This window comes from Acidovorax sp. A1169, from assembly GCF_030704685.1.
Lineage (GTDB): Bacteria > Pseudomonadota > Gammaproteobacteria > Burkholderiales > Burkholderiaceae_C > Acidovorax.
On the sequence record NZ_JAUZDX010000002.1, the window covers coordinates 388041 to 443346 of the forward strand.

Annotated in this window: 54 protein-coding genes and 4 tRNA genes (1 of these 58 running past the window's edge); 24 read left to right on the plus strand and 34 right to left on the minus strand. The window is 67.3% G+C overall.

All coding sequences use genetic code 11. The features are described 5' to 3' along the window. Positions 1-357: 357 nt before the first annotated feature. Positions 358-1602, minus strand: a complete 1245-nt coding sequence (gene lysA, locus QYL93_RS05065; RefSeq protein WP_305742633.1) for a diaminopimelate decarboxylase — start codon at positions 1600-1602, stop codon at positions 358-360. A gap of 127 nt (positions 1603-1729) precedes the next feature. Between lysA and QYL93_RS05070 the strand changes: the two genes are divergently transcribed. Further along, positions 1730-2674 carry a LysR family transcriptional regulator gene (locus QYL93_RS05070; RefSeq protein ID WP_305742634.1) on the plus strand — a complete coding sequence of 315 codons (945 nt, stop codon included), beginning with the start codon at positions 1730-1732 and terminating at the stop codon, positions 2672-2674. 293 nt (positions 2675-2967) lie between these two features. On the opposite strand, the gene QYL93_RS05075 is transcribed toward QYL93_RS05070, so the two are convergent. The 6 genes from QYL93_RS05075 to QYL93_RS05100 all read right to left on the minus strand — a co-directional run bounded on the left by QYL93_RS05075 (position 2968) and on the right by QYL93_RS05100 (position 8110). Continuing rightward, positions 2968-3600: a 50S ribosomal protein L25/general stress protein Ctc gene (locus QYL93_RS05075; protein WP_057205494.1), complete on the minus strand. Its 633-nt coding sequence runs from the start codon at positions 3598-3600 to the stop codon at positions 2968-2970. Positions 3601-3779: 179 nt separating this feature from the next. After that, the gene (locus QYL93_RS05080) at positions 3780-4754 is read right to left on the minus strand and encodes a ribose-phosphate pyrophosphokinase (protein WP_057205491.1); all 975 of its coding nucleotides are present in this window, start codon (positions 4752-4754) and stop codon (positions 3780-3782) included. Positions 4755-4804: 50 nt separating this feature from the next. Continuing rightward, positions 4805-4881 (minus strand) — tRNA-Gln (locus QYL93_RS05085). Positions 4882-4905: 24 nt separating this feature from the next. After that, positions 4906-5769 carry a 4-(cytidine 5'-diphospho)-2-C-methyl-D-erythritol kinase gene (gene ispE / locus QYL93_RS05090; protein ID WP_305742635.1) on the minus strand — a complete coding sequence of 288 codons (864 nt, stop codon included), beginning with the start codon at positions 5767-5769 and terminating at the stop codon, positions 4906-4908. Positions 5770-5795: 26 nt separating this feature from the next. Beyond that, entirely contained in the window at positions 5796-6314 is a 519-nt protein-coding gene (locus QYL93_RS05095; RefSeq protein WP_305742636.1) for an outer membrane lipoprotein LolB, read from the minus strand. Then, positions 6314-8110, minus strand: coding sequence for a tetratricopeptide repeat protein (locus tag QYL93_RS05100; protein WP_305742637.1), 1797 nt, complete (start codon positions 8108-8110; stop codon positions 6314-6316). Before QYL93_RS05100 ends, QYL93_RS05095 begins: the two co-directional genes overlap by 1 nt. 29 nt (positions 8111-8139) lie before the next feature. Here QYL93_RS05100 and mutM point away from each other — a divergent pair, with 29 nt between their 5' ends. From mutM to mutY, 3 genes are all read left to right on the plus strand, one after another. Then, entirely contained in the window at positions 8140-8955 is an 816-nt protein-coding gene (gene mutM / locus QYL93_RS05105) for a bifunctional DNA-formamidopyrimidine glycosylase/DNA-(apurinic or apyrimidinic site) lyase (RefSeq protein WP_305742638.1), read from the plus strand. Between the two features lie 159 nt (positions 8956-9114). Continuing rightward, on the plus strand, positions 9115-11088 hold the full coding sequence (locus tag QYL93_RS05110; RefSeq protein WP_057205478.1) for a dynamin family protein: 1974 nt from the start codon (positions 9115-9117) through the stop codon (positions 11086-11088). Beyond that, positions 11088-12158, plus strand: a complete 1071-nt coding sequence (gene mutY, locus QYL93_RS05115) for an A/G-specific adenine glycosylase (RefSeq protein ID WP_305742639.1) — start codon at positions 11088-11090, stop codon at positions 12156-12158. The genes QYL93_RS05110 and mutY overlap by 1 nt, the downstream gene beginning before the upstream one ends. Positions 12159-12169: 11 nt before the next feature. Here mutY and rapZ read toward each other — a convergent pair whose 3' ends face one another. From rapZ to QYL93_RS05130, 3 genes are read right to left on the minus strand one after another with little or no spacing between them, the layout of a single operon-like run. Beyond that, a complete protein-coding gene (gene rapZ, locus QYL93_RS05120; RefSeq protein WP_057205475.1) occupies positions 12170-13048 on the minus strand; it encodes an RNase adapter RapZ in 879 nt (292 codons plus the stop codon). Beyond that, entirely contained in the window at positions 13038-14762 is a 1725-nt protein-coding gene (recN, locus tag QYL93_RS05125; RefSeq protein ID WP_305742640.1) for a DNA repair protein RecN, read from the minus strand. The genes rapZ and recN overlap by 11 nt, the downstream gene beginning before the upstream one ends. A gap of 2 nt (positions 14763-14764) precedes the next feature. Continuing rightward, positions 14765-15676 (minus strand): NAD kinase, encoded by a 912-nt coding sequence (locus QYL93_RS05130; RefSeq protein ID WP_305742641.1) that lies wholly within the window; start codon positions 15674-15676, stop codon positions 14765-14767. 210 nt (positions 15677-15886) lie between these two features. Between QYL93_RS05130 and hrcA the strand changes: the two genes are divergently transcribed. The 6 genes from hrcA to greB all read left to right on the plus strand — a co-directional run bounded on the left by hrcA (position 15887) and on the right by greB (position 20381). Further along, a complete protein-coding gene (hrcA, locus tag QYL93_RS05135) occupies positions 15887-16885 on the plus strand; it encodes a heat-inducible transcriptional repressor HrcA (protein ID WP_305742642.1) in 999 nt (332 codons plus the stop codon). 52 nt (positions 16886-16937) lie between these two features. Next, positions 16938-17014, plus strand: a tRNA-Ile gene (locus QYL93_RS05140). Between the two features lie 588 nt (positions 17015-17602). Continuing rightward, entirely contained in the window at positions 17603-18661 is a 1059-nt protein-coding gene (locus QYL93_RS05145) for a hypothetical protein (protein WP_305742643.1), read from the plus strand. Positions 18662-18998: 337 nt separating this feature from the next. Next, positions 18999-19075: transfer RNA gene (locus tag QYL93_RS05150), tRNA-Arg, on the plus strand. Between the two features lie 211 nt (positions 19076-19286). Continuing rightward, positions 19287-19733 (plus strand): hypothetical protein, encoded by a 447-nt coding sequence (locus QYL93_RS05155; protein ID WP_305742644.1) that lies wholly within the window; start codon positions 19287-19289, stop codon positions 19731-19733. A 57-nt stretch (positions 19734-19790) separates the two neighbouring features. Further along, the gene (gene greB / locus QYL93_RS05160; protein WP_305742645.1) at positions 19791-20381 is read left to right on the plus strand and encodes a transcription elongation factor GreB; all 591 of its coding nucleotides are present in this window, start codon (positions 19791-19793) and stop codon (positions 20379-20381) included. Positions 20382-20528: 147 nt separating this feature from the next. On the opposite strand, the gene QYL93_RS05165 is transcribed toward greB, so the two are convergent. From QYL93_RS05165 to QYL93_RS05180, 4 genes are all read right to left on the minus strand, one after another. Continuing rightward, a complete protein-coding gene (locus QYL93_RS05165; RefSeq protein WP_305742646.1) occupies positions 20529-22805 on the minus strand; it encodes a bifunctional (p)ppGpp synthetase/guanosine-3',5'-bis(diphosphate) 3'-pyrophosphohydrolase in 2277 nt (758 codons plus the stop codon). Between the two features lie 98 nt (positions 22806-22903). Continuing rightward, the gene (rpoZ, locus tag QYL93_RS05170) at positions 22904-23107 is read right to left on the minus strand and encodes a DNA-directed RNA polymerase subunit omega (protein ID WP_005794722.1); all 204 of its coding nucleotides are present in this window, start codon (positions 23105-23107) and stop codon (positions 22904-22906) included. A gap of 19 nt (positions 23108-23126) precedes the next feature. Then, positions 23127-23747, minus strand: a complete 621-nt coding sequence (gene gmk, locus QYL93_RS05175; protein ID WP_305742647.1) for a guanylate kinase — start codon at positions 23745-23747, stop codon at positions 23127-23129. 36 nt (positions 23748-23783) lie between these two features. Beyond that, positions 23784-24701 (minus strand): YicC/YloC family endoribonuclease, encoded by a 918-nt coding sequence (locus tag QYL93_RS05180; RefSeq protein ID WP_305742648.1) that lies wholly within the window; start codon positions 24699-24701, stop codon positions 23784-23786. A 75-nt stretch (positions 24702-24776) separates the two neighbouring features. On the opposite strand from QYL93_RS05180, the gene QYL93_RS05185 reads away from it, so the two are divergent. The 5 genes from QYL93_RS05185 (at position 24777) to hemW (ending at position 29602) form a co-directional block, all read left to right on the plus strand. Further along, positions 24777-25793: a serine/threonine-protein kinase gene (locus QYL93_RS05185; protein WP_007855567.1), complete on the plus strand. Its 1017-nt coding sequence runs from the start codon at positions 24777-24779 to the stop codon at positions 25791-25793. 82 nt (positions 25794-25875) lie between these two features. Further along, positions 25876-26778: a PP2C family serine/threonine-protein phosphatase gene (locus QYL93_RS05190; protein WP_057205454.1), complete on the plus strand. Its 903-nt coding sequence runs from the start codon at positions 25876-25878 to the stop codon at positions 26776-26778. A 141-nt stretch (positions 26779-26919) separates the two neighbouring features. Beyond that, positions 26920-27648 carry a ribonuclease PH gene (gene rph / locus QYL93_RS05195; protein ID WP_305742649.1) on the plus strand — a complete coding sequence of 243 codons (729 nt, stop codon included), beginning with the start codon at positions 26920-26922 and terminating at the stop codon, positions 27646-27648. A 56-nt stretch (positions 27649-27704) separates the two neighbouring features. Then, positions 27705-28304, plus strand: coding sequence for an RdgB/HAM1 family non-canonical purine NTP pyrophosphatase (gene rdgB / locus QYL93_RS05200; RefSeq protein WP_305742650.1), 600 nt, complete (start codon positions 27705-27707; stop codon positions 28302-28304). Between the two features lie 20 nt (positions 28305-28324). Next, positions 28325-29602, plus strand: a complete 1278-nt coding sequence (gene hemW, locus QYL93_RS05205; RefSeq protein WP_305742651.1) for a radical SAM family heme chaperone HemW — start codon at positions 28325-28327, stop codon at positions 29600-29602. Here the strand turns inward: hemW and QYL93_RS05210 are convergent, their stop codons facing one another. After that, positions 29603-30796: an MFS transporter gene (locus tag QYL93_RS05210; protein WP_305742652.1), complete on the minus strand. Its 1194-nt coding sequence runs from the start codon at positions 30794-30796 to the stop codon at positions 29603-29605. Between the two features lie 129 nt (positions 30797-30925). Then, positions 30926-31261 (minus strand): I78 family peptidase inhibitor, encoded by a 336-nt coding sequence (locus QYL93_RS05215; RefSeq protein ID WP_305742653.1) that lies wholly within the window; start codon positions 31259-31261, stop codon positions 30926-30928. 240 nt (positions 31262-31501) lie between these two features. Between QYL93_RS05215 and QYL93_RS05220 the strand changes: the two genes are divergently transcribed. Further along, a complete protein-coding gene (locus QYL93_RS05220; protein ID WP_305742654.1) occupies positions 31502-31702 on the plus strand; it encodes a hypothetical protein in 201 nt (66 codons plus the stop codon). Positions 31703-31725: 23 nt separating this feature from the next. Beyond that, complete coding sequence (locus tag QYL93_RS05225) at positions 31726-32064, plus strand: hypothetical protein (RefSeq protein WP_305742655.1); 339 nt, start codon at positions 31726-31728, stop codon at positions 32062-32064. A 58-nt stretch (positions 32065-32122) separates the two neighbouring features. Here the strand turns inward: QYL93_RS05225 and QYL93_RS05230 are convergent, their stop codons facing one another. Then, positions 32123-32365 (minus strand): hypothetical protein, encoded by a 243-nt coding sequence (locus QYL93_RS05230; RefSeq protein WP_305742656.1) that lies wholly within the window; start codon positions 32363-32365, stop codon positions 32123-32125. Positions 32366-32565: 200 nt separating this feature from the next. On the opposite strand from QYL93_RS05230, the gene QYL93_RS05235 reads away from it, so the two are divergent. Further along, positions 32566-33723, plus strand: coding sequence for an ABC transporter substrate-binding protein (locus QYL93_RS05235; RefSeq protein WP_305742657.1), 1158 nt, complete (start codon positions 32566-32568; stop codon positions 33721-33723). Between the two features lie 9 nt (positions 33724-33732). On the opposite strand, the gene QYL93_RS05240 is transcribed toward QYL93_RS05235, so the two are convergent. Together QYL93_RS05240 and QYL93_RS05245 are read right to left on the minus strand one after the other, a co-directional pair. Continuing rightward, the gene (locus tag QYL93_RS05240) at positions 33733-34758 is read right to left on the minus strand and encodes a tripartite tricarboxylate transporter substrate binding protein (protein ID WP_305742658.1); all 1026 of its coding nucleotides are present in this window, start codon (positions 34756-34758) and stop codon (positions 33733-33735) included. Further along, a complete protein-coding gene (locus tag QYL93_RS05245; RefSeq protein WP_305742795.1) occupies positions 34742-35677 on the minus strand; it encodes a LysR family transcriptional regulator in 936 nt (311 codons plus the stop codon). Before QYL93_RS05245 ends, QYL93_RS05240 begins: the two co-directional genes overlap by 17 nt. 179 nt (positions 35678-35856) lie before the next feature. Here QYL93_RS05245 and QYL93_RS05250 point away from each other — a divergent pair, with 179 nt between their 5' ends. Beyond that, complete coding sequence (locus QYL93_RS05250) at positions 35857-37242, plus strand: hypothetical protein (RefSeq protein ID WP_305742659.1); 1386 nt, start codon at positions 35857-35859, stop codon at positions 37240-37242. A 138-nt stretch (positions 37243-37380) separates the two neighbouring features. On the opposite strand, the gene QYL93_RS05255 is transcribed toward QYL93_RS05250, so the two are convergent. The 4 genes from QYL93_RS05255 to QYL93_RS05270 form a co-directional block, all read right to left on the minus strand. Continuing rightward, positions 37381-38259, minus strand: a complete 879-nt coding sequence (locus QYL93_RS05255) for a 2-keto-4-pentenoate hydratase (RefSeq protein ID WP_305742660.1) — start codon at positions 38257-38259, stop codon at positions 37381-37383. Between the two features lie 139 nt (positions 38260-38398). Further along, positions 38399-38959 carry a hypothetical protein gene (locus QYL93_RS05260; protein ID WP_305742661.1) on the minus strand — a complete coding sequence of 187 codons (561 nt, stop codon included), beginning with the start codon at positions 38957-38959 and terminating at the stop codon, positions 38399-38401. A gap of 1251 nt (positions 38960-40210) precedes the next feature. Next, positions 40211-40498 carry a hypothetical protein gene (locus QYL93_RS05265; protein ID WP_305742662.1) on the minus strand — a complete coding sequence of 96 codons (288 nt, stop codon included), beginning with the start codon at positions 40496-40498 and terminating at the stop codon, positions 40211-40213. Positions 40499-40514: 16 nt separating this feature from the next. Beyond that, a complete protein-coding gene (locus QYL93_RS05270) occupies positions 40515-40820 on the minus strand; it encodes a hypothetical protein (protein WP_305742663.1) in 306 nt (101 codons plus the stop codon). A 407-nt stretch (positions 40821-41227) separates the two neighbouring features. Here QYL93_RS05270 and QYL93_RS05275 point away from each other — a divergent pair, with 407 nt between their 5' ends. After that, positions 41228-41362: a hypothetical protein gene (locus QYL93_RS05275; RefSeq protein WP_305742664.1), complete on the plus strand. Its 135-nt coding sequence runs from the start codon at positions 41228-41230 to the stop codon at positions 41360-41362. Between the two features lie 22 nt (positions 41363-41384). Here the strand turns inward: QYL93_RS05275 and QYL93_RS31905 are convergent, their stop codons facing one another. The 10 genes from QYL93_RS31905 to QYL93_RS05320 all read right to left on the minus strand — a co-directional run bounded on the left by QYL93_RS31905 (position 41385) and on the right by QYL93_RS05320 (position 47399). Next, a complete protein-coding gene (locus QYL93_RS31905; protein ID WP_370876937.1) occupies positions 41385-41777 on the minus strand; it encodes a hypothetical protein in 393 nt (130 codons plus the stop codon). Beyond that, positions 41778-42086, minus strand: coding sequence for a hypothetical protein (locus tag QYL93_RS31910; protein WP_370876938.1), 309 nt, complete (start codon positions 42084-42086; stop codon positions 41778-41780). Between the two features lie 61 nt (positions 42087-42147). After that, positions 42148-42235 (minus strand) — tRNA-Ser (locus tag QYL93_RS05285). A gap of 56 nt (positions 42236-42291) precedes the next feature. Continuing rightward, a complete protein-coding gene (ureG, locus tag QYL93_RS05290) occupies positions 42292-42978 on the minus strand; it encodes an urease accessory protein UreG (protein ID WP_305742665.1) in 687 nt (228 codons plus the stop codon). Then, positions 42975-43691, minus strand: a complete 717-nt coding sequence (locus tag QYL93_RS05295; protein WP_305742666.1) for an urease accessory protein UreF — start codon at positions 43689-43691, stop codon at positions 42975-42977. The genes ureG and QYL93_RS05295 overlap by 4 nt, the downstream gene beginning before the upstream one ends. Before the next feature lie 42 nt (positions 43692-43733). Beyond that, positions 43734-44324 (minus strand): urease accessory protein UreE, encoded by a 591-nt coding sequence (gene ureE / locus QYL93_RS05300; RefSeq protein WP_305742667.1) that lies wholly within the window; start codon positions 44322-44324, stop codon positions 43734-43736. 27 nt (positions 44325-44351) lie between these two features. Further along, the gene (gene ureC, locus QYL93_RS05305) at positions 44352-46070 is read right to left on the minus strand and encodes an urease subunit alpha (protein ID WP_305742668.1); all 1719 of its coding nucleotides are present in this window, start codon (positions 46068-46070) and stop codon (positions 44352-44354) included. A 71-nt stretch (positions 46071-46141) separates the two neighbouring features. Further along, positions 46142-46447, minus strand: a complete 306-nt coding sequence (locus QYL93_RS05310) for an urease subunit beta (protein ID WP_057201498.1) — start codon at positions 46445-46447, stop codon at positions 46142-46144. Positions 46448-46475: 28 nt separating this feature from the next. Next, positions 46476-47072, minus strand: a complete 597-nt coding sequence (locus QYL93_RS05315; protein ID WP_305742669.1) for a HupE/UreJ family protein — start codon at positions 47070-47072, stop codon at positions 46476-46478. Positions 47073-47096: 24 nt separating this feature from the next. Beyond that, a complete protein-coding gene (locus tag QYL93_RS05320) occupies positions 47097-47399 on the minus strand; it encodes an urease subunit gamma (RefSeq protein WP_055399013.1) in 303 nt (100 codons plus the stop codon). 261 nt (positions 47400-47660) lie between these two features. Here QYL93_RS05320 and QYL93_RS05325 point away from each other — a divergent pair, with 261 nt between their 5' ends. Together QYL93_RS05325 and QYL93_RS05330 are read left to right on the plus strand one after the other, a co-directional pair. After that, positions 47661-51221, plus strand: coding sequence for an ATP-binding protein (locus QYL93_RS05325; protein ID WP_305742796.1), 3561 nt, complete (start codon positions 47661-47663; stop codon positions 51219-51221). Next, positions 51218-52264 (plus strand): response regulator, encoded by a 1047-nt coding sequence (locus QYL93_RS05330; RefSeq protein ID WP_305742670.1) that lies wholly within the window; start codon positions 51218-51220, stop codon positions 52262-52264. The genes QYL93_RS05325 and QYL93_RS05330 overlap by 4 nt, the downstream gene beginning before the upstream one ends. Here the strand turns inward: QYL93_RS05330 and QYL93_RS05335 are convergent. Next, positions 52261-52539, minus strand: a complete 279-nt coding sequence (locus tag QYL93_RS05335) for a plasmid stabilization protein (protein WP_305742797.1) — start codon at positions 52537-52539, stop codon at positions 52261-52263. The genes QYL93_RS05330 and QYL93_RS05335 overlap by 4 nt on opposite strands. Positions 52540-52995: 456 nt before the next feature. Here QYL93_RS05335 and QYL93_RS05340 point away from each other — a divergent pair, with 456 nt between their 5' ends. Continuing rightward, complete coding sequence (locus QYL93_RS05340; RefSeq protein ID WP_305742671.1) at positions 52996-53895, plus strand: hypothetical protein; 900 nt, start codon at positions 52996-52998, stop codon at positions 53893-53895. Positions 53896-54164: 269 nt separating this feature from the next. Then, positions 54165-55306: the 5' end (the start) of an EAL domain-containing protein gene (locus tag QYL93_RS05345; protein WP_305742672.1), read on the plus strand. It continues 1843 nt past the right edge of the window; the window shows 1142 of its 2985 coding nt (coding positions 1-1142); it begins with the start codon at positions 54165-54167; the stop codon falls past the right edge of the window.

Below are 55306 nucleotides of genomic sequence, written 5' to 3' on the forward strand. Positions count from 1 at the left end.
ACATTAAAAGGCAGGTGGCGATCAGCGGTGAAGCGGCCTGCGCAAACGGTGCCGCGCAGCAAAAAAGCCGCATCCGCCTTCAGTAGGCGGATACGGCTTCTTGCGTTTTGCGCTGCGCCCGTGGGGGCGCGGGATCAAAACACCCCGAACAGCATCAAAAGCAGGACGAGGGACAGTGGGACGCCGAGCAGCCAGAGAATGATGGGCATGGTGATCTCCTTGGAAACGGGTGGAAGTGGATAAGTGACTTCACTGTATTCCCGGCCCCTGTCCTCGCCTGTCCTCCAACGCGGCGCCCCTGCGTAGGCCCGAGCCTACCGGCCTTGCAGGGGCCGGCGCCATGCCGCCGCACTGTTGTTACAGCCCTTCTTCCAGTGCCAGCAGCTCCTGTACCGTCTGGCGCCGGCGGATCAGCCGGGCCTGGCCGGCATCGACCAGCACCTCGGCGATCAGCGGCCGCGTGTTGTAGTTGGAGGACATGGAGGCCCCGTAAGCGCCCGTGTCGTGGATCACCAGCATGTCGCCCACCTGGGCCGCAGGCAGGTCGCGCGGCAGCACCACGCCGCCATCGCCCTGGGTGAACACGTCGCCCGACTCGCACAGCGGGCCAGCCACCACCGTGGGGCGCGCTGCGGCAGTGCTGCCATCGCGGCGCAGCACCTGCATGGCGTGGTAGCTGCCGTACATGGAGGGGCGCATCAGTTCGTTGAAGCCCGTGTCCACGAGCACGAAGTGGTTGCTGCCCGCGTTCTTGGTGGCGCGCACTTCGCCCAGCAGAACCCCCGACTCGGCCACCAGGAAGCGCCCGGGTTCGATCTCCAGGCCCAGCTTGTGGCCGACGATGGCCTCGGCCTGCTGGCGCGCCGTGTCCCACAGGCCGTGGTAGTGCTGCGTGTCGATCACCGGGTCGCCGCTGCGGTAGGGGATGGACAGGCCGCCGCCGGCCGAGATGGCGTGCAGGTCGTGTCCGGCCGCATGCGCTGTGCGCACCAGCTCCACCATGGCGCCGCAGACCTCGGCCAGGTGGGCGTAGTCCACGCCCGAGCCGATGTGCATGTGCAGGCCCGTGAGTTTGAGGCCGTGCTGCTTTATAGCGGCCAGCGCCGCCGGCAGGTCGGTGTGCCAGATGCCGTGCTTGCTGTGCTCGCCGCCGGTGTTGGTCTTGTTGCTGTGGCCATGGCCGAAGCCGGGGTTGATGCGCAGCCACACGGCGTGGCCCGGCGATGCCTGGCCCAGCTGGTGCAGCATGTCGATGGAGCCGGCGTTGACCGGCACGCCGTGCTCGACCACGCAGGCCAGCGTGTCGGCATCGAACAGGTCAGCCGTGAACACGATCTCCGAGGGCTCGCCACCCGCCTGGTAGCCGGCCGCCAGCGCGCGCAGGATCTCGCCGCGCGAGACTGCATCCACCTTCACGCCCTGCTCGCGCATGAGCTTCAGGATGTGGATGTTGGAGCAGGCCTTCTGCGCGAAGCGCACGGTGTCGAAGTTGGACACCTGGGCGATGCGCTGGCGGATGGTGGCGGCGTCGTACACCCACAGCGGGGTGCCGAACTGGCCGGCCAGGGACCACAGTTGTTCAGGCGAGAAAGGGTTGGACATGGCGGGCAGTGCTCCAGGCGCAGAAAAAAGAGGATGGTGAACGTCTGGACAGGATGATGCCCCGCTGAAGTCATTCAGTCCAATGCCTTGTTTTTTATATCCATTCATTTTCGATATGATTCTTGTCATGAACTCCAGCGACGACAACGCCCTTCGCATCACCCACCGCCACATCGAGACCTTTCGTGCCGTCATGGTGGCCGGCAGCGTGACGGGTGCGGCCGAACTTCTGCACACTTCCCAGCCGACCGTGAGCCGTGAGCTCGCGCGGCTCGAATCCATGCTGGGCTACACGCTGTTCGACCGCGTTCAGGGACGTTTGCGTCCCCATGCCCGGGCGCTGGCGCTGTGGGAGGAAGTGCAGCGCTCCTGGCAAGGCCTGGACCGCGTGGTGGACCGTGCCGTGTCCCTGGGGCGCTCTGCCGGCGCCGCGCAGTCCTTGTCCGTGTTGTGCCTGCCGGCGCTGTCCCATGCCCTGCTGCCCGGGGCCGCCGCACGCATGCTGGCCGAGCATCCGGGCGCCCGTGTCTCCGTCACGCCCCAGGAGAAGCCACTGCTGGAAGAGTGGATGACCGCCCAGCGCTTCGACATGGGGCTGAGCGAACAGCTCTCGAGCCCACCCGGCACGCGCTCGCATTTGCTGCTGACCCTGGACGAGGTGGCGGTGCTGCCGGCGGGGCATGCTCTGGCCGCTCGGCCGGTGCTGCAGCTGGCGGATTTTGCGGACCAGCCGTTCGTGAGCCTCTCGGCGGACGACCCCTACCGCCGCCAGATCGATGCCCTGTTCGGCGAGGCCGGTGTGCAGCGGGTGATGCGCATGGAGACACACAGTGCGGTGGCTGTGTGCGCGATGGTGCAGCGGGGCTTGGGGGTGGCTATCGTGAATCCGCTCACGGGGCTGGCGGTGGCGGGGGAGGGGGTGGTGGTGAGGCGGGTGGGGTTTTCGGTGCCGTTTCGGGTGAGTGTGGTGTTGCCGTTGTACCGGGCGGCGTTGGAGGAGGTGGGGTGGATGGTGGTTGCGCTGGAATCAGAAGTGGCTGAACTGGAAAGCAGGCTGCGGCGGTTGGTTTGATATCTGGGTAGGCTTGGTGCTTGGTGCTTGGTGTGCGGGGCGTGGTGGAGGCTTGCTGCCTTCGCTCTGCTGGCAGTGGTTGCTTCTGTTGCTTGCTGAGGGCGGAGGCCGGGATGTGCGCCCGGCGGCGCACATCCCGGCCTCTGCCCTTCATCAAGGCAATCAGCAACCACAGCCAAGCATGTCTTCGCACGCAGCACAAACAAAAACGGCCCACCGAAGTGAGCCGTTTTGTTGCTGGAAGCAGCACCACCAGAAAGGCAGCACTGCTCCGGCCAGGAAAAAGCCAAGAATTACTTCTTGCCCTTGCCCTTGCCTTTGGCGTCCGCAGCAGGAGCGGCTTCCACAGGGGTTTCGACAACCACGACCGGGTTGGTCACGGAGACCAGCACGGGGTTGTTCTGGCCACCGCGGATCACGGGGGTCACGCCCTTTGGCAGCTTGATGCTCTTGAGGTGCAGCGAAGCACCCTTTTCGAGCGTGGACAGGTCCACGGCGATGAATTCAGGCAGGTCCGAAGGCATGCAGGTCACGTCGAGTTCGTTCACGACGGGGTTCACCAGGCAGTTGTCGACCTTGACAGCCTTGGACTCTTCAGCGCCGCTGTAATGCAGTGGCACCTTCATGTGCAGCTTGGTCTTGGCATCCACGCGCTGGAAGTCGATGTGCAGCACGAGTTGCTTGTAGGGGTGGTATTGCACGTCACGCAGCAGAACCTTGCTGGTGGCGCCGGCCACTTCCATGTCCAGCACGCTGGAGTGGAAGGCTTCCTTCTTGAGGGCGTGCCACAGTGCGTTGTGGTCGATCTCGATCAGTTGGGGTTCGGCAGTACCGCCGTAGACGATGCCAGGCGTCTTGCCCGAATTGCGCAGACGGCGGCTCGCACCCGTACCTTGCTTGGCGCGCTCAAAAGCGACGAAGTTCATAACTAGCTCCTGAAAAGGACAGACCGCGACCAGTCTTGCCCTGTTTTAAAAAGGCCTGCTTTGCCCCAGGGGGCAGGCAGGCCACATTGCGTTCCCGAACCAACGGACAAGCCTCCCGAAGGAGGCTTGATGTCAACCATCTTGCAAAGCCGAGGGCCTCCTGCGAGGCCCGGGGCATGTCAGAACAGGTTGTCCTGGTCCGAGAACAGACTCATCACCGACTCGCCCTTGGCAATGCGCTGGATCGTTTCGGCGATCAGCGGGGCCACGGAGAGCTGGCGGATTTTTGCGCATCCCTTGGCGTTGTCGTTCAAGGGAATCGTGTTGGTCACCACCACTTCATCGAGGGCCGAGCCCTTGGCGATGCGTTCGATGGCAGGACCCGAGAAAATGGGGTGGGTGCAGTAGGCGTACACCTTCTTGGCGCCACGCTCCTTGAGTACCTCGGCGGCCTTCACCAGCGTGCCTGCTGTGTCGATCATGTCGTCCATGATCACGCAGTTGCGGCCTTCGATCTCGCCGATCACGTGCATGACTTCGGACACGTTGGCCTTGGGGCGGCGCTTGTCGATGATGGCCAGGTCGCAATTGAGCTGCTTGGCCAGTGCACGGGCGCGCACCACGCCACCCACGTCGGGCGAGACCACGATCAGGTCTTCGTAGTTCTTCTGGCGCAGGTCGCCGAGCAGCACGGGCGATGCGTAGATGTTGTCCACCGGGATGTCGAAGAAGCCCTGGATCTGGTCGGCGTGCAGGTCCATGGTCAGCACGCGGGCCACGCCCACGGCCTGCAGCATGTTGGCCACCACCTTGGCGGTGATGGGCACGCGCGACGAGCGGGGGCGGCGGTCCTGGCGGGCGTAGCCGAAGTAGGGGATCACGGCGCTGATGCGCTCTGCCGAGGCACGCTTGAGCGCATCGACCATGATCAGCAGTTCCATCAGGTTTTCATTGGTCGGGGCGCAGGTGGACTGCACCACGAACACATCGCGCGCACGGACGTTCTGCTTGATCTCGACGGTCACTTCACCGTCGGAGAACCGGCCCACATCGGCAGCGCCGAGGGTGGTCCCGAGGTGTTGGGCAATTTCAGCTGCCATGCCAGGATTGGCATTGCCGGTGAATACCATGAAGTCGGGTTGATTGCCTTGCATGAGCGTCCCAGCGGTCTGAAAAAAAAGCCCGTACTACGCGAGTAGATATTTGGCAGGGGAAGAAGGATTCGAACCTTCGCATGCCGGAATCAAAATCCGGTGCCTTAACCAGCTTGGCGACTCCCCTACACGGGTCAACTGCCGAAAGCAGCTAACCGAAATTCTCGTCTGATGCCCACCCTGCCAGAGGATGAACTATCAGATTGTCACATGCCCTGATCTGCCAGTCGCCGGGGGCGCCTTGAAGATCCATCGCATGTGGCATTTGTGCAAACACAGCACTTCCTGAGCCTGTCATCCTGGGTCGCATCCCGCGCTGCGAAAGCCACGAAAGGGCTTGCGTAACATCGGGGCACAGTGCCTCGGCAACTGGCTGCAGATCGTTTCGACCGAAGTCAAAGTGTGTTGCAGCAAAGCCTAAAATTGTAGCACAGCCAGAATCACGTTTCAAACTCGGCGAAGAAAAAATTGCTTTTGTCTCCAATCCTGCTGCGGGCTTGACGACCGCGAAGCGTGCTTTCGGAAGTTGCTGTGCATTCTCAAGCGGCGTGATTGTCTCACCAATTCCTTCGACAAAAGCGTTCGTGCCGCATAAAAAAAACGGAACGTCTGCGCCAAGGGCCAGGCCGATCTTCTGCAGCGCCTGGCGCGACAGGTTCAGGCCCCACAGGCGGTTCAGCGCCAGCAGCGTGCTGGCTGCGTCCGACGAGCCGCCGCCCATGCCAGCCTGGGCGGGGATGCGCTTGGTGATGCCGATGTGTGCACCCTCGGTGCAGCCCGTGGCCGCCTGCAGGGCGTGGGCTGCGCGCAGCACCAGGTCCATCTCGGGCAGGGCCGGGCCCAGGTCTTCGCGGCTCAGCGCGCCGCCGGGCCGGCGCTCGAAGTGCAGGGTGTCGCACCAGTCGATGAGCATGAACACCGACTGCAGCAGGTGGTAGCCATCGGCGCGCCGGCCTGTGATGTGCAGAAAAAGATTGAGCTTGGCCGGAGCCGGTACGTCGTACAGCGCGTGCATGGGAAGAAAGGGGGGCAGGGCGCCGCTCAGCGGCTGAAGGCGATGCGCAGCGTGGCTTCAGGGGTGGGGTCGTGGCGCCGGGCCACCAGCCGGCCGTCGGCGCTGCCCGAGAGGTCGGCCTGCCAGCCAGTGGCGGTGGCCTGGTTGCCATTGAGCCATTCGAAGATGGCAGCGACCGGGATGGCGGTGCCGGTGGCCTGGCGCAGCAATTCGTCGAGCGAGGTGGACTCGCGGGTTTCCTGCCCGGTGGTGAGCTGTGCGCGCCCGGCTTCCCACTGCAGCCGCGCCAGCGTGTTACCCAGCGGGCTGGTGAGCACCAACTCGCCCTTGTCGGGGCTGCCCTGCAGGTCGAACAGCGAGGAGAACGATTGCGATGCCTGCCCCTCCACCTGCAGCGACAGGCGGCCCGACCACGATGCGGCGCCGGACTCGGCCGCCCGGGGCGGCTGGGCGCAGCCTGTGAGCCACAGGGTGCAGGCCAGGGCCAGCCATGCCATCCATTGGCGCAGCGCGAAGGGGTTGCCATTGCCGGCAAGAAGGCGCATCAGGGCTTCGCCCCCAGACGTTTCAAGGTGTCCTTGAGGCTGTCGTTCTCGGGGTTCAGGCGCAGGCCTTCGCGCCAGATGCCCAGGGCCTTGTCGCGCTCGCCCATGCTCCAGACCACTTCACCCAGGTGGGCGGCGATCTCGGCGTCGGGCCGGGACTTGAACGCGGTTTCGAGCAGGCTGCGCGCCTTGGCCTTGTTGCCCATGCGGAACTCCACCCAGCCCAGGCTGTCGGTGATGAAGGGGTCGCCCGGTGCCAGCTCCAGGGCCTTGGCGATCAGTTGCCGGGCCTCGGGCAGGCGCTGGCCGCGCTCGGCCAGCGAATAGCCCAGCGCGTTGTAGGCGTGGTGGTAGTCCGGCTGGCGCGCAATGATCTGGCGCAGCAGCTTTTCCATGGTGTCGAACTGGCCGACCTTCTCGGCCAGCATGGCCTGGTCGTACAGCAGTTCGCCGTCCTCCGGGGCTAGGGCCACGAGCTCGGTCTGCACCTCGTAGGCTTCCTTGAACAGGCGCTGGTCTCGCAGCAGCTGTACTTCGGCCAGCAGCTTCATGCGCTTGTCGTCCTCGGTCACGCCGGGCAGGGCGCGCAGCAGTGCGCGGGCCTGGGCGATCTTGCCCTGCTTGGCCAGCAGTGAGGCCCGGCGGCTCTGGGCGCTGAACAGCTCGCTCGAATTCTCGATGCGGGCCAGCCAGCCTTCGGCCGCTGCGAAATCCCCGCGCTTTTCGGCGATCTGCGCGTACAGCAGGTAGGCCTGGTTGAGGCTGCGCTGGCGTGCTTCGCGGTTAATGTCCGGGCCCTCGATGAGCGTCAGGAAGCGCTTGAGCGAGGTTTCGGCCAGGTCCAGCCGGTTGTCCTGCAGCTGCAGCGTGGCCAGGACCAGCCAGGGCTCGGGCAGGTCTGGCTTGGCGCGGGTCACGGCTTCGAGCTGGACCTTGGCCTCGGCGTACTTCTGCTGGCCGAGCAGCACACGCGAGTAGGCCATCTGCATGTCGGGTGTGGCCTGCGGCTGGCTGGCGAAATAGCGGGTCACCAGCGCTTCCCCTTCGGGCACGCTCTCTTCCTGCAGTTCCATGCCAAGCCGGGCGGGGCCTTCGCTGGTGGGGTCCAGGATCTGGGCAGCGCGGGCACTGGCCAGCGCGCCGGTCTTGTCGCCGGCGGCCAGGCGCACACGCCCGATGGCAATGTGCGCGGCTGCCGCATTGGCGGGCTTGGCCAGCTCGTCTGCCAGGGCCTGCTCGACCACCTTAGCGGCCAGGGGCTTGTCGCTGGCACGGGCGAACATCTGGGGCACGATGCCCAGGATGGCGGGTTTGGCCTGGACGGGGGCCTGGGCCAGTTCCTGGCGCAGCAGTTCCGGGGTCTCGCCGATGCGGTTCAGGGCGATCAGGATCTGCAGCACATAGCGGTTGGCCTCGCGCGAGTCCGGCTGGGCTTCGCGCCAGGCCTTGGCGGCTACCAGTGCGTGGTCGCCCGCGCGCGCCTGCAAGGCCATGTCAGCGGCCCGCTGGTAGAGCTGGGGGTTGTTGGTGCGCCGCGCCGCTTCCAGCATGAGGGCATAGCCTGTGCCTGCCTCACCGGTGCGGGCGTTGATCTCGCCCATGAGGATTTCATAGAACAGCTCTGCGTCCAGCGCAGGGTTGCTGCTGGGGGTGTCATCGGGCGCCGGCTCGGCCGCCCGTGGCGCCACACTGCCGGGTTGCTGGGCAAGGCCCGCCGTGGTCATTGCTGCGAGAGCAACTGTCAGGACGGCAGACCGAAAGTAGTTTGAAGGCACCATCGACCCATAATAATCCATGCATGACAACCTGTTTGTGAGGGCTTTGGATGCCTGAGTTGCCCGAAGTGGAAGTAACGCGGCGCAGTTTTGCGCAGGCCATTGCCGGCGCCCAGGTCACGGCCGTGCGCGTGGGCAAGCCGCTGCGCTGGCCGTTGGGGGGCGATGGCGGTGCCTTGGTCGGGCGCAGTGTCTCGGGCGTGCGCCGCCGGGGCAAGTACCTGCTGGTGGACCTGGACCAGGGTATTTTGCTGGTGCACCTGGGCATGTCCGGCAGCCTGCGGTTTGCGCTGGGCCTGCCGCCGCCGGGGCCCCATGACCATTTCGACCTGGTCACCACCCAGGGCACCTTGCGCCTGCACGATCCCCGTCGCTTCGGCGCGGTGGTGCACGCAGCGGGCGAGGCCGACCCGGTGGCGGCCAAGCTGCTCGGCGGCCTCGGTATGGAGCCTCTGTCCGACGATTTCTCCCTGGATGCGTTCAGCCGCGGCATCAAGGCCAGCCGTACCCCTATCAAGCAGATGCTGCTCGGGGGCAAGGTCGTGGTGGGGGTCGGCAACATCTATGCGTCGGAGGTACTGTTTCTGTCGGGTATTCGCCCACAGACACCGTCGGCACGCATTGGCCCGGCCAGAATGGGAAGGCTGCATGCGGCCATACGACAGGTGCTGGAGCGCGCCGTGGAGTTGGGCGGCAGCACGCTCAAGGATTTCTCCAACGCCGACGGCGCCTATGGCAGCTACCAGGCCCACGCCAATGTCTACGGGCGCGAGGGCGCGCCCTGCAAGGTCTGCGGCACGCCCATCAAGGCGCTTCGCCAGGGCCAGCGCAGCAGCTATTTCTGCCCCCGCTGCCAGCGGGCATGACACGGACGGGCACCGTGCCGGCCGGTTGCCGCTTGGGCGCAAAAATGGCCCGGCCCGGCCGGGGTGGTACATAAGCACCATCCACAGCTATGGCTGGCGCGCAGTCGATGCTATATTTTGTTTGTTCAGAAACAGTCGTTATCGAACGCCGGGAGCAAAGTGGGACCTTCATTCAACGAGCAGTTTGACCAGCATGGCGCGTGGAGACGTGCGTTCGCTCAGCAGCTCAAGCAGCTGGCTGAGTGGATGTCCTCCCACGAGCTGATGGACGCATCCGTCCAGGAGCGACTGCAGCGCCTGGAGAGTCAGGTCCGCACCGACAAGGTGATGGTTGCGTTCGTTGCCGAGTTCTCGCGCGGCAAGTCCGAGCTGATCAATGCGATCTTCTTCGCCGACTATGGCCGGCGCATCATGCCCGCCAGCGCGGGGCGCACCACCATGTGCCCCACCGAGCTGGGCTACGACGCCGAGTTCGCCCCCAGTCTGCGCCTCTTGCCCATCGAGACACGCCTGCAGATGCACGGCCTGGCCGAATGGCGCATGCGGCCCGATCGCTGGCACGAGATCCCGCTGGACGTGAACGACGCCGACCAGATCGCCAAGGCCCTCGAAAAGGTGGCCGAAGTGCGCCGCGTGAGCCTGGACAACGCCCGCGCGCTGGGTTTCTGGCACGACGACCTGGTGGACGAGAACCCGATTCCCGATGCCAATGGCCTGGTCGAGGTGCCCATGTGGCGCCACGCGATCATCAACATTCCCCACCCGCTGCTCAAGCAGGGGCTGGTGATCCTGGACACCCCGGGCCTGAACGCCGTGGGGGCCGAGCCCGAGCTCACGGTGAACCTGATTCCCCAGGCCCATGCCGTGGTGTTCATCCTGAGCGCCGACACCGGGGTGACCCGCTCGGACCTGTCCATCTGGCGCGAGCACCTGGCCACCTCGGCTGAGAGCATGGACGCCCGCCTGGTCGTGCTCAACAAGATCGATACCCTGTGGGACACGCTCAACTCCGCCGAGCAGATCCAGGCGCAGATGGACCGCCAGCGCAGCACGGCCGCCGAGATGCTGGGCGTGGCGGTGGAGAAGGTGGTGCCCGTTTCCGCGCAGAAGGGCCTGGTCGCCAAGATCACCGCCGACGACCTGCTGCTGGAGACCAGCGGCCTGCCCGTGCTCGAAGAAGTGCTGGCCAAGGGCATCATGGGCCAGCGCCAGGCCATCCTGCGCGCGGCAGTGGCCACGGGCGTGGCCGGCCTGCGTGCCGAGACGGCGCGGGTCATCAACATCCGCCGGCGCGACCTGGACGACCAGATGGCCGAGCTGCGCAGCCTGCGCGGCAAGAATGCCTCGGTCATTGAATCCATGCGCCAGCGCATCGAGCAGGAGCAGCACGAGTTCGATCTCTCCGCCTCCAAGATCCAGGCCGTGCGCGCCGTGCACCTCAAGCTGCTGCGCGACGTGTTCCAGCAACTGGGCTCCAAGGCCCTCAAGGTGGAGCTGGCCGAGCTGGCGCAACTGCTGCAGCAAAAGGGCCTCAAGCTGGGCGTGAAGAAGATCTATGTGCAGACCTTCGACAAGCTGCGCGGCACGCTGGACAAGGCCCAGGCTTCGGGCACCGAGATACAGGCCATGCTGGGCGGCACCTTCCGCCAGCTCAACGCCGAGTTCGGTTTCTCGCTGCAGGTGCCGCCGCCGCCGCAGCTGGAGCATTTTGCGCATGACCTCTCGCAGATCGAGCAAAGCCACCTGCAGTACCTGGGCCTGGGCAATTCGCTCAAGCTGGCCCAGCCCGAGTTTTCAGAGCGCCTGGTGCGCGCCCTGGCCATGCGCCTGCGCACGGTGTACGAATCCGCTGCCAACGACCTGGAGCTGTGGAGCAAGTCCGCCACGGCGCAGCTCGACGCGCAGTTGCGCGAGCGGCGCCGCAGCTTTGCCCGCCGCATGGAGGCGGTGGACCGCATTCAGCAGGCCGCCAGCGGCTTGGTGGAGCGCATCGCCGAGATCGAGCAGGGCGAGGGTGAACTCATCCAGCTGGAGCACCGCCTGCAGGAGCTGACCTCGCAGCTGATTGCGCCACCGGACGCCGAGCAGGCCGCAGCCGAAGAGTCCCCCGTGGACGTGGCCCTGCCGCTTTGATGCACGCGCGGGCGGGTGGGGTGGCCCAGCGCGTGGTGCGCTGGCAGGCGACGGCCGGGCGCAACCACCTGCCCTGGCAAAACACGCGCGACCCCTACCGGGTCTGGCTGTCCGAGATCATGCTGCAGCAGACCCAGGTGGGCACCGTGCTGGGCTACTACGCCCGCTTCCTCGAAAAATTCCCCGACGTGCAGGCCCTGGCCGCTGCCCCGCAGGACGAGGTCATGGGCCTGTGGAGCGGCCTGGGTTACTACAGCCGCGCACGCAACCTGCACGCCTGCGCCCAGGCCGTGGTGGCCCTGCACGGCGGGGCCTTCCCGCGCACGGCCGAGGTGCTGGCCACCTTGCCGGGTATCGGCCGCTCCACGGCCGGGGCGATTGCCTCCTTTTGCTTTGCCGAACGCACGCCCATCCTCGATGCCAATGTGCGCCGCGTGCTCACGCGGGTGCTGGGCTTCGACGCCGACCTGGCCGTGGCCAAGAACGAGCGCCTGCTCTGGGACCGGGCCGAGGCGCTGCTGCCCGTGGACGACCTCGCCAACGCCATGCCGCGCTACACCCAGGGGCTGATGGACCTGGGCGCCTCGCTGTGCAGCCCGCGCGCGCCCGACTGCCCGCCCTGCCCGCTGCTGGACATCTGCGTGGCTGGCCAGGCCGGCGATGCCGAGCGCTACCCGGTGCGCACGCGCAAGCTCAAGCGCCGGGCCGAATCGTGGTGGCTGCTGGTGATGCGCGATGGTGAGGGCCGTGTGTGGCTGGAGCGCCGACCCGATTCGGGCATCTGGGCCGGGCTGTTCTGCCTGCCGGTGTTCGCCGACGAGGCGCACGTGCACGACCATCTGGCGCACCTGCCGGTGCCGGTGGCGCCGGGGCAAACCGAGGCGCTGGGCGGCTTCATGCATGTGCTGACGCACCGGGACCTGCACTTGCACCCCGTGGTGCTCAGCGTGCCCGTGGCGCTCGACGCGACCGGGGAGGGCGGCTGGTTCAGCGCCAGCGAGTGGGAAGGGATGGGGCTGCCCGCGCCCATCCGCAAGCTGCTGGGCAATCTCTTCGGCGGCCTGCTGTAAGGCGCGCCCGCTCAGCGCCCGTCGAGTTCGCGGTGGCGTCGCAGGGTGGCCCAGCGCTTGCCAAAGGCCTCGGCCAGGCGCTCCACCAGGTACACCGAGCGGTGCTGGCCACCGGTGCAGCCGATGGCCACCGTCACATAGCTGCGGTGGTTGCGGTCCAGCATCTCCAGCCAGTGGGCCAGGAAGCCCTCGATGTGCCCCTGCATCAGCGACACGTCCGGTTGCGCGCGCAGGAAGTCGGCCACGGGGGCGTCCAGCCCCGTCTGGTCGCGCAGCTCGGGCTCGTAGTGCGGATTGGGCAGCATGCGCACGTCGAACACGTAGTCCGCATCCACCGGTATGCCGCGCTTGAAGGCGAAGGACTGGAACACCAGGGTCAGCTGCCCCGGCGCCGTCGCCATCAGCGTCTTTACGTAACTTTGCAGTTGCGAGGAGCGGATGGCGCTGGTGTCGATGACGTGCGCCTCCTCGCGCAGGTCAGCCAGCAGCTCGCGCTCGAGCTCGATGATCTGCACCAGCGCGCGCCGGCCCTGCTTGAGGGTGTCCGGAGTCAGTTCGTCGTGCGACAGCGGGTGGCGCCGGCGCGTTTCGGAAAAACGCCGAACCAGCGTGTCGATGGTCGCATCAAGGAACAGCGAGTGCACCACCACTCCCTGCTTGCGCAGCCGGTCAAGCTCCAGCGGCACCAGTGGCAGGGAGGTGGCGCTGCGCACGTCCATGGCGATGGCAACCCGGTTGCCGTGGTGGCGGTGCTCCAATGCCACGAAGGCGGGCAGCAGCTCGGGCGGCAGGTTGTCCACGCAGTAGTAGCCCGCATCCTCCAGGGCATGCAGTGCCACCGACTTGCCGGAGCCGGACATGCCCGTGATCAGCACAATCTCAAGCGCCATCGGTTGCCTTTTTCGTGATCTTCCTCTTGGGGCTGCGGGCGGGCGGCGCAACTGGCGCCGGTGGCGGAGCGACATCGAGCATCTCACGCGCGTGGGCCACGGTGGCCTTGCTGGAATCGTCGCCGCCCAGCATGCGGGCCACTTCGGAGATGCGGTCCTTGCCCTGCACGGCCACCACCTGGCTGGCCGTGCCCTTGGCGCCGCTGCGCTTGGAGACCACCAGGTGGTGGTCGGCGCGCGCGGCCACCTTGGGCAGGTGGGTCACGGTGAGCACCTGGCGGTCGCGTCCCAGTTGCTGCATGAGCCGGCCCACGGTGTCGGCCACGGCCCCGCCCACACCCGAGTCCACCTCGTCGAAGATCAGCGTGGGCGCCTCGCCCAGGGCGCTGGTGGTGACCGAGATCGCCAGGGAGATGCGCGACAGCTCGCCGCCCGAGGCCACCTTGCCGATGGGCCGGGGGCTTGCGCCCGGGTGGCCCGCCACGAGGAAGGCCACGTCGTCCGTGCCGTGGGCGGCAGGCTCGGCCAGCTTGCCCAGGGCCACCTCGAACTGGCCGCCGGCCATGCCCAGGCCCTGCATGGCGTGGGTGATGGCGGCCGACAGCCGGGGGGCGCCCTTGGCCCGCGCCAGCGACAGGGCGCGCGCGGCGGCCTGGTAGGCACGGGCGCTGGCGGTTTCGGCCTTTTCCAGGGCCATCAGGTCGGCTGCGGCGTCGAGCTGCTGCAGCTCGGCCTTCCAGCCGTGCAGCAATGCGGGCAGCTCCACGGGGCTGCGCTTGTAGCGCCGCGAGAGCGTCATCCACAGCGACAGGCGCGCATCCACGGCGGCCAGGCGCTCGGGGTCCAGGTCGTTGTGGCGCAGGTAGGCGTGCAGCGAATGCACCACATCGCCGGCCTGCGCCACGGCGGAGTTGAGGATGTCGGCGGCGCTGGCAAATTCGGCTTCGAGGTGCTCGTGGTCCTGCAGAAGGTCCTGCGCGCGGGAGAGGCCTTCCAGCGCGCCGCCCCCATCGTCGCCGGACAAGGCGGCGATGGCGGCGTTGGCCGCATCCATCAGCGCCGAGGCGTTGGACAGGCGCTTGTGCTGCGCGTCGAGCTCGGGCCACTCGTCATCGCCCGGGGCCAGCTTGTCTACTTCGGCAATCTGCCACTGCAGGCGCTCGCGCTCCTGCTGCAGGGTGGCCTGGGCAGCGCGGGCCTGGGCCAGGGCCTTCTGGTCCTGGCGCCACCGGTTCCAGCGCTCGACGGTGGGTCGGTCGCTGGTTCCGGCGTAGGCGTCGAGCAGGCCGCGCACCGATTCAGGCCGGGTCAGGCTCTGCCAGGCGTGTTGGCCGTGGATGTCCAGCAGCAGCTCACCGAGCGCGCGCAGTTGCGTGGCCGTGGCGGGCGTGCCGTTGATCCAGCCGCGGCTCTTGCCCTGGGTGTCCACCGTGCGGCGCAGCAGCAACAGGTCCTCGCCCTCCAGCCCCGCCTTTTCGAGCCAGGGCCGGATGTGGCCGGGCGCGTCGAATTCGGCGCACACGTCGGTGCGCGCACAGCCTTCGCGCACCAGCGCGGCATCGGCCCGGGCGCCGAGCACCAGTTGCACAGCGTCGATGAGGATGGACTTGCCGGCCCCGGTCTCGCCGGTGAGCACGGTGAAGCCACTCTGCAGCTCCAGCTCCAGCGATTGGACGATGACGAAATCACGCAGCGTGATGCGCCTCAGGGCCATGGTCAGGAGCCCCCTTCGTTCCAGCGCAGCTTCTTGCGCAGGGTGGCAAAGTAGTTCCAGCCCAGCGGGTGCAGAAAGCGCACGCAGTGCTCGGAGCGCTGCACCAGGATGCGGTCGCCGTGCAGCAGCGAGGCCAATGACTGCATGTCGAAATTGGCGCTCACGTCGCGGCCGCTGACCACCTCGACGGCGATCTCGGTGGCATCCGACAGCACGATGGGCCGGTTGGACAAGGTGTGCGGTGCGATCGGCACCAGCACCCAGCCGGGGATCGAGGGGTGCAGCATGGGCCCGCCGGCCGACAGCGCGTAGGCCGTGGAGCCCGTGGGCGAGGCGATGATCAGGCCGTCGGCCCGCTGGTTGGCCACGAAGCGGCCACCCACTTCCACGCGCAGCTCCACCATGCCCGAGGTGGCGCCGCGGTTCACCACCACGTCGTTCATGGCCAGTGCCTCGAAGACCACCTGGCCGTCGCGCACCACGCGGGCGTGCATCAGCGGGCGCAGGTCTTCTTCGTACTCGCCCTGCAGCATCGGGGGCAGGGTGGCCTGGTAGGTGTCAAAGGGAATGTCGGTGATGAAGCCCAGCCGCCCCTGGTTGATGCCGATCAACGGTGTCTTGTGGCGCGCCAGTTGCCGGCCTATGCCCAGCATGGTGCCGTCGCCCCCCACCACCAGCCCCAGGTCGCACTGGGTGCCGATGGTGTCCACGTCCATCGCCGCGTAACCGGTCAGGCCGGTGTTGGCGGCGGTCTCGGCCTCCAGCACCACGGTGCAGCCCTGGCCCTGCAGAAACTGGGCGATGTCCTGCAGGGCCTGGCGCGAGCTCTCGGTCATGGACGAGGCAACTGCAGCCGTAGCCGGTGCCTGCTGGTACTTGCCGATGAGCGCTACATGGCGGAAATTGGAGGTCATCGTCAAATTACATCATTGTTGTAGGAACACTGGGCCTGGGCGGGGCCTTGCATGTGCCGCTGCGGCCGCCGTGGGCCGCGAAGGCGCCAGCTGAAACGGCCCAAACCGTGCTCGGTGTTTAATGCTAGTGCATCCCATGCGGACTGCTCCGTACAACGATAGACGAAACCCGACAGGGAATCACCCACTTCCCTCATTAAAATCGACCGCATGCTCGATGACCGCGCCAAGTTGTTGCTCAAAGCGCTCGTGGAGCGCTACATAGCCGATGGGCAGCCCATCGGCTCGCGCACGCTCTCGCGCGCCTCCGGCATGGACCTGTCGCCGGCGACCATCCGCAACGTGATGGCCGACCTGGAGGAACTGGGCCTGATCGCCAGCCCGCACACCTCTGCGGGGCGCATTCCCACGGCAAAGGGCTACCGCCTGTTCGTGGACACCATGTTGACCGTGCAGCGTGACCCTTTGATTTCACCCCCGCTGGCACCCGAGCAGCCGCAGAAGGTGATCGCCAACGCCGCCAACCTGCTGTCCAACCTGTCGCAGTTCGTGGGTGTGGTGATGGCACCACGGCGCACCTCGGTGTTCCGGCACATCGAATTCCTCCGGCTGTCGGAGCGGCGCTTCCTGGTGATCATCGTCTCGCCCGAGGGCGACGTGCAAAACCGTGTGATCTTCACCGACATCGACCATTCGCAGTCGCAGCTCATCGAGGCCGCCAATTTCCTCAACGCCAACTACGCCGGCCTGGCCATGGAGCAGGTACGCGAGCGCCTCAAATCCGAGGTAGACGCGTTGCGCGGCGAGATCGGCACGCTCATGCAGGCGGCCGTCAACGTGGGCTCGGAGGGCGAGGCGCAGGACGAGGTGGTCATCTCGGGCGAGCGCAACCTGTTGTCGGTAAGCGATTTCTCCAGCGACATGGGCAACTTGCGACGCGCCTTCGATCTCTTCGAGCAGAAGACGCAGATCCTGCGCCTCATGGATTTTTCCAGCCAGGCCGAGGGCGTGCGCATCTACATCGGTGGCGAAAGCCAGGTCGTGCCCTTCGAGGAACTCTCCATCGTGAGCTCACCTTACGAGGTGGATGGCAAGGTGGTCGGCACGCTCGGCGTGATCGGCCCCACGCGCATGCCCTACGACCGCATGATCCAGATCGTGGACATCACCTCCAAGCTGGTGTCCAACGCCCTCAGCCACCGCCGCTGAGCGCCTGGATACCCCCTACAATACCGCGTGCCCCGTCTTCGGTCAGGTACACGGGGCGTTAGCTCAGTTGGTTAGAGCAGAGGACTCATAATCCTTTGGTCGCGGGTTCAAGTCCCTCACGCCCTACCATATACAGCCTGGATAGGCTGCTATAAAAACCGCAGCGGTTTTTCGCAGTTCCCAGTTCTTTTCCGCAAATCACCACGGCAGCTTCACGTTCCGCCTTGCCTTGTGGCGGATGTCTTCGGCCGCCATGGCCGCTGGCGAGCCTCAGGATGGCCCGCGCGGGCTTCGTTCCGGTAGCGGTATTGGCCTCGGCTGCCACCTTGGCGTGGGAAACCCTCATCTGATGTCGGCCTTGCCCTTTTCCATGGCCTGCGCTGGCAAACTAGGCTCTGTAGGACTTTGCGCCGATCGGGTGTCCGCATGTAACTTGTGCTCCACGTCACTGCGACGACTTCAAGTCATCGATACATTCAAAGACACGCGATGTCACGCTTCTTGCAAGCCTTGGACTGCTCAGGGCTGCTGGCGTGGTTGCCTGTGCCAGCACGAGGGTTGGGTCGTCCTGGTCTGCGAGGTGGTGGGCTTGCTGGGGGAGGCGCCTGCCGACACTGCTCAGCCATTTTTATTTTTGGAGTCCATTCGATGCGGTATCTACTTGTTTTGTTTTTAGCTGCAGTGACCACGTTTGCCCAGGCTGCAAACTTCGTTTCGATGCACCAGTCTGCACACAGAATTGCCCTGTCCCTGGGGTCCGGCAGTGTTTACACCTTCGACACCAAGGTCGGCTTCAAGGAGCAGTACGCGCCCACCGGCGTGACGGGTTGCGCCATCGGTTTTGGCACGGGTGGCTGCGCCTTCCCTGGCGGTGGATCGCTCTCCCTGCCTGAGTTCACTGGCTTCCAGATGCAGAACAAGGAATTCAAGATATTCATTCCTGCAGGCACCCGTTCGTTCCTGTTCTCGGGCTATGCGGCCCAAGGCACCCAGTCGGCCTTCGTACTGCGCTACGGCAAGGAGCCGACCCGTGTCGCCGCCCTGAGCGGTAGTGAGTACCAAGCTGCACAGACCGGCGAACGCATCGACTCCGCGTTCACACGCCTGGTCAATGAAGACGTCGACCATTTCGTCGTGCACGACGGTGGTGGCACCCTGCGCTTCGTGGGCGGCCAGCTCGATGCCAACCGCAGCAGCACCGACCAGGGCAAATGGCTCTACGTGCGCCAGCTGAGCGGCGCCGCGCTGTACGACTACCAGGGCGCCATTGACGTCGACATGCCCAAGTACGCGGCCGGATACGCCAAGATCTCCTGGACCACCAGCCCCTTCCCTGACCCCGTCGATGCCGCAAGCCCTGGCGGGGGTGGTGGTACCACCAATCCACCGGTTGCCGGCACGACGGTCACCACCTCCGTGCTCTCCACCGCCGGCCAGCCCCTCAGGCTGGATATCACGATGACCCAGTCGGCCGCTGAGGTCGCTGCCAATCCGAAGATCAGCACCTGGATTGCTGCGCGCATTCCCGCCAATGGCCTGTTCTACACGACGGATGTCTGGTTCTTCCGCAAGGTCGACGGTTGGGCCCAACTGGTGTTGCCGCTCCCTGAGACGGTGGCTTACTCGAGCCTGGGCACCAACGCCACGAGCCTGAAATTCACGCCCTCGCTGGACCTGACCGATACGGACCTGCGCGCCTTCAATGTCGAGGTGCATTTCGGCTACAAGACCAGCACGGGCGCCTTTGTGAGCAAGGGCAAGATCTGGCCCCAGTAAATGGGTCGGCGCAGGCGCGCCGCTCACCTGGTTCTGCAAAGGCCCTTCGGGGCCTTTTTGCATGGAACTGCCGAGCAGGGGGCAGGGCGACAATGGCCAGTGCAGGCCTGCTGCCTCGCACCGGTGCAAGCGCGGCACTCCGCCAGGGCGCGGTGCGGACCCATGCGGGGCGGCAGGCCAATAAATTTGGCGTTTTTGCCTGAAGGCCCCTCCGGGGTGCACTACAATACAGGCAGCAGATGAGTTCTGTGAATGCCTTCGGATGTTTCTGGTGGTGAACACAGAAAGCAGCGATTTTTTGAAATGTTGAAAAATCCATGCTATAATTTGAAGCTCAGCGGCTGTAGCTCAGTTGGATAGAGTACTTGGCTACGAACCAAGGGGTCGTGGGTTCAATTCCTGCCAGCCGCACCAACAGGTAAGCCCTGATATCGCAAGATATCAGGGCTTTTTCCTTTGCATTTGCCTTTCCTGGCTGTTGGTTCCGGGGCGCCGATCTGTGCCCATTTGCGAAATGAACCTCGCTTGCGCTCCCCTGCGGCCTTATGCTGCTGCTCCAACAAGATGCAGCCACATCGAGCTGCCGACGGGAGGGATGGAAATGAACAGCGCAAGAACGAGGGGTGTGTCCACGCTCGCTTTCATGGCGGGCCTGGCCGTGCTGCTGGTGGCGGCTTTTGCCTGGGGTGGCTACCAGAAGGCCCAGCGCAAGGCAGAGGCGGCCCACGCCATCGTGGTGGCCAACGAGCGCCTGGACAAGGCCCACAAGCAGTGGATGGATGCCATGCAGGTGGTCCGCAGCACGCCGCGCGTCGGCCTGTCCACGCCGGTGCTGACGATGCAGGCCCTGCGCCAGGAAGTGCACGGCCTGGCGCTGCCCCGGTGCCTGGAGAAAAGCCGCGAGTACTTCGTGGCGGGCATGGACGCCCAGCTGGAGGGCATTGTGGCTTTCATCCGTGCCGACATGGACAAGGAGGCCTTGCGTGCCTACACCACGGCCAAGACACGGCTGATGAACGAGAACTTTGTGGAGTTCGGCAACAAGGCGTCCGCCTGCCCGGCGAACAGCTGAAGCCGAGGGGCATGGGCCTCCCCGGAGTCGGTGCCGCCGCGCAGGTAACATGCCACCATGAGCAAGGCTTTCACCAAGGAATCCGACACGCAGGCCGATGACGACGAAGGGCCTGCGCTGCCCCCCATTCCGGCTGGGTCGCGCAACTACATGACACCTGCAGGCTATGCCCGGCTGCGCGGCGAGTTGCTGGACCTGATCGACAACGAGCGCCCGAAGATCGTCGAGGTGGTGCACTGGGCGGCCAGCAACGGCGACCGCTCGGAAAATGGCGACTACCTCTACGGCAAGAAGCGCCTGCGCGAGATCGACCGGCGCATCCGTTTTCTCACAAAGCGGCTCGAAGTGGCCGAGGTGGTGGACCCGCTGGTCCATGCCGGCAGCGACCAGGTGTTCTTCGGCGCCACCGTGACCTATGTGGACCAGGAAGACGCCACGAGCACTATCACCATCATGGGCATCGACGAGGCCGACAGCGGCCAGGGCCAGGTGAGCTGGGTGTCGCCCGTGGCGCGCGCCCTGCTCAAGAGCCGGGTGGGCGACGAGGTGCCGCTGCCCACGCCGGGCGGCGTGCGTTCGCTGGAGGTGCTGGAGGTGCGCTACGAGCGGCACGATCCGCCACCGCCGCAGGGGGCTGTAGACGCCTGAATGGCTGTGAAGTGGCGCCTCGCTATCGCCAGCCAGGCCCATTCGGATCTGGGTTCGGCCGGATGGCTAGGCGGGGAGCCGCAGACAGTGCTGTAGCACGGCAAGGCGACCCAACGACGCTATGCGGTCGAAGGCAAATCCGAATGATCAGGCCGCTGGAGTGATGCGGCTGGCCCGGATCACCGCCGGGGTGCGCCGCAGGTTGCGCAGAGCCGCTTCGATATGGGTCTGGTCGCGCACGGCGACGATGAAGCGCAAGTCGGTGGTGTCCAGCGCCACCTCGTCGTCCATGTCCACGTGCGTAATGTCGGCCTCGGCACTGGCCAGGTCGGCCGCCACGCGGGCCAGCACGCCCTTGCTGTTGGTGATGGTGACGACGATGCCGGTCTCGAACATGCGCACGGGTTCGTCCGCCCAGTCCACGGCGATGAAGCGTTCGCTGTCCTTGTGCTGCAGGCGCTTGGCCACGGCGCAGTGGGTGTTGTGCACCACCAGGCCCTCGCCCCGGCCCAGGTAGCCCACGATGGCGTCGCCCGGCACGGGGCGGCAGCAATGGGCGTACTGCACCGATGCGTTCTCGCTGCCGTCGAGCGTGACGGCGCCCTGCGACAGCCGCTCATGCGAGGTGTAGCGCTCGCGGCTGAGCAGCAGCGCGTCGGGCCGGTGGCCGTGCTCGCTCATCAGCACCATGAGCCGCTTGGCCACGATGCTGGCGATGCGTTTGCCCAGGCCCAGGTCGGTCATCAGCTCGCTGCGCGTGCGGTTGCCCGTGAAGCGCAGCAGCTTGTCCCACATCTGCTGGGTCTCGGCATTCACCGGGGGCAACTGCTCCAGGCCTTCGGAGCGGATGGCCTGGGTCAGCAGCTTCTCGCCCAGGCCCTCGGACTCGGCATGCGCCAGGGTCTTGAGGTAGTGGCGGATCTTGGAGCGCGCACGCCCCGTGCGCACAAAGCCCAGCCATGCCGGGTTGGGCGTGGAGATGGGGGCGGTGATGATCTCCACCACGTCGCCGTTCTTGAGTTCGGTGCGCAGCGGCACCTGCTCGTTGTTGATCTTGGCGGCCGTGGTGCGGTCGCCCACGTTGCTGTGGATGGCGTAGGCAAAATCCACCACCGTCGCGCCCCGTGGCAGGGCCATGATCTGGCTCTTGGGAGTAAACACGTAGACCGCGTCGGGGAACAGGTCCACCTTCACGTGGTCCCAGAACTCGGCGGCGTCGCGCGTCTCGTTCTGGATGTCGAGCAGCGACTGCAGCCACTTGGTGCCCAGGCGCTCGGCCGAGGTGCCGTCGCCGTCCTGCGCCTTGTACAGCCAGTGCGCGGCCACGCCGGCCTCGGCGATGACATGCATCTCGTCGGTGCGCATCTGGAACTCGATGTTCACGCCCGAGGGGCCTACCAGCGTGGTGTGCAGCGATTGGTAGCCGTTGAGCTTGGCGATCGCGATGTGGTCCTTGAACTTGCCCGGCACCGGCTTGTACATCTGGTGCAGCACGCCAAGGGCCGTGTAGCAGTCGGTCACCGTGGGCACGATGACGCGAAAGCCGTACATGTCCGTCACCTGGGCAAAGCTCAGGTGCTTCTGGTCCATCTTCTGGTAGATGGCGTAGAGCGTTTTTTCGCGGCCGGCCAGGCGCACCTGCATGCCGATGCGCGAAAAGGCGGCGTCCACCTCGGCTTGCACTTTCTGCACCAGGTCGCGGCGGCGGTTGCGCGATTTGTTCACCGCCTTGGCCAGCGTGGCATAGCGCCAGGGATGCAGGTGGCGGAACGACAGGTCCTGCAGCTCGCGGTAGGTCTGGTTCAGCCCCAGGCGGTGGGCGATGGGGGCGTAGATCTCCAGCGTCTCCGATGAGATGCGGCCCCACTTGCTGCGCGGCATGTCCGACAGCGTGCGCATGTTGTGCGTGCGGTCGGCCAGCTTGATGAGGATGACGCGCACGTCGCGCGCCATGGCCAGCAGCATCTTGCGAAACGACTCGGCCTGGTTTTCCTCGCGCGTATTGAACTGCAGCTTGTCCAGCTTGGTCAGGCCATCCACCAGCTCGGCCACCGGTGCGCCGAAGCGCTCGATCAGGTCCACCTTGGTGACGCCGCAGTCCTCCATGGCGTCGTGCAGCAGCGCCGCCATCAGGGCCTGGGCGTCGAGCTTCCAGGTGGCGCATTGGGCGGCCACCGCGATGGGGTGGGTGATGTAGGGCTCACCGCTGTTGCGCAACTGGCCCAGGTGGGCCTCGTCGGCGAAGCGGTAGGCCTGGCGCACCTGCTCGATGCTGTGGGCGTCCAGGTAGTCAAGGTTGTCGGTGAGCGCGGCAAAGCTGGCGGCCGCTGCATTGGCCGCTGCCGCAGATGCACTGACTGGCGCGTGGGTGTCGCCAGGCCGGGCATGCGCTGCTGCCGAAGGAGTGTTGAACACCGCGTTCATGCCTTAAATGTAGCGCGGGTGCGCAATACGGGTCGCCGAGGAAAAAAAAAGCACCGCATGAAAGCGGTGCTCTCGGGGGCCGGTGCCCACAGAAAGACTCAACCAGGAACCTTCTTGAGCATTTCCAGGCCAACCTTGCCTTCGGCGATCTCGCGCAGGGCGGTCACGGCGGGTTTGTTGCGGCTTTCGATGCGCGGGGCATGGCCCTGGCTCAGCATGCGGGCGCGGTAGGTGGCGGCCAGCACGAGCTGAAAGCGGTTGGGGATCTTTTCCAGACAGTCTTCTACGGTGATGCGTGCCATCGGTGGGTACTCCGGGGATTCAGGTGATATTGAGCGACTGGAAGGTGTCAGCACGGGCGCGTCGCTGGGCGGCGTACTTCAGGCGCTGGGCGTGCACGACGGCTTTCAGGTCGAAAAGCGCGCGCTCAAACAACTCATTGATTATAACGAAGTCGAATTTGCTGACCTGTGCCATCTCGGTAGCCGCGTTCCTGAGGCGGACTTCGATGACATCCGGAGAGTCCTCGCCCCGGCGTTCCAGGCGCGAGCGCAGCTCTTCCCAGCTCGGAGGCAGGATGAAGACCAGGAGCGCATTGGCAAACGCCTCCTTGATCTGCAGCGCGCCCTGGAAATCGATTTCCAGAATCACGTCCGAGCCCTGGGCAATCCGCTCCTCGATGGCCTTCTTGGAGGTGCCGTAGCGGTTACCGTGCACATGCGCCCATTCCACGAAGGCATTGCCCTCGACCATGGCGTCGAACTCGGGCTGCGACGCGAAATAGTAGTCGCGGCCGTGCTTTTCCTGGCCGCGCGGTGCCCGCGTGGTGTGCGAGATGGACAGGTGGACGTGCGAGTCCAGCTCCAGCAAGGCCTTCACGAGGCTGGATTTGCCGGCGCCGCTGGGGGCTGCCACTACGATGAGATTTCCTGGATAGTCCATAGGTGATGTGCGCCAGGCGCTATCAAAACATGAGTCTTATTCAATATTTTGCACTTGCTCGCGCATCTGCTCGATCAGGACCTTCATGTCCACGCTGATGCGGGTCAGGTCCAGGGCGGCCGATTTGGAGCCCAGGGTATTGGCCTCGCGGTGCAGTTCCTGGATCAGGAAATCGAGGCGCTTGCCGACTTCGCCGCCCTTCTTGAGCAGGCGCTCGATCTCCTCCAGATGGGAGTCCAGGCGGGTGATCTCCTCGGCCACATCGATGCGGATGGCGAAGGCCGTGGCCTCGGTCAGAGCACGGTCGCGGGCGGCCTCGGGCAGGGTGGCGCCATCGGTCAGGGCCATGGCTTCCTTCCAGCGCTCCATGAAGCGCTGGCGTTGCTGCTCCACCAACAGGGGCACCATGGGCACCGCCTGCTCGGCCAGGGCGCGCAATTGCTTCAAGCGGTCGAGCAGCATGGCGGCCAGGCGCTTGCCTTCGCGTTCGCGGGCCGACATCAGCGCGGTGAGGGCCTCCTCGGCCAGGGCGGGCACGGCCTCGCTCCAGTCCTCGTTGCCAGAATGGGCGTTGGCGCACAGGCGCAGCGCGTCGGCCACGCTCAGGGGGGCGGCGTTGGGCAGCCAGGACTTGACCGAGTCCTGCAGGGAGTTCAGACGCTGCAGCAGGCGGGCAGGGGGGTCCTGCAGGGTGTTGCTGTCTTCGTTTTCCAGCGCGGCGCGCACTTCCACCTTGCCGCGTTTCAGGCGCGCGGTCAGCAGGGCGCGCAGGGCGGGCTCCATGGCGCGCAATTCGTCGGGCAGCCGGAACGACAGGTCCAGGAAGCGGCTGTTGACCGAGCGGATCTCCAGCCCCAGGCGGCGCGCCGGGGTGGCGCGGCCCTCGGTTTCAGCGCCAGCGGCGGATGTGCCGTGCTGCGCGCTGGCGTATCCGGTCATGCTGTAAACTGGCATTGGACTTTTTGATGGTTGCTTGCGATCCGGCGATTATCCGGGTTCCGCCCTACCCCCGAGTCATCTTCGCAAAATATGTCAAAAATCAAACCGGCCCCCTTGCCACCCGATACCGCGATTGGTGGTTACCGTGTGGTGCGTCGGTTGTCGTCCGGTGGCTTCGGTGTGGTCTACCTGGCCCTGGATACCGAAGGCCAGCAGGTCGCCATCAAGGAATACCTGCCTTCGTCCCTGGCCACGCGCGCCCCGGGCGAGCTGCTGCCCAAGGTGCAGTCCGAAAAGCTCTCGCTCTACCGCCTGGGCCTCAAAAGTTTCTTTGAAGAAGGCCGCGCGCTGGCGCAGATTTCGCACGCATCGGTGGTGAGCGTGCTCAACTTCTTTCGCGAGAACGAAACCGTCTACATGGTGATGAACTACCTGGAGGGAGCTACCCTGCAGGACTTCATCATCACCGCGCGCGACCTCAAGACGCAGAAGGTGTTCCGCGAGTCCACCATCCGCTCGCTGTTCGACGAGGTGCTGCGCGGGCTGCGCATCGTGCACCAGCACAAGATGCTGCACCTCGATATCAAGCCGGCCAACATCTTCATCACCGACGACAACAAGGCGGTGATGATCGACTTCGGCGCCGCGCGGGAGGTGCTGTCCAAGGAGGGCAACTTCATCCGCCCCATGTACACGCCCGGCTTTGCCGCGCCCGAGATGTACCGGCGCGACTCGTCCATGGGCCCGTGGACCGACATCTACGCCATCGGCGCCTGCATCTATGCCTGCATGCAGGGCTTTCCGCCCAACGAGGCGCCCCAGCGCATCGAAAAAGACCGCCTGTCGCTGGCGCTGACCAAGCTGCGCGGCGTGTACTCCGACAACCTCATCGAGGTGGTCGAGTGGTGCATGGCGCTCGATCCGCTGTCGCGCCCGCAGTCTGTGTTCGCCCTGCAAAAGGAGCTCAGCCGCGAAGGCGAGCGCCGCTACACCAAGCTCACGGTGGCCGAGAAGATGCGCCTGCAACTCGACACCCTGGTGTCCGACACCAAGAAGAATGTGCAGAAGGTGGGTGAAGCCACCGGTATCGGAGCCAAGCCCAAATGAAAACGACCCACGCAAAGCGGGTTCGGTTGGGATGCATGTCCATTAACGATGCATTGGTGCATCCTTGTTTGCGTGGGCCTCTATGAAGTTCTCGGTATTCCAGATCAGCCGCCGCGGCGGCCGCGAGAAGAACGAAGACCGCATGGGCTATTGCTACACGCGCGAATCGGGCCTGTTCGTCCTGGCCGATGGCATGGGTGGCCACCCCGAGGGCGAGGTGGCGGCGCAGATCGCGCTGCAGACCATCTCGGCGCTGTTCCAGCGCGAGGCCAAGCCCCAGCTCAAGGACGTGCAGGAGTTTCTCTCGGGCGCGCTGCTGGCCGCGCACCACCAGATCCTGCGCTACGCCACCGACAAGGGCATGCTCGACACGCCGCGCACCACGCTGGTGGCCGCCGTGCTGCAGGCCGGCACGGCCACCTGGATCCACTGCGGCGATTCGCGCCTGTACATGGTGCGCGACGGCGACCTGCTCACCCGCACCCGCGACCACTCGTATATGGAGCTGCGCAACAACCCGCCGCCAGGCCTGGAGCGCATCAACCGCAACGTGCTGTTCACCTGCCTGGGCTCGCCGACCAAGCCCATCTACGACATCACCGGCCCGGTGTACCTGGAGCAGGGCGACCGCATCCTGCTGTGCTCCGATGGCCTGTGGGGCACGCTCAGCGACGAAGAGATCGCCAAGCAGATGGCGCGCCAGACGGTGTCGCACGCCGTGCCGGAGCTGGTGGAAGAGGCCCTGCGCACCGCCGGTGACAGCAGCGACAACGTGACCGTGGTGGCGCTGGAATGGGAGACCCCCGATGCGTTCGAGTCCACTCAGGGCGTGTCCACCGACAGCATCAGCGACGACGTGTTCGCCTCCACCATCCAGGCGGGTCCGCTCGACGGGCTGGTGGACGACCTGGACGACGCCGCCATCGAGCGCTCGATCGCCGAGATCAACGAAGCCATCCGCCGCTCTGCCGCGCGCAAAACCTGAGTTCCATGGGCTGCGGGCGGTGTGCGGCGCCTTGGAGAACGGCTCTTGTGCGGCCGGCCGCTGGCTGACGCACCGACCTGACCCGCAGGCCAGCCCGCGTGCGCAGCGGGCGCCTGCCTTCTTTTGACACCGGAAATTCACATGACCACCTACCTTCGCACCGGCGCCCGTGCCGCCGACCAGCTGCGGCCCGTGCGCATCACTCGCCACTACACCATGCATGCCGAGGGCTCGGTGCTGATCGAGTTCGGCAACACCAAGGTGCTGTGCACCGCCTCGGTCGAAGAGCGCGTGCCCCCGCACAAGCGCGGCAGCGGCGAAGGCTGGGTCACGGCCGAGTACGGCATGCTGCCGCGCGCTACCCACAGCCGCAACGACCGCGAGGCCGCGCGCGGCAAGCAGAATGGCCGCACCCAGGAGATCCAGCGCCTCATCGGCCGCAGCCTGCGCGCCGTGTTCGATTTGAAGCTGCTGGGCGAGCGCACCATCCAGCTCGACTGCGACGTGATCCAGGCCGACGGCGGCACCCGCACTGCCGCCATCACCGGCGCCTGGGTGGCCGCGCAGGACGCCGTCACCAAGCTGCTGGCCGCCGGCAAGATCACGAAGTCGCCCCTGGTGCAGCCCGTGGCCGCCATCTCGGTGGGCATTGTCGAAGGCACGCCGCTGCTGGACCTGGAGTACGTGGAAGACGTGGGCTGCGACACCGACATGAACGTGGTCATGACCGGTGCCGGACACTATGTGGAAGTGCAGGGCACGGCCGAAGGCGCGGCCTTCACCCGCAAGGAGATGGATGCGCTGCTGGCCCTGGCCGAAAAGGGCATTGCCGAGCTGATCACCCTGCAGCAGCAGGCACTGCGCGACTGATCCAATTCCCTCCGGGCTGGCCGCCAGTCGGCCCTGACAACAACGATTTTTGCACGATGAAACTGGTCCTCGCATCCAACAACCGCGGCAAGCTGGCCGAACTGCAGGCCATGCTGGCACCGCTCTCGGTCGAACTCGTGCGCCAGGGCGATCTGGGCGTGGGCGAGGCCGAGGAGCCGTTTCGCACCTTTGTCGAGAATGCCCTGGCCAAGGCGCGCTTTGCCGCCGCGCACACCGGCCTGCCAGCCCTGGCCGACGATGCCGGCCTGTGCGTGGACGCCTTCGGCGGCCTGCCGGGGGTGGACACGGCCTACTACGCCACGCAGTTCGGCTACGAAAAGGGCGATGACACCAACGTGCGCGCCATCCTGGAGCAGATGCAGCACATCGACCAGCGCCGCGCCGCCATGGTCAGCACCCTGGTGGCGGTGCGCAGCCCCCAAGACCCCGAGCCCCTGATCGCCGTGGGCCGCGTGGTCGGCGAGATCACGCGCGAGCCGCGTGGCAGCAACGGCTTCGGCTTCGATCCCGTGATGTTCATCCCCGAGTTCGGCAAGACCTTTGCCGAGCTGCCCGTGGAAGTGAAGAATGCCCACAGCCACCGCGGCCGCTCGGCCCAGCAGATGCTGGCGCTGATGCGCGAGCGCTGGTTCTGAGCGGCTACGGCGACTTCCCCATGGCCCATATCCCCATCGTCCCCGAGACCGAAGCGGCCGAGCCCGCCGTGGTGCGCGACATCCAGCACTACATGCGCGCCGGCCTGCTGCAGCTGCAGAGCCTGCCGCCTCTGTCGCTGTACGTGCACCTGCCCTGGTGCATACGCAAGTGCCCGTACTGCGACTTCAACTCGCACGAGTACCGGGGCGCTGCCGCAGGGGCCGATGCAGGGCACGCCGCGCCCGGCCAGGTGCCCGAGCAGCGCTACATCGACGCCCTGATGGCTGACCTGGAGGCCGCGCTGCCGCTCATCTGGGGCCGCACCGTGCACAGCATCTTCATCGGCGGCGGCACCCCGAGCCTGTTCTCGCCCGAGGCCATCGACCGCCTGGTGGGCGGCATCCGCGCGCGCCTGCGCCTGGAGCCCGATTGCGAGATCACCATGGAGGCCAACCCCGGCACCTTCGAGAAAGACCGCTTCAAGGCCTTTCGCGCCGCTGGCATCACGCGCCTGTCCATCGGCGTGCAGAGCTTCAACGACCGGCACCTGAAAGCCCTGGGCCGCGTGCACGACCGCGCGCAGGCCCTGGCCGCCGTGCAGGAGGCGGCCGAGGCCTTCGATACCTTCAACCTCGACATCATGTACGCCCTGCCGGGGCAGACGCCGGCCGAGCTGGAAGAAGACATGGCCCTGGCCCTGTCGCTGAAACCGCCGCACATCTCCATCTACCACCTCACCATCGAGCCCAACACCTACTTCGCCAAATACCCGCCGGCCATCCCCGAGGACGACCAGGCCTACGCCATGCTCGACCGCATCACCGAGATGACGGGCCAGGCGGGGCTTTCGCGCTACGAGATCTCGGCCTATGCGCGGGCCGGCCACCAGTGCTGGCACAACACCAACTACTGGCAGTTCGGCGACTACCTGGGCATTGGCGCCGGCGCGCACAGCAAGCTCAGCTTTGCCCACCGCGTGGTGCGCCAGGTGCGCTTTCGCGACCCGGGCCGCTACATGGACAACGCCCTGGCCGGCCACGCCGTGGCGCAGGACGAAGAGGTGCGCCGCGCCGACCTGCCGTTCGAGTACATGCTCAACGCCCTGCGCCTGCGCGAGGGCTTTGCGCTCAAGGATTTCACCGAGCGCACCGGCCTGCCCGTCACCGCCATCGCCAAGGCGCTGGACAAGGCCGAGGCCAAGGGCCTGATCGTGCGCGAGCCGGGCGGCCAGGTGCGGCCCACGGAGCGGGGTTTCGACTTCCTGAGCGATCTGCAGGAGCTGTTCCTGGCCGACTGATCAGGCGCTGCGGCGGTCGCCCTGCAGCCGCCACAGCCCGAACAGGGCCCCCAGCGCCACCAGCGAGATGCCGAAGGCCAGCCACAGCGCCGCATGGGGCCCGGCCGAGGTCAGGATGGCGGCGAACACCGGCGGTGCGGCGGCGAACGACAGGTTCAGCGGCATGGCCAGCCGCGCCGACGCGCGCGCATACGCAGCGGCCGGAAACACCAGCAGCGGCAGCGTGGCGCGGCTCACGGCGATCACCCCGCCCGCCATTCCATAGACCAACGCGAACAGCAGGGCGCCGGTGAAGCTGCTGGTGAACAGCAGCACGATGAAGCTCAGCGGAAACAGTGCCGCTGCAGCCAGCCCCGTGGCAAAGCCCGACCAGCGCCTGCCGCCCAGAAAGTCGAACAGCCGCCCCGCCCACTGGGCAATGCCGATGAAGGCCGCCGCCGCCAGCGCGCTGGCGTGGCTCAGGCCCGAAGCCTCGAACAGGATGATGATGGTGAGCGCAAAGCCCCAGGTCACGAAGCCATTGGCGGCAAAGCCCACGGCCAGCAGGGCGAAGCGGGGCCGGTCGATGGGGGCGGGCTCGGCCGGCACCTGGGTGGCGGTGGTACCCCTGGGCCGGCGCGCGAGTACGGCCCAGTGCAGTGGCAGGCAGACCAGCAGCACCAGCGCGGCAAAGGCCAGCGTCGCCGCGCGCCAGCCCCACTGGGCCTGCAGCAGCCCCGAGAGCGGCCAGAAGAGGGTGGAGGTGAGGCCCCCGGCCAGGATCAGCACACCCAGCGCCCGGCGCGCCTTGTCACCCGCGATCTCGGTCACCGCGATCTGCGCCGGCGTGCTCAGCATGCCGGCACCGGCCAGACCCAGCACCGCCCACGCCAGCAGGTAGGACACGGGGCCTTGGGCCAGCCCCACCAGCGCCAGACCCAGCGCACCCAGCAGCGATCCCAGCACCATCACCGGGCGCGCGCCATGGCGCTCGAACACGGCGCCCAGCGGCCACGAGGCCAGGGCCATCACCACCAGCATGGCCGTGGGCCCGGCCATCACCAGCGGCAGGCCCATGCCCAACTCGGCCGCCATGGCCGGCCCGGTGACCGCCGGCAGCCAGAAGGTGGAGCCCCAGCCGATGAGCTGGGTGAGCGAAAGCGCGGCGACGGCGCGGACGGTGGGGGAGGGGGATATGAACGAGCGCAGCGGCATCGGGCGGGGACCTGCGGCGCGAAGGGGGAGGAATGGGGAACAAAAAACCGGTGGAACGCTGCGCCGCAGGAATGATAGCCGGCACCGCGAGGCCCCGCCCGGCCCTGGCCACTGCCCGCGGCGGCTTGTTCAGCCGCAGCGCACGGTGGTGATCTTGCCGCTCGCGTCGGTCACCAGGTTCAGGCGCTCGGCGTTGAATTCCATTGTCACAGGCTGGTTGTCGCGCAGCACGCGCGCCATGGCCGCGCCCGAGGCCACGCGCGCCTGCTCGACCGTGCTGGCCGTGGGCTGCTTGCCCTTGGCACCCTGTGCCGGTGCGGCGTTGCAGGTGCCGCCCCTGGGGCCGGGGCCTACCGAGGGTGTGTCGGCTGTTGGCGCGCGCGCGGGTGTGCCGGCGCAGCCCGCCAGCAGGGCCATGCACAGGCCAGCGCAGGCGGTGAGAAGGGGGTGGGGGTGGTGGCGCATGGAGGTCTCCTCGAATGGACAAAAGGGGCGCACGGAGCGCGCGCGGCCTTGCCACCATAACGCCTGGCGAGCCCCTCATTTGTGACGTGGCGTAACCACAGCGCCAGCGCCTACAGGGAGACAGGGCATTGCAGGACATTTCCTACACATGTGACATCGGCTATCCGACCCCGGGTGCCTGCCGAAAGTGCGCCAATCCTTTCACACCCCAGTCTTTTCCCCGAACGCGAGGATGGAACCATGCACTTCGATGACCTCTACACCAGGCGCCTTGAACGGATCGGCGAGCCGGACCCCATCCAGATGGGCCAGCCGATGCGGGCTGCCACACAGTCCCAGCAGAGCGAGTACCTTATGGTGGGCAAGGCCGACATGGCCCATGTGCAATGGGAACCCCAGTTCGGCGATACGTTGCATGGCGAATTCCAGGCGATGGGCTGATGGCGCTCAGGAGCACCACCACCATGCTTGCCGCCGCCCACTCCAGCCAACGCACCAACCTGGCGCGCAATGACGACGACGGCCTGCAGGTCAGCCTCATCCTGCACATTGCGCACGACGGCGCGCAAGGCTACCGTGCCCGCATGTTCGATGAGCAGTACCAGGTGGGCAGCCCCACCTACCACTCGCGCATCGAAGAAGCCATTCGCTGGTACGGCGAACATTCGCCCGTCGCGGGCGTGCAGGCCTTCCGCATCTGGTACGGCGGCTGGTGCGCGGGCAGCTTCAGCCTGGCAGACATGGAGCAGGACGCCGAAAGCATCGCCGACCGCCTGCTGGTGCTGGCCCTGGTGGTGCGCTGAACCCCTGCGTCTTTACGGAGTGAGGAAGTAGTAGCAGATCCAGGGTGCGTAGACGAACTCAGACGCCAATGCCACCGCAAAGATGCCTTTGTAGAGCGGGCAGTTGAACCGGTCCGCATAGTAGTGCACCCCAGGTGGGCTTGATGGCGAGGGCCCGCGTTCCGCCCTTGCCGGCGGTGCTGGCCGCCGGGCGCTCGATGGTCGGCATCAGCACCTGGTCGAGGTTCGGCGCCTCCCCGGCCTGCGCCAGGGCGCCATGCAATACCGGCAAGGCCATCAGCAGCAAGAGCAGTTTCTTCATGGTGTTCCCCAGGGAATAGACCAGTCAGGGTTGCACTCTACTGGCCATCATGCAAACCCCTATGGCCAGCGTTGACTGGCTTTCCTTGAGTTCGAAGCTGACAGAAGGCTGTCGGTTGAGCGGCGGTGCTGGTATAAACGCGCTCGGTCACCGGCGCGCTGCGCTGGCATGCCCACAACGACAAAGACCCGAGGAGACACATGAACCCGAGCGCCGCCGCGACCGCTGTCCGCCACTGGCTTGCCAGCCCTGTTCTAAGTGCGGGCGTGCTGCTCGCCGCTACGGTGGGGGTGGCGCAGGCAGCCCCCATCGTGGTCGGCCAGGTGGCGCCGCTGTCTGGCCTCAAGGCCAGCGACGGCCGGGGCTACTCGGCAGGCATGCAGATGTACTTCAACCACGTCAACAAAGCCGGTGGCATCAACGGCAACACCCTGGTGCTGGCGCGCAAGGACGATACCGGCCGGGCCGACCAGACCCTGGCCGCCACCCAGCAGCTGCTGGCTGATCAGCGCCCGCTGCTGCTGGCGGGCTACATGGGCGCCAGCAACCTGGCGGCACTGCAGAAGTCGGGCCTGCTGGCCAAGGAGAAGATCGCGCTGGTGGGCTACCGCAGCAGCACCTTCCAGCCTGACTCGCCCCTGCTCTACAACGTGCGCGCCGGCCTGCGCGACGAGATCGGCAAGATCGCCGAGCACCTGGCCACCGTGGGCATCACCAAGCTGGGCCTGCTGTACGAAGAGGGTCCCGACGCCCCGGCGCTGCTGGCCAGTGCCGAAGAGGCCGTGAAGAAGAACGGCGGCAGCCTCGTGGCCAAGGGCTCTTACGAGATGGACACCCTGCGCATGGAGAACGCCAACAAGCTGCTGCAGGCGGCCAAGCCCCAGGCCATCATCCTCATCACCAGCGGCGCCGCCGCCTCGGCCTTCATCGAGAAGTACCGGCTGGAAGGCGGCACGGCACGGCTCTTCGCCTCGTCCGACGTGGACCTGGAGCAACTGGCCAAGCGCCTGGCCGAAGAGCACATGCAGGGCATCTCGATCGCCCAGGTCACACCCAACCCCTACCGCCCATCGAGCAAGCTGAGCAAGGAATTTCGCGAGGTGCAGGCCAAGAGCGGCGACCCCGACGTGCCCGTGAGCTACGCCATGATGGAGGGCTACATCGCCGCCAAGGTGATCGCCGAGGCCGCGCGCCGCGCGGGCGCCCGCCCCACGCGCGAGAACCTGGCCGCCGCGCTGGACAGCATCGACAGCCTGGACCTGGGCGGCTACACCGTGGGCTATCGCCCCGGCCAGCGCGCGGGTTCGCGCTTCGTGGAGCTGTCCATCGTGAGCGCGACCGGCCGCATCCGGCAATAAGGATCGGCCTCAGCGCAACACGGTGCTGCTGTGGCGCACCAGCGCCTCGTTGCCCTGCCGGTCGGCGGCGATCTGATGCGCGAAAGCGGCCACCGAGCCGCCTGCAGGCAGCAGGTGCTTGTCCCTCAGCACCGCGGCGAATCCCCCGGCATTGAGGATGCGGTTGACCGCCTCATTCAGGCCCTGCACCACGGCTGCGGGCGTGTGCGCGGGCGCAAACAGGCCGAACAGCGAGCTCAGGTTGGCGCGCGGGTAGCCCAGCTCGGCCAGGGTGGGCACCTCGCGCAGCGCTGGCAGGCGCGTGGGCGAGCCCAGGGCCAGCGCGTGCAGGCGGCCGGCGGCCACGTACTCGAGCTGCTGCGCTGCGAGGTTGGACGACAGCACCTCGAACTGGCCGCCCAGCGCGTCGTTGAGCTGCGCGCCGCCGCCCTGGTAGGGCACGTGGGTGATGTCGGCGCCGCTGTGCAGGCGCGTCTGCACCAGCACCATGTGGCCTGTGGTGGCCACGCCCGAGCTGGCCCAGCGCACGGCGCCGGGCCGTGTGCGCGCCAGGGCGACCATTTCGGTGAACGAGCGCGGGCCCAGGGCCGGTGTGCCCATGACCAGCACCGGCGTGTGCATGATGCCTACGACCGGCATCACCAGGCCGAGCGGGTCGCGCAGACCGCCGGGCACCAGCAGCGGCTGCAGCGTGACCGGGGTGATCGCCGAGAACGCCAGGGTATGCCCGTCGGGTGCGGTGCGGGCCAGTAGGTCGATGCCCACCGAGCCGCCGGCCCCCGCGCGGTTGTCCACCAGCACCGGCACGCCCAGGGCGCGCGCCAGCGGCTGCGCCAGCGCGCGCGCCGTGGCATCGCTTACGCCGCCGGGCGGGTACACCACGATCAGGCGCACCGGGCGGCTGGGCCAGCGAGGTGCTGCTGCATGCACGGCGGGTGCTGCGGCCACCAGGGCCGCGCCGCCTGCGGCCCAGCGCAGCAGGCGGCGGCGAGGCAGGGATGCGATGGCGGGTGGGGGCTCAGGCAGGCGTGGCAACTCTGGCCCTTCCGGCCGCGATCTTCGTGACCAGCTCGACGAAGGCCGCCGTGGGGCCGTGGCAATCGCTTTTGCGCCAGGCCAGGGTCAGCGGCGCGCCCAGCTTCACCGCGCGGGCCAGCGGGCGGTAGACGATGGCGTTGTGGTGCGTGCCCTGCATGGACGAGGGCACCACCGAGATACCGGCGCCGGCGGCCACCAGGTTCAGGTTGGTCATCATGCGGTCCACCTCCGAGACCACGTTGATGGCCACGCCCTCGCGCGTGCACAGCTCCAGCAGGTTGGCATACAGCCCCGGCGCGCCGGGCTTGCGCACGAAGATGAATTTTTCGCCCCGCAGGTCCTTGAGCTGCACGGGCGGCTGCTTCTTGCCCACCGGCAACTGCGCCAGCGGGTGGTCGCGCGGCATGGCCAGCACGGCGGGCTCCTGCAGCAGGGTCTTGAGCACCACCCCCTTGGGCCAGGCCACGGGCACGCGCAGAAAGCCGCAGTGCAGGCGCGAGGAGGCCACCGCCTCGGTGATCTCGGCGGCGTTGTTCTCGCTCACCACCAGCTGGATGCCGGGGTAGGTGGCGCGGCACATGCGCAGCGCCTCGGGCGTGAAGTCGTGCGCCGCCGACGAACTCGTGAAGCCGATGGAGAGCATGCCCTGGCTGCCGTCGGCAAAGGCCAGCATGCGCTCCTGCATGGCCGCGCAGTCGCGCAGCAGGCGCGTGGCCTCGGCATAGAACAGCTGGCCCGCATCGGTCAGCGTCACGCCCTTGGGGTGGCGCAGGAACAGGGGCACACCGAGCTCCACTTCCAGCCCCTTGATCTGCTGGCTCAGCGGGGGCTGCTGCATACCCAGGCGCTCGGCGGCGCGGGTGATGTGCCGGGCATCCGCAACGGCGACGAAGTAGCGCAGGTGCCGAAACTCGATATTCATAACGTATGGACCACAGATTATTCAGGTGTTTGGCATGTGCAGCCTACGCTCCTAGGATACGCCCTGTTCCCTGCAACCGGCCTCGTCGGTTTCCCTGTGGCGGGCTTCGTGCCCGCCTGTGCATTGCGCACAGGAGCACGCTTTTGACACAACAACAACCGGAGACACAATCCATGCGTTTCACCACCGGCTCGCGCAGCCCGGTCGCTTCGTCGACCCTGTCCGTCCTGTCCACCCTGTCAGCCATCACCCTGCTGTCCGCCTGCGGCGGCAGCGACAGCCCTGCATACCCGCCCGAAGCCAAGCCCGTTGCCGTGGCCTGCCCGGCGGAAGTGCCTGCCACCGCCACCTGCCTGGGCGGGCGCGACTCGGCCGGCGCCTACTACCTCATCGCCACGCCCAAGGACTGGGGCGGCAACCTCATCCTGCACGCCCACGGCGGGCCCGACCTGGCCGCCCCTACGGCCGAGCGCGCGCAGGAAGACCTGGTGCGCTGGGCCATCATGGTCAAGGCCGGCTACGCCTGGGCGGGCTCCACCTTCCGCCAGGGCGGGGTGGAAGTGCGCGCCGCAGCGGAGGATACGGAGCGCCTGCGCCGCATCTTCAACGAGCATGTGGCAGTGCCCAAGCGCACCGTGCTGCACGGGCAGTCATGGGGCGCGGGCGTGGCCGCCAAGGCCGCCGAGATGTTCACCGCGCAGACCGTGGGCTCGCAGCCGTACGACGCGGTGCTGCTCACCAGCGGCGTGCTGGCCGGCGGCACGCGCTCGTACGACTTCCGCCTGGACCTGCGCGCCGTCTACCAGTACCTGTGCAACAACCACCCCCGGCCCACCGAAGCGAGCTACGCGCTCAACCTCGGCCTGCCCGCCACGCTGACCCTGGCGCGCGACGACTTCAACGCCCGCGCCAACGAATGCCTGGGCCTGGACAAGACCGCCGCCCAGCGCACGCCCGAGCAGCAGCGCAAGGTCGAGACCATCGAGAAGGTCATCAAGATCCCCGCCAGCTCGATATCGGCCCACCTGAGCTGGGGAACCTACCACTTTCAGGACGTGACGGCCAGGCGCACCGGTGGCGCCAGCCCCTTTGGCAACACCGGCGTGGTCTACAGCGGCTCGGCCGACGACGCCTCGCTCAACGCCGGCGTGCTGCGCTACCGCGCCGACCCGGTCGCCGTGCAGCGCTTTGCCGACGACACCGACCCCAAGGGCACCATCCCCGTGCCCGTGCTCACCACCAAGTGGATCAGCGACCCAACGGCCTTCGTCGAACTCGACGCCTACTTCAAGACCGTGATGGACCGCGGCGGCAGCGGCGACCGCCTGGTGCAGACCTTCGTGACCACCGGCACGCACAGCTATATCAGCGACCCCACCTACCCGGCCCTGGTGACCTCGCTGCTCGACTGGGTTGAGACGCGCACCAAGCCCACGCCCGCCAGCGTGGCGCATCGCTGCACGTCGCTGGAAGCGCGCTTCGGCACGGGCTGCACCTTTGCGCCGGCCTATGTGCCCGGAGCGCTGGAGACGCGCGTGCCGGCGCGCACGCGGCCGTAAGGCGCCGGGGGAAGGCTCGGCTGGCATGCAAACAGCAGTGAAGAGCTGCCTGCCAGCCGCGTCCACCACCGCCCAGGGCAGCTGGCTGTTCATGGGCGGATTCTCCCCCGCATGCCCGGGCAGTCGCCCGCGGGCTGCCTACTTGAAGGTCACGCGCACCGGCGCCGCGCCCGGCAGGCCGTCGTAGGTGGCCGTGACCGAAAGGCCTGCGCGCGGCGGCAGCAGCGCCGAGAATGAGCCCAGGCTCACCAGATCGCCAGGCTGCAGGGTGATGCCCTCCTGCTGCAGCGCGGTTGCCAGCCAGGTGACAGCGTTGAGCGGGTGTTCCAGGATGTCGCTGCCCTTGCCGCCACCCAGGCGCGCGCCCGCGCCATCGGTGAGCGAGACATTCATGTCGGCCAGTGCCTTGAGGAAGGCGTAGCGCTCGCCTCGGTAGGCCGGTATGGGCAGCGGCGTGCCTGCAACGCCCAAGCGCGCTCCCACGTTGATGGCCGTGACGCCCGCGCCGTTGAGCTGCGGCGGCGCCTGCACAATCAGGTCGGGCAACTCGATGAAGGGGATCACCTGGTCGATGGCGTCCAGCACATCCGCAGGAGTCTTCGCATGGTTGATGGCCGCGCTTTTCACGCGCACCAGCATGTCGGCCTCGTACAGCGCGCGGGCGCCGAAAGCCGCCTCCACCGTGGCGCCGCTCTGCAGCACCATGCCCTCGTAGAGCTTGCCCCACACCGGCTTGTCGGTGTTGAAGCGCTTTTGCACCGCCGGGTTGGTGAGCCCCGCCTTGTAGCCCACCACCTTGCCCATGCGCTGCGCCAGCAACTGGTTGAACTTGCTGCGCGTGCATGCGCCGTCAGCGTCCGAGAGGTTCACCGGGTTGGGCGCCGGTGTGCGCGCCACGTAATGCGCCAGCAGCTCGGCGGTCTGCGCATCGGTCAGGCAGTCGGCGTGCGCGGTGGTGGCCGCGCCCAGCGCCAGCAGGGCGGCGGCGGTGGCAAGGGCTTTCTTTGTCAAGGGCATGGGTTGTCTCCTGTCGTTGTGTGTCATCGGCATCTCGGGCGGCAGTGCACAGCAGGATCAGGATGCGGCCGAGGCCGCCACCCGGGCGCTGGGCTTCGAGGTCAGGGCCTGAAAAGGCCCTGAACAGGTCCTTGGGCTTTCAGCGGTCCACGTACTGCGCGTCGAAGCGCTTGCGCGCCGCGAGGTGGGCGTCGGCGCAGGCGCCGGTGGCCGGGTCGGCGCGGCACACCGGGCTGGGCTGGAAGTAGCGGGCCCAGGCATCGGCGCGGCGCTGCTGGCGCTCGGATTCGAGCCGGGCGGCCAGGGCCTGGGCGGTCTTGAGGTCGTCGTCGGCCTTCTTCTGGCCCGCGTCCTGCACCGGCGCAGCGGGCTGCGGGGCCTCGGCCTGCGGTGGTGCGGTCTGCACAGGCAGTGGCGGCGCGGGTTCGGGGGCGGGCGGTGCCGGTGGCGGCGCAGGCTGGGCCACCGCAGGTGGCGGGGCGGCCTGCGTGCTGGCGTTGCTGGTACTGCTGCTGTCGTCGCCCACAGGCCGTGGCTGTGTCAGCACGGCCGGTGTGGCTGGTGGCGGTGGGCGCTGGCCGACAATGGCGTCGTGGGCGAACAGGGCGGCCAGACCGCCGATGAACACGCCCAGCGCGATCCTGGCAACGTCCGGCAAAAAGGGGCCCCTGCCGGCCGCGGGTGACGAATCTGGTTGCATGGCACACCTCCTGCGGGCAGTGTAGCCGTGCATGCGCCGGCACATTGGTCAAATCGCAGGCACTGCGTTGAAACCCGCGCCGGCACGGGGCCCGGCGGGCATGCACAGGTGTTATCCACAGAGTCATCCACCATGGCTGTGGACTGCTGCACTGGGCTGCGTGGCAAGTTGTACCGGGGAGGTGCGCGGCGCCGCAGTCGGGCCATTGCCAGCCATGCGCCAGGGCCTGAAAAGTGCCCGGCCCACCGTGCTGCGGCGCGCGGCAGTGGGCTGATGAAAGAACAGGCACTGCGTCGCAGCCCGCGCCAGTGCTGGCTTTGCGGTGCATTCATCAGGGTTTTCCACAGGGTCATCCACGGTGGCTGTGGATGGTGTGGCAGCGCACGCAAGCCGCGCTGCCAGCGCGCATCGCGGAAGACTTGGAGGGCGGCTGCAGCGCGTGGCTGATGAATTCGCAGGCACCGTGTTGCAGGCCGCGCCAGTGCTGGTTCTGGCGTGCCTGCACAGGGGTTATCCACAAAGTCATCCACGCCGGCTGTGGACTTTGCGGACGCCGTTTGCGCCCCCTGCACGGTCATTGGTCAATCCGCAGGCACCGCGTTGCAAGCCGCGCCGGCATTGGCTTTGCGCGGCATGCACAGGCCTTTTCCACAGGGTCATCCACGGTGGCTGTGGACTGGTTCGCCCGCCCAGGCCTGGGACGCATGGCAAGGGGGCGGGCGGGGGTGACGGCGGGCGGGCAATCCGGCGGTGCTGGCGCAGCGCTGATGAATACGCAGGCACCGCGTTGCAGGCCGCACCAGTGCTGGCTTTGGCGTGCATGCCCAGTGCTTGTCCACAGGGTCATCCACGCCGGCTGTGGACGGTGCGCGCGCATACGGGTGCCCTGCTGCGCCCCCTGCGCGGGGCATTGATGAAATCGCAGGCACCGCGTTGCAACCCGCGCCGGCATTGGCTTTGCGCCGTATCCATCGGTGTTTTCCACAGGGTCATCCACGGTGGCTGTGGACTGACCGTGCCCGTGCATGTTGCCAACCGAGCGCCAGGACAACAGTTCACCCAGCGTGACCACCGTCAGCTGCAGCCCGCGCAGCGTTGTGCCGGGGTTGCCGGGCGGGTCCGAGTGGGCCAACAGCTCGCGCTACAGGTGGATGGCGCGCATGAGATTGCCTAGGTGGTGGGGGTGAACGAGCACGCCGCGCACCCGGGCGAGCGGGGGCGCGATGTGGGCAGGGCGCGTGGCCACGCCCGTCATGCGTATGTGCTGAGAATAAAGAGGCCGATGAACACCGCGAGCCCCAGCAAAGCCGCTGTGACCACGACCCGCGATGACCTGGCGGGTGGCGGCTTGGGCCGCTCGGCCAGGACCTCGGTGTACGACTCCAGGGTGGCCCGGGTGAGGTCGAGCTGCTCCTGCAGCTGTGTGTGGAGCGCCGCATCGCGTTGCGGATTCAGGCTGGTCAGCTGCTCTTCGAGCCTGCGGACCTGCTGCACAAGTCGCCGGGATGTCAGGTCGCTTGCCGTAGAGAATGCGTTCATGGGCGGGGTTGCGTAGTCACGGTTTGGTGCGCGACGCGCTCAGGTAGGTCTGGTACACCCAGTACACCGCGTACCAGAAGAATCCTCCGATCAACAGCGACGGCAATTGCGCAGCGTAAAAGCCCACCGGGTCCTTGGCGCGAAACACCAGGCTGCCACCACCTCCTTTCACCCACCTTTGGGCCACGCCATCGAGAAGGCTCACACAGATACCGTAGGTGAACAGCGCTGCAATGCCGGCGATGATGATCAGGCATGCCCAGTAGCCGACCCGTTCAAGTGGCGTCGGCGGTACCTCGGTGGAGTAGGGCTCAAAGGGCATGGGAGTTCGTCGCTTCGACAGGGATGTGGACGAGCCTATGTCCAGCATGGCAAATCCCATGGTGCTGCGGGGAGATCGGTACTCCGTGCATGGCCGTCCTTTCGGTCGCCTGAAGGGCATTGGCACGGGCTCGCGTGCCATGCGCCTTGGCAGCACCGCGGCCTACATCCCCTTGCGAGCTGTACCGCGACGCCGGCCATACCCCGGCCTATCCCGCCGGCTCGGCGTTCTCGCTGCCCATCCACGGCCTGATCAACAAATCGGCCCCGGCAGTGCTTGCCGCAGGCATGTACACCGACACGCTGCAGGTCGGCCGTTTGTCGCCGCCACGGACGCCGTGTTGTCTTACGCGGCGTGCGGCGCGCGGGTCCTAAGGTCAGGGCATCTCATCGCTCCAGGAGGCTGCCATGCCCCAGTCCCTACAGTCTTCCGGCCAGGTGCCCCATTCTTCGGGGCGCAACCGCGTCGCCACTGGCCGCACGGTCGCCATCATCGCCGTCGTGGTGGGCTTTCTGCCCATCGCCATCATGGTGCCCTGGTAGGGCGACCAGGGAGAACGGGCGTTCAGTCCCGTGCCGCCACCATCGCGGCGAAGCGGCCGAGCAAGCTGGCCGCGTCAGGCGTGGCGCTGACGGTGGCATCGTGCGGCCCGTTGACGTGGTCCACATAGGCCTGCATCGCCTGCGCCGAAAATTCCGGGTGGAATTGCACGCCCCAACCGCAGCCTCCCACGCGAAAGGCCTGGTGCGGCTCCATGGCGCTGCGTGCCAGCAACACGGCCCGCTGCGGCAGGCGCAGCACCGACTGGTAGTGCACCAACTGCGCCGGGAACTGCGCCGGCAACCCGGCAAACAGCGCATCCTGCCCGGCCTCGGGCGCCAGCCGCACGGCGTGCGTGCCCACCTCCGGGCCACCCGGCAGGTCGTCCACCTGTCCACCAAACGCATGCGCTAGCAACTAATGGCCGTAGCAGATGCCGAGCACCGGCACCTGCGCCTCGACACAGCGCCGCATCCACAGCGCGAGCCGCTCGCTCCAGGGCTCGCGGTGCGACACCATGGCATGCGAGCCGCTGACCACCACGGCCGACAGCTCGGGCGGATCGGGAAGGGCGGCCGCCTCTTGCTGCGCAGCGATGCGCCGGTGGGGAAGTGCGTCGCCCAGGCCTGCGGCGATCCAGTCGTCGAAATCCCCCTCGGTCTCACGGATGCCGGGGAAGGTGTTGCCGGCGGCGACGATGAGGATGGGTTTGGAGCTTGCGGTCATGGGTGCAGCAGCAGGATGGCCCAAAAAAAAGCGCCCGGAGGGCGCCTGCTTTCCCTGTCACTGGCGGAGACTGTGAGATTCGAACTCACGGACGGTTGCCCGTCGGCAGTTTTCAAGACTGCTGGTTTAAACCGCTCACCCAAGTCTCCGGGAGGGAAGGCGCGTATTCTAGTCCACGCAAACCACCTGCCTGGCGGACGACTGCCTATGCGCCCGCTGGCGCCCCCGCCTTGGTCAGCATTCCCTTGGTCTCGATGAAGCGCACCACCTCGGCCAGGCCTGTCAGGGTTTTCAGGTTGGTCATCACGAAGGGGCGCAGGCCCTGGGGCGTGGTGCGCATGCGCACGGTGTCCGACTCCATCACCGACAGGTCGGCGCCCACGTGCGGGGCCAGGTCGGTCTTGTTGATGATGAACAGATCGCTCTTGGTGATGCCGGGGCCGCCCTTGCGCGGGATCTTTTCGCCGGCGGCCACGTCGATCACGTAGATGGTCAGGTCCGACAGCTCGGGGCTGAAGGTGGCGGCCAGGTTGTCGCCGCCGCTTTCGACAAACACCACGTCCGCATCCGGGAACTGCTCAAGCATGCGGTCGATGGCCTCGAGGTTGATCGACGCGTCTTCGCGGATCGCCGTGTGCGGGCAGCCGCCGGTTTCCACCCCCAGGATGCGCTCTGCGGGCAGGGCGCCGCTCACGGTCAGCAGGCGCTGGTCTTCCTTGGTGTAGATGTCGTTGGTGATGGCGATCAGGTCGTAGTCGTCGCGCATGGCCTTGCACAGCATTTCGAGCAGGGTGGTCTTGCCCGAGCCGACAGGGCCGCCGATGCCCACGCGCAGCGGGGGCAGGTGCTTGGTGCGACGGGGGATGTGGTGCAGGGGGCTGGTGGTGGTCATGATCTGAAAAGGCGTGAATACTGGGTTTCGTGCCGGGCCGAGAGGATGGCCAGCATCGGTGAAAAAGCCTGGCGTTCGCCATCGGGCAGCGCCAGCGCGTGGGTGGCCGCATCGGGGATGGCCTGGGCCAGCCGCGCCAGGATGCGCTGGCCGGCGCTCTGGCCCAGCGACATGGACTTAAGGGCGGCCTGCACCATGTTCTCGGCCCAACCGAAGGCAAAGGCCAGCAGCACATCGTAGACCGATGCCTCGGTGGTGGATGCTGCCAGCGCGAAGGCCACGGGGTAGGTGGGCGGCAGGGCGGCCAGGGCCTGCACCGCCGGCATGCGCGCCGCGTCGCCGTGGTGCTGGTTGCGCAGCCAGTCGGCCAGCGAGCGGCCCATCTGCTCGGTCTGCAGGCGCAGCTCGCTGGTCTCGCGCGTGTGCAGCACCCAGTCGTTGAGCTCGCGCACATGCGCCATGTCGCCCTGGCGCCAGGCACCCACGGCCTGGGCCACCACGGCCATGTCGCCCCGCGCCTGGGTGATGTGCAGCTGGTCCAGCAGCCAGGCGGCCACGGCCGCTTCGGACGCGACGCCCGCGCTTTCAATCGCGCTTTCCAGCCCCTCCGAATACGAGAACCCGCCAACGGGCAGCGCAGGCGATGCCAGCCAGATCAGCTGCAGCAAGCTGGCTGCGGGCAGGGCTGTGGGGGCCGGGGGCTCGCGCATCATGGTGGTGATCGTCGCTGCTGGCGGTGCCGGGCGGCGGGCTGCTCAGTGGGCATGACCGTGGCCGTCGCCATGGTCATGGGGGTGATCGTGTGCGTGCCCAGCGTGTGCACCGTGCCCTTCGTGCGCATGGCCATGGTCGCCATGGTCATGGCCGTGGTGGCCGTGCCCGCCGCCATGCCCCGCCGCGTAGGCGCCGCCCTCGGGCTCGAAGGCCATGTCTTTCGCGTGCACGATCAGGTGCATGGCGCGCAGCATGTCGGCCAGCACGTGGTCGGGCTCGATCTTCAGGTGGTCGGGCTGCAGCTCGATGGGCACATGGCGGTTGCCCAGGTGGTAGGCGGCACGCGTCAGGTCGAACGGTGTGCCGTGGTTCTGGCAGTGGGTGATGTAGAGCACCGGCTGTGGCGCGGCCAGCACGCGCACCAGCGATCCGTCTTCGGCCACCAGCACATCGCCGCCGCGCACCAGCGTGCCCCGGGGCAGGAAGACGCCCAGCTCGCGCCCGGCAGAGTCGGTGGCCGCAAAGCGGCTTTTCTGGCGCACGTCCCAGTCGAGCTCCACCGTGGTGGCGCGCTTGAGCAGCACGGGGGCCAGGCCGCGGCCCTGGGCAATGAGTTTGGATGCCTGGATCATCGGATCAAATAGGGGTGCGGTGTCGGTTCAGAAAAGGAAGTAGCGCTGCGCCATGGGCAGCAGCGTGGCGGGTTCGCAGGTCAGCAACTGGCCGTCTGCGCGCACGGTGTAGGTCTGTGCGTCCACCTCCATGCGCGGCGTGTAGTGGTTGTGCACCATGTGCTGCTTGCGCACGCCGCGGATGTTGCGCACGGCGACCAGCGTCTTGGCCAGGCCGAAGCGTTCGCCGATGCCTGCGTTGAGCCCCGCCTGCGAGACGAAGGTCAGAGAGGTGCGCGCAATGGCCCCGCCGAAGGCGCCGAACATGGGCCGGTAGTGCACCGGCTGCGGCGTGGGGATGGAGGCATTCGGGTCGCCCATGGCCGCCATGGCGATGAAGCCGCCCTTCAAGATCAGCGCCGGCTTCACGCCGAAGAAGGCCGGTTTCCAGATCACGATGTCGGCCCACTTGCCCACCTCGATGGAGCCGACCTCGTGGCTGATGCCGTGCGCGATGGCCGGGTTGATGGTGTACTTGGCCACGTAGCGCTTGATGCGCGTGTTGTCGTTGCGCGCACTGTCGCCTTCGAGCGAGCCGCGCTGCGCCTTCATCTTGTGCGCCGTCTGCCAGGTGCGCAGGATCACCTCGCCCACCCGGCCCATGGCCTGGCTGTCGCTGCTCATCATGCTGATGGCGCCCAGGTCGTGCAGGATGTCTTCGGCCGCGATGGTCTCCTTGCGGATACGGCTCTCGGCAAAGGCCAGGTCCTCGGCAATGCCGGCATCCAGGTGGTGGCACACCATGAGCATGTCCACATGCTCGTCCAGCGTGTTCACCGTGTAGGGCATGGTCGGGTTGGTGGAGGATGGCAAAAAGTTCGCCTCGCCAACCACGCGCAGGATGTCCGGTGCATGGCCGCCGCCCGCGCCCTCGGTGTGGAAGGCGCAGATGCCGCGCCCGCCCACGGCGGCAATGGTGTTCTCCACAAAGCCCGACTCGTTGAGCGTATCGCTGTGGATGGCGACCTGCGTGTCCGTCTCTTCCGCCACGTCCAGGCAGTTGCTGATGGCTGCGGGCGTGGTGCCCCAGTCCTCGTGGAGCTTCAGGCCAATGGCCCCGGCCTCGATCTGCTCGCGCAGCGGTGCCGGCAGGCTGGCGTTGCCCTTGCCCAGAAAGCCCAGGTTCATCGGGAAGGCATCGGCCGACTGCAGCATGCGCTCCATGTTCCAGGTGCCGGATGTGCTGGTCGTGGCCAGTGTGCCCGTGGCCGGGCCCGTGCCGCCGCCCAGCATGGTGGTCACGCCCGAGGCAAGGGCCTCCTCGATCTGCTGCGGGCAGATGAAGTGGATGTGGCTGTCGATGCCGCCCGCGGTGACGATGTTTCCCTCGCAGCTGATCACCTCGGTGCCCGGGCCGATGATGATGTCCACGCCCGTCTGCGTATCGGGGTTGCCGGCCTTGCCGATGGCCACGATGCGCCCGCCCTTGAGGCCGATGTCCGCCTTCACGATGCCTGTGTGGTCGATGATGAGCGCATTGGTCAGCACCGTATCGACGGCGCCGCCGTCGCGCGTGCGCTGGCTCTGGGCCATGCCGTCGCGGATGGTCTTGCCGCCGCCGAACTTCACCTCTTCGCCATAGCCGCCGGCGCGCAGGGTGTAGTCCGCCTCCACCTCGGCGATCAGGTCGGTGTCGGCCAGGCGCACGCGGTCACCCACGGTGGGGCCGAACATCTCCGCGTAGGCGCGTCGTCCAATGGTTGCCATGGTTCAAAACCTTTTGCTGGTGCCCGACGCGGGGCTGGAAAGGGGGATGGAGAAAAGGGCAGGGCGCTGCATCACAGCGGCCCCTGCACCAGGCCGCGAAAGCCGTACACCGTGCGGTCGCCCGCATAGTCCACCAGCTCCACGGTGCGCTCCTGCCCAGGCTCGAAGCGCACGGCCGTGCCCGAGGCGATGTTCAGCCGCATGCCGCGCGCGGCCTCGCGGTCAAAGCCCAGGGCGCCGTTGGTCTCGGCAAAGTGGTAGTGCGAGCCCACCTGGATGGGCCGGTCCGCCGTGTTGCGCACCAGCACGGTCAGCGTGCGGCGCCCGGGGTTCAGGGCATGCTCGCCCGCGTCGATCAGCAGCTCGCCTGGGATCATGGTGGCGTGTCCTTGTCTGTGGTACGGGTCAAGCAAGCTGTAGCAGCATGGCGCCGCCCAGAGCCGCCACGCCGGCGCCGGCCGCGCGGGCCAGCCACACGGTGCGGTGGCGCAGCGCCCAGCCTGCCGCCAGGCCCGCGCAGTGCAGCAGCACCGTGGCGCACAGCATGCCGGCCAGGGTCTGCCCAGCGCTGTCGCTGCCGGCCAGCTCATAGCCGTGGGCCAGGCCGTGGAACAGCGCGAACACGCCCACGCCCAGCGCCGCCACCATGCCCGGCACCCGCAGGCGCGATGCCACCAGCAGGCCCGTGGCCAGCAGCGAGGCGGCGATCATCGGCTCCACGGCCGGAATGGCCACACCCTGCAGGCCCATCACCGCACCCACCAGCAGCAGGCTGGCAAAGCCCAGCGGCCCCCACAGCAGCTCGGGCCCGGCGCGGCGCGCGGCCAGCGCGCTCCACAGGCCCACGGCCACCATGGCGGCCAGGTGGTCCAGCCCGAACAGCGGGTGGGTAAAGCCGCTGAAGAAGTCGTTGTGTGCGTGCGCGCCGCCATCGGTATGGGCGCTGGCGGCCGTGGCCAGCGTGGCCAGGGCGATGAGGGCAAGGGTGCGGGATGCGCGCATGAAGTGGATCTCCAGGAAGAATACTTAGACGATGGGTTGGTGGACCGTGACCAGCTTGGTCCCGTCCGGAAAGGTGGCCTCGACCTGGATGTCCGGGATCATCTCGGCGATGCCGTCCATCACGTCGGCACGGGTCAGCACCGTGCGGCCTTCGCTCATGAGCTGGGCCACGGTCTTGCCGTCGCGCGCGCCCTCCATCACGGCGGCGCTGATCAGGGCCATGGCCTCGGGGTAGTTGAGCTTGAGGCCCCGCGCCTTGCGGCGCTCGGCCAGCAGGGCCGCGGTGAAGATCAGCAGCTTGTCTTTTTCGCGGGGGGTGAGTTCCATGGTCTTGGCGGTGTGGTGATCGATAGGGCGGTGCGGTGCCGTGCGCTGGCGCAAGGGCTGGCCCTGGTCCGCACCATCATAGTGAGCAAGCCCCGTGCCGGCCATACGTCGATTGGCGCATCTACCCCGACCGGCGCGGCGGCAGTGGCATGGAAACTGCACCATCAGAGGGACTGCCGCAGCCCATCCCCTCACGTCCCCATGCCCCCTACCGCCGCCACCATCGCTTCGCCTGACGCGGGCGCTCCCTTAGAGGGTGGCATGGACGTGGACGCCCAGGCACCGCAGCAGGTCGTCAAGGTGCGGCGCGACTACAACAGCTGGGTGGCCACCGAAACCATGGAAGACTATGCGCTGCGCTACACGCCCCAGCGCTTTCGCAAGTGGTCCGAATGGCGCGTGGCCAACACCGCCTTCGGCGCGGCCTCGTTCCTGATCCTGGAGGCCGTGGGCGCCACGCTGCTGGTGCAGTATGGCTTCGTCAACGCCTTCTGGGCCATCGTCGCCACCGGGCTCATCATCTTCCTGGCGGGCCTGCCCATCAGCGTCTATGCCGCGCGGTATGGGGTGGACATGGACTTGCTCACGCGCGGCGCGGGCTTTGGGTACATCGGCTCCACGCTCACCTCGCTGATCTACGCCTCCTTCACCTTCATCTTCTTCGCGCTCGAGGCCGCCGTCATGGCCTATGCGCTGGAGCTGGCGCTCGACATCCCGCCCACCTGGGGCTACCTGATCTGCGCCGTGGTGGTGATTCCGCTGGTCACCCACGGGGTCTCGGCCATCAGTCGGCTGCAGGTGTGGAGCCAGCCGCTGTGGCTGGTGATGCTGGTGGTGCCCTTCGTCTACGTCATCACGCACGATCCTGGTGCGTTTGCGGGTATATCGCACTACGGTGGTGAGTCGGGGCGCGGCGCCAGCTTTCAACTGCCCTTGTTTGGTGCGGCGCTCACGGTCGGCATCGCCCTCATTACCCAGATGGGGGAGCAGGCCGACTACCTGCGCTTCATGCCGGCCAGCACCCCCGCCACGCGCGGGCGCTGGTGGCTGGGGGTGCTGGCCGGCGGGCCCGGCTGGGTGGTGCTGGGCGTGCTCAAGATGCTGGGCGGCGCGTTGCTGGCCTACCTGGCCCTCACCCACATGGTGCCGGCCGACCGCGCAGTCGACCCCAACCAGATGTACCTGGTGGCCTACGGATACGTGTTCTCGCACTACGGCTGGGCGGTGGCGGCCACGGCGCTGTTCGTGGTGGTATCGCAGATGAAGATCAACGTCACCAACGCCTACGCGGGCTCGCTGGCCTGGTCCAACTTCTTCTCGCGCCTCACGCACAGCCACCCGGGGCGCGTGGTGTGGGTGGTGTTCAACACGCTCATCGCCTTCATGCTGATGGAGATGAACGTCTTTCGCGCCATGGGCGAGGTGCTGGGCCTGTACTCCAACATCGCCATCGCCTGGATCATGGCGGTGGTGGCCGACCTGGTCATCAACAAGCCCCTGGGCCTGTCGCCCAAGGGCATCGAATTCAAGCGCGCCCACCTGTACGACATCAACCCCGTGGGCGTGGGCTCCATGGCGCTGGCCTCCGTGCTGTCCATCAGCGCCCACCTGGGCCTGTTCGGTCCACTGCCGCAGGCCTTCTCGGCCGTGATCGCCATGGCGGTGGCCTTCGTCACCGCGCCGCTCATCGCCTGGGCCACCCAGGGGCGCTACTACATCGCGCGCCAATCCGAGGCGCCCGCCCTGGCGGATCTGCAGGCCGTGCCCATGCACGGCCCCGTCAGCGGCCAGGTGGCGGCCGACCTGGGCGGCGCCATGCGCTATTCCGTGCAGCGCTGCGTGGTCTGCGAGCGCGAGTACGAAGCGCCCGACATGGCCCAGTGCCCGGCCTACGGTGGCGGCATCTGCTCGCTGTGCTGCACGCTCGACGCGCGCTGCGGCGACCTGTGCAAACCCCATGCGAGCATGGCGGTGCAGTGGTCCTCGGCTCTGCGCTGGGTGCTGCCGCGCGCCATCTGGCGCTACCTGGACACGGGTCTGGGCCACTTTCTGCTGCTGATGCTGGTGATCGCGCCGCTGCTGGCCTCCGTCATGGGGCTGCTGTACCACCAGGAGCTCAACACCATCGCCCAGGCCATGACCGACGCCGAGGTGCTGGCTGCGCCCGAGGTGGCGCTGCGCTCTGGCCTGCTCAAGGCCTACCTGGCGCTGCTGGTCATCTCCGGCATCGTCGCCTGGTGGCTGGTGCTGGCGCACAAGAGCCGCCAGGTGGCGCAGGAGGAATCGAACCGCCAGACCGGCTTGCTGGTGCGCGAGATCGAGCTGCACCGCCAGACCGACGAGGCCCTGCAGAACGCCCGCAGCGTGGCCGAACAGGCGCGCCAGGTGGCCGAGGAGGCCCAGCGCGCCGCCGACCAGGCCAACCAGGCCAAGAGCCGCTACATCAGCGCCATCAGCCACGAGATACGCACCCCGCTCAACTCCATCCTGGGCTATGCCCAGCTGATGGGCGAAGACGCCGGCGTGCCCCCGCACCGCAAGCAGGCCGTGCACGTCATCCGCCGCGGCGGTGAGCATCTGCTGTCGCTGATCGAGGGCACGCTGGACATCGCGCGCATCGAGTCGGGCAAGCTCACGCTCGACGTTACGCCCATGCGCTTTGCCGACGGCCTGCACGAGATGGCCAGCCTCTTTGAGCTGCAGGCCGCTGCCAAGGGCCTGGCCTTCCAGTTCGACGTGCAGGGCGTGATCCCCGAGGTGGTACGTGCCGACGAAAAGCGCCTGCGCCAGATCCTCATCAACCTGCTGGGCAACGCCGTCAAGTTCACCGCCCACGGCCGGGTCACGCTGCGCGTGCGCTACGCCCGCGAGATCGCGCGCATCGACGTGCAGGACACGGGCCCGGGCCTCAGTGCCGACGAGATCGAGCGCATCTTCGAGCCTTTCGCGCGCGGCGGCAGCGCAGGGGCCGTGGCTGCCACCCCCGGCGCCGGCCTGGGCCTGACCATCGCCAAGATGCTCACCGCGCTCATGGGCGGCGAGCTCACCGTCACCAGCGAGCCGGGCCTGGGCTCGGTGTTCCACGTCAAGCTGTTCCTGCCCGAGGTGCATGCCGATGCCCTGGGCAAGGCCGCCGCAGCGCCGCTGGCGCGGGTGCAGCGGGTGCGCAGGGGCTACGCAGGCGAGCGCCGCCGCATCCTCGTGGTCGACAACGAAGAGCCCGACCGCGAGCTGCTGGTGCAACTGCTCGAACCCCTGGGCTTCGAGCTGCGCCAGGCCGCCAGCGGCCACGACGCGCTCGACCTGCTGGCCACCGGCTACCGCCCGCACGCCATCTTCATGGACCTGGCCATGCCGGGCATCGACGGGTGGGAGACCCTCAGGCGCGTGCGGCAGATGCATTTGCCTGAAGTCCACTGCGCCATCGTGTCCGCGAATGCCTTCGACAAGGCCCTGGACAACGACGTGGACATCCGCCCCGAAGACTTCATCGTCAAGCCTGTGCGCCACAGCGAGCTGCTCGACTGGCTGGAGCGGCGTCTGGCGCTGCAGTGGCTCAGCGAAGCGCAAGCCCCCGCCCCGGTGCCGGCCGCGCCCGATGCCGGCGCCGCCAGCGGGCCGATGACCTACCCCGACCCCGGCGCCCTGGCCGCGCTGTCGCAGGCCGTGTCGCTGGGCTACTACCGTGGCATCCTCAACGCCCTGGAAGAGATTGAACGCCACCAGCCCGCGCACGGCGCCTTCGTGCACACCATGCGCGGCCTGGCCCGGCAGTTCCAGTTCGATGCCATGGGGCAGATACTTGAGCAGGCACCACCGTGAACACCGCAGCACCCAACCACGGCCCCCTGGCCGCATCCTCCCCCGGCGACACGCTCGACCGGGGCGACAGCGACGTCGTGCTCATCGTCGATGACGTGCCCGACAACCTGGCCGTGCTGCACGATGCGCTCGACGAGTCGGGCTACACCGTGCTCGTGGCCATGCATGGCGAGGCCGCGCTGCAGCGCGCCGCCCAGGCCCTGCCCGACATCGTGCTGCTCGACGCCATGATGCCCGGCATGGACGGATTCGAGGTCGCGCGCCGCCTGAAGGCATCGCCCCTGACGGCGCACATCCCCATCATCTTCATGACCGGCCTGACCGAGACCGAGCACCTGGTGGCCGCGCTCGAGGCGGGTGGGGTGGACTACGTCACCAAGCCCATCAAGCCGCGCGAGGTGATGGCCCGCATGGGCGTGCACCTGGGCGCCGCCCGCAAGGCGCGGGCCGATGCCAGCCAGGCGCGCGAGGCGCGCAACGCGCTCGACGCCTTCGGCTACGCCAGCATCACCGTGCGCGCGGTGGACGGGCGCATCGTCTGGCAGACCCCGCTGGCGCGCGATCTGCTCAAGGCCTACTTCGGTGAGGCCAGCCCTTGGGCGCCCGAGCAGGTGCAGGCCTGGCTGCGCCGCCACGTGCTGGCCGAGAACGCGGCTGAGCTGTTGGCCCATGCCCAGGCCGAGCCGCCGCGCCTGGCCATCGACCAGGGCGCCCGGCGCCTGACCTTCCGCCTGCACCAGCAGGCCGGCGACAGCGAGGGCGGCGGCGACTGGCTGATCGTGATGCGCGAGGTGTCCGACGCCAAGATCATCGAATCCATGAGCCTGTCCTTCAAGCTCACCGCGCGCGAGGCCGAGGTGCTGTACTGGGTGGTCAAGGGCAAGATCAACCGCGACATCGGCGACATCCTGGGCGCCAGCCCCGCCACCGTCAAGAAGCACCTGGAGCGCGTGTTCGCCAAGCTCGGCGTGGAGACGCGCACGGCGGCGGCCGGCATGGCGATGAACCGCATCCGGCAACTGCACCCGCAGTTCGAAGGCTAGCGGCCTACGGCCTTCTCCAACTGGGCCTTGTTCATTTTCGAACGGCCCTGGATGCCCTTGCGTTTGGCGTCTTCATAAAGCTGCTCACGCGTGCGACCCTGCGCGCCCTGGTGCGAGCGCTGGCCGCCGCGCACCGGGGCGGGTGTGTCCTTCGGGGTCTTGGGGTTGGCCTTCTCGGCCTCGCCGTGCTGCGCGCGCTCCTTGTTCACGGTGCGCGCAGCGATCTGCTCGGCCGTGCGCTCGCTCTTGCCGCGCTCGAGCAGGCTGTCCTTGATGTGGCCGTACTGGCGTTAGCGCTTGGCGCTCCAACGGGTCTGGGGCATGGGGGCCTCCATGGTGGTGTGTCCAGTACCCCAATCTATGCGCCATGGCGCGCGGCCCGGATAGGACGGCCCATTGGCCCGGTGTAGGACAGGCCTACGACCCCTGCGCCCTGCGCACCCCCATCACGATGCGGTTGTGAGCCCCACGGGTGTCACGCCCAGGTGTCGCGCCAGGGCCCTGTTCGCGGATGCGCGCGACCACGCTTACAAGGCCTTCGAACTCCATCGATCCCAGGGAGACACGCCACTACCCGCCAGGGAGACAAGCCTGTCAGGCAACTTCGCACCAGGTGTGTACGAAGAAAAGAGACAGGATTTCCATCCCTGCCCTGACTCAAGAAATCCGGAGCGGCCTCTACATTGGAATTGCGCAATTTGCCAATTTTTTCTTGTCACCGAGGCCCGATCATGTTTGAGTCCATCGCCACAGCTCCCGCCCCCACCGCGCGCGTGCACCCGCCGCTGCCGTCGCGGGCCTTTGGCGTGGCCTCCATGGAGCGGGGCGCGCGCGCGTCCTTGCGCCCCACGCGCATGGACGCGCTCAACCGCCTGGCCACCAAGGAAGAGCGCCTGCCCTTCTGGGTGCGCCTGGTCAGGAACGAGGCCGACCTGCGCAAGGCCGTGCACATCCGCCACGCGGCCTATGCGCGCCATGTGCCCGACCTGGCGCACCAACTGCAGGAGCCCGAGGCCACCGATTACGAAGACGGGGTTGTGGTGCTGCTGGCCGAGTCCAAGCTCGACGGCTCTCCCCTGGGTACTGCGCGCATCCAGAGCAACCGCTTTCGCGCGCTCAGCGTGGAGCAGTCGGTCGAGCTGCCGGCGTGGATGGACGGCATGCACCTGGCCGAAGTGACGCGCCTGGGCATCGTCGGCGGCACCATGGGCCGGTTGGTGAAGACGGTGCTCATCAAGGCCGCCTTCCAGTACTGCGAGCGCCAGGGCATCGAGCAGGCGATTGCTGCAGGCCGCGCCCCCATCGACCGGCACTACGAGCAACTGCTGTTCGAAGACCTGTTCCCTGCCAAGGGTTTCATTCCCCTGGCCCACGCGGGCAATCTGCCGCACCGGGTGATGGCGTTCGACATCGACAGTGGCCCGGCACGCTGGCAGCAGGCGCAGCACCCGGCGCTCAACTTCTTTTGCCACACGCGCCATCCGGACATCGACATGGGTCCGGTGCCTCTGCATGGCCTTCCAACCGGCAGCAAGGGGGCCGTGGTGGTGTCGCCAGGCCCGCGCCACACGGCGGCCGGTAACCGCGGGCGGGAGCTGCCGGCGCGCACCAGCAACCGCGCGTTTGCATGAGCCGCCCGACCCCGTGCGGGTAGGGCCCGGCACTGTCCGATGACCCCAAAAAAGTCACCTGTTGGTAAAAAGGCCACACCACCCGTGGCCTTTTTTGTGCCCGTTGCTTTGTAAACTTCCACAAAAAGGGGGGAACGCGCAAAGACTTGCGATGCAGGCTGTGTGTTCCGTGACAAGATGGACGTTTGCGCGTGGTCGCGGCCTTGCTCGGCACTGCCCCATGCGCCATCCAGCGCGCGGCCGTGGGGGCTGCGCATCCACACAAAACCATGGGGTCACCGCGATTGCAGGAGCACGCACGGCAAAGGGTTCGGCGCGGCGTAGTCTTTGTGGACTGGCTGCTGCGCGCGATGTCCATCTACATCATTCCCATTGCCATGGCTGGCGTGGCCGTGTGGGCGTTGCTGTTCTGGCAGAGCAATTACCTGTCGGCCGGCGGCCACACCTTGATGATGCGCGTGCTGCCACAGGCGGCCGCAGAACTCACGCCCGAGCAGGCACTGGCCGCGCTCGCGAACCGGCCACTCAAGTCCTTCCACGATACCAACCTGTCCGAGGCGCCCGTATGGCTGTTGGTTGACCTGCCGGTTTCGATGGCGCAGCCACCCTCGCTGCTGTTCCCCTCGCGCCACGCCGTGGCCATGGCCTGCTGGGATGGCAAGAGCCTGGTATCGCTCGGCCAGTCCACGCGTGAGCAGGCCAGCGGCAGCCTGGTTCCCCTGAAGGCCGGGTTTGGCCTGCCCGAGGCCAGTGCGGGCCAGCGCGTGCTGTGCCGTGCGTCCTTCGTCGGGCCTGCACGCCTGCAGGCCGACTGGTGGGCGCAGGCCGATCTGCAGGCCTCGGTGCTCGAGTTCCATCGCAACCTGGGCCTGCTCGAAGGTGGCCTGGTGGTGCTGGGCATGTTCGTGCTGATGACGGCGCTGATCAACCGGCAATCGCTGTACGTGCTGTTTGCCGCCTGGTTGGTGGTCACGCTGCGGGTGGGGGCCATCTCTGCTGGCTGGGACGTGCAGTGGCTGGGCCATCTGGTGCCCACGCCCTGGCTGTTTCCGACGCGTGCGCTTACGGTGGCGGTGTACGGTTTTCTGACCATCACGCTCTACAAGAACCTGTTCCAGGAAGACCTGGACCGTTCGCGCCTGGGGCCCTGGATACGCGGCGCGCAGTGGGCCTGCATTCCCCTGATGCTGGCCGCCGTGTTCCTGCCCTACGGCCTGTACCTGCAGATGATGTGGGTGTCCACCGGCCTGGGGTTGCTGCTGATGACGGTGAGCCTGGTGCGCATCGTGTTCAAGACCCGCTCGCGCGTGGCCATGTGGTACGGCGCATCGCTCGGAGTCACTTTCCTGTCGAGTTTTTCGGAGATCGTGGCGGCTGCCTATGGCATGAAGGTGCTGGTGGGCACTGTGAA

Excerpts from the sequence above, each read along its gene's own strand:
- lysA (WP_305742633.1), bottom strand. The coding sequence starts at position 1,602 with ATGTCCAACCCTTTCTCGCCTGAACAACTGTGGTCCCTGGCCGGCCAG.
- QYL93_RS05070 (WP_305742634.1), top strand. The coding sequence starts at position 1,730 with ATGAACTCCAGCGACGACAACGCCCTTCGCATCACCCACCGCCACATC.
- QYL93_RS05075 (WP_057205494.1), bottom strand. The coding sequence starts at position 3,600 with ATGAACTTCGTCGCTTTTGAGCGCGCCAAGCAAGGTACGGGTGCGAGC.
- QYL93_RS05080 (WP_057205491.1), bottom strand. The coding sequence starts at position 4,754 with ATGCAAGGCAATCAACCCGACTTCATGGTATTCACCGGCAATGCCAAT.
- ispE (WP_305742635.1), bottom strand. The coding sequence starts at position 5,769 with ATGCACGCGCTGTACGACGTACCGGCTCCGGCCAAGCTCAATCTTTTT.
- QYL93_RS05095 (WP_305742636.1), bottom strand. The coding sequence starts at position 6,314 with ATGCGCCTTCTTGCCGGCAATGGCAACCCCTTCGCGCTGCGCCAATGG.
- QYL93_RS05100 (WP_305742637.1), bottom strand. The coding sequence starts at position 8,110 with ATGGATTATTATGGGTCGATGGTGCCTTCAAACTACTTTCGGTCTGCC.
- mutM (WP_305742638.1), top strand. The coding sequence starts at position 8,140 with ATGCCTGAGTTGCCCGAAGTGGAAGTAACGCGGCGCAGTTTTGCGCAG.
- mutY (WP_305742639.1), top strand. The coding sequence starts at position 11,088 with ATGCACGCGCGGGCGGGTGGGGTGGCCCAGCGCGTGGTGCGCTGGCAG.
- rapZ (WP_057205475.1), bottom strand. The coding sequence starts at position 13,048 with ATGGCGCTTGAGATTGTGCTGATCACGGGCATGTCCGGCTCCGGCAAG.
- recN (WP_305742640.1), bottom strand. The coding sequence starts at position 14,762 with ATGGCCCTGAGGCGCATCACGCTGCGTGATTTCGTCATCGTCCAATCG.
- QYL93_RS05130 (WP_305742641.1), bottom strand. The coding sequence starts at position 15,676 with ATGACCTCCAATTTCCGCCATGTAGCGCTCATCGGCAAGTACCAGCAG.
- hrcA (WP_305742642.1), top strand. The coding sequence starts at position 15,887 with ATGCTCGATGACCGCGCCAAGTTGTTGCTCAAAGCGCTCGTGGAGCGC.
- QYL93_RS05145 (WP_305742643.1), top strand. The coding sequence starts at position 17,603 with ATGCACCAGTCTGCACACAGAATTGCCCTGTCCCTGGGGTCCGGCAGT.
- greB (WP_305742645.1), top strand. The coding sequence starts at position 19,791 with ATGAGCAAGGCTTTCACCAAGGAATCCGACACGCAGGCCGATGACGAC.
- QYL93_RS05165 (WP_305742646.1), bottom strand. The coding sequence starts at position 22,805 with ATGAACGCGGTGTTCAACACTCCTTCGGCAGCAGCGCATGCCCGGCCT.
- rpoZ (WP_005794722.1), bottom strand. The coding sequence starts at position 23,107 with ATGGCACGCATCACCGTAGAAGACTGTCTGGAAAAGATCCCCAACCGC.
- gmk (WP_305742647.1), bottom strand. The coding sequence starts at position 23,747 with ATGGACTATCCAGGAAATCTCATCGTAGTGGCAGCCCCCAGCGGCGCC.
- QYL93_RS05180 (WP_305742648.1), bottom strand. The coding sequence starts at position 24,701 with ATGCCAGTTTACAGCATGACCGGATACGCCAGCGCGCAGCACGGCACA.
- QYL93_RS05185 (WP_007855567.1), top strand. The coding sequence starts at position 24,777 with ATGTCAAAAATCAAACCGGCCCCCTTGCCACCCGATACCGCGATTGGT.
- QYL93_RS05190 (WP_057205454.1), top strand. The coding sequence starts at position 25,876 with ATGAAGTTCTCGGTATTCCAGATCAGCCGCCGCGGCGGCCGCGAGAAG.
- rph (WP_305742649.1), top strand. The coding sequence starts at position 26,920 with ATGACCACCTACCTTCGCACCGGCGCCCGTGCCGCCGACCAGCTGCGG.
- rdgB (WP_305742650.1), top strand. The coding sequence starts at position 27,705 with ATGAAACTGGTCCTCGCATCCAACAACCGCGGCAAGCTGGCCGAACTG.
- hemW (WP_305742651.1), top strand. The coding sequence starts at position 28,325 with ATGGCCCATATCCCCATCGTCCCCGAGACCGAAGCGGCCGAGCCCGCC.
- QYL93_RS05210 (WP_305742652.1), bottom strand. The coding sequence starts at position 30,796 with ATGCCGCTGCGCTCGTTCATATCCCCCTCCCCCACCGTCCGCGCCGTC.
- QYL93_RS05215 (WP_305742653.1), bottom strand. The coding sequence starts at position 31,261 with ATGCGCCACCACCCCCACCCCCTTCTCACCGCCTGCGCTGGCCTGTGC.
- QYL93_RS05220 (WP_305742654.1), top strand. The coding sequence starts at position 31,502 with ATGCACTTCGATGACCTCTACACCAGGCGCCTTGAACGGATCGGCGAG.
- QYL93_RS05225 (WP_305742655.1), top strand. The coding sequence starts at position 31,726 with ATGCTTGCCGCCGCCCACTCCAGCCAACGCACCAACCTGGCGCGCAAT.
- QYL93_RS05230 (WP_305742656.1), bottom strand. The coding sequence starts at position 32,365 with ATGAAGAAACTGCTCTTGCTGCTGATGGCCTTGCCGGTATTGCATGGC.
- QYL93_RS05235 (WP_305742657.1), top strand. The coding sequence starts at position 32,566 with ATGAACCCGAGCGCCGCCGCGACCGCTGTCCGCCACTGGCTTGCCAGC.
- QYL93_RS05250 (WP_305742659.1), top strand. The coding sequence starts at position 35,857 with ATGCGTTTCACCACCGGCTCGCGCAGCCCGGTCGCTTCGTCGACCCTG.
- QYL93_RS05255 (WP_305742660.1), bottom strand. The coding sequence starts at position 38,259 with ATGCCCTTGACAAAGAAAGCCCTTGCCACCGCCGCCGCCCTGCTGGCG.
- QYL93_RS05260 (WP_305742661.1), bottom strand. The coding sequence starts at position 38,959 with ATGCAACCAGATTCGTCACCCGCGGCCGGCAGGGGCCCCTTTTTGCCG.
- QYL93_RS05265 (WP_305742662.1), bottom strand. The coding sequence starts at position 40,498 with ATGAACGCATTCTCTACGGCAAGCGACCTGACATCCCGGCGACTTGTG.
- QYL93_RS05270 (WP_305742663.1), bottom strand. The coding sequence starts at position 40,820 with ATGCCCTTTGAGCCCTACTCCACCGAGGTACCGCCGACGCCACTTGAA.
- QYL93_RS05275 (WP_305742664.1), top strand. The coding sequence starts at position 41,228 with ATGCCCCAGTCCCTACAGTCTTCCGGCCAGGTGCCCCATTCTTCGGGG.
- QYL93_RS31910 (WP_370876938.1), bottom strand. The coding sequence starts at position 42,086 with ATGACCGCAAGCTCCAAACCCATCCTCATCGTCGCCGCCGGCAACACC.
- ureG (WP_305742665.1), bottom strand. The coding sequence starts at position 42,978 with ATGACCACCACCAGCCCCCTGCACCACATCCCCCGTCGCACCAAGCAC.
- QYL93_RS05295 (WP_305742666.1), bottom strand. The coding sequence starts at position 43,691 with ATGATGCGCGAGCCCCCGGCCCCCACAGCCCTGCCCGCAGCCAGCTTG.
- ureE (WP_305742667.1), bottom strand. The coding sequence starts at position 44,324 with ATGATCCAGGCATCCAAACTCATTGCCCAGGGCCGCGGCCTGGCCCCC.
- ureC (WP_305742668.1), bottom strand. The coding sequence starts at position 46,070 with ATGGCAACCATTGGACGACGCGCCTACGCGGAGATGTTCGGCCCCACC.
- QYL93_RS05310 (WP_057201498.1), bottom strand. The coding sequence starts at position 46,447 with ATGATCCCAGGCGAGCTGCTGATCGACGCGGGCGAGCATGCCCTGAAC.
- QYL93_RS05315 (WP_305742669.1), bottom strand. The coding sequence starts at position 47,072 with ATGCGCGCATCCCGCACCCTTGCCCTCATCGCCCTGGCCACGCTGGCC.
- QYL93_RS05320 (WP_055399013.1), bottom strand. The coding sequence starts at position 47,399 with ATGGAACTCACCCCCCGCGAAAAAGACAAGCTGCTGATCTTCACCGCG.
- QYL93_RS05325 (WP_305742796.1), top strand. The coding sequence starts at position 47,661 with ATGGACGTGGACGCCCAGGCACCGCAGCAGGTCGTCAAGGTGCGGCGC.
- QYL93_RS05340 (WP_305742671.1), top strand. The coding sequence starts at position 52,996 with ATGTTTGAGTCCATCGCCACAGCTCCCGCCCCCACCGCGCGCGTGCAC.